We start from the raw sequence: 57,671 nt of genomic DNA, 5'->3' as shown, positions 1-57,671 counted from the left end.
CGGCCTCGGCATCGGGGTCGGCGGGGTGCTGGTGGCGGCCGGATTGGGTTGGGTGCTGGCCGGTTTCGCCGCGCGCCCGCTGCGCAGGCTGGCCACCGCGACCCACGAGATCGACACCCTCGACGAGCTGCCGCCGCTGTCCGGCCGCGGCGCCAGGGAGGCCGAGGAACTCTCCGACGCCATCACCCGGATGCTGGCGCGCCTGGAGACCGCGCACGGCGAGACCAGGCAGGCGCTGGCAGGCGCCCGCGATTTCGCCGCGGTCTGCGCGCACGAACTGCGCACCCCACTCACCGCGATGCGCACCGATCTCCAGGTCCTGGCCGGGGACGACCTCCCGGCCGAGCAGCGCGGCGCGGTCCTGGCCGACGTGCTGGCCGCCGAACGCCAGATCGAGCGCACCCTCACCGATCTGGAGCGCCTCGCCGTCGGCGAGCTCACCGACGCGGGCGCCTTCGAACCGTTCGACCTGTGCGAGACCCTCGATCGCGCGGTGCAGAACGCCCGGCGCGCGCAGCCCGGGGTCGACATCACGCTGACCGCGTGCGACCCGGTCCCGATGACCGGTCTGCCCGGCGGGATCCTGTTGATCGTCACCAATGCCGTCACCAACGCGGTCCTGCACGGACACGCCACCGAGATCGCGGTCGCGGCCCGTGCGAGCGCGGACGGGATCGAGATCACCGTCGACGACAACGGCACCGGGATCCCGGAACACCTGTCCCCCACCGCCTTCGACCGCTTCGCCAAACGACCGGGCTCCCCCGGTTCCGGCCTGGGCCTGGCCCTGGTCCGTCAGCAGGCCGAATTACACGGCGGCACCGCCGAACTCGCCGAAAGCCCGCTCGGCGGGACGCGCCTGCTGGTGCGCGTCACCGCCGAGCCGGGGTGAGGTGGGTGACTACTTGCCCTCGAAGGCGCTCACCCGGATGCCGAGCTGATGTTCGACCAGGACCTACAGGTTCACTCGTCGCGGTGGAACGACGCGGCCAACAGTGATCCGTCCCGCACCGTCAAAGGTTCGCCGTTGCGCCGGATTTCGGGAGCGCCGTCACTGGTGTCGACCGAGCAGTCGTGCGGCAGCGCAAGGTAGCCGACGATGGAGGGATTGATCACGGCGAGCTCGTAGAGCGTGGCGGATCGCATGGTGCTGTCATCGTGCTCGTGGGCCGGGCCGGAGCAGCCGACAAACCAGCCCGAAAAGTCATCGTAGTGTTCGTTGTGCGGGTACCGGTACATCACCGCGCCGCCGGAGTCGGCGAATGCATCGCAGGTCACGGCACGGTGGGTGTAGTGCGGGAAATCCAGCTCGTCACCCAGCCCCACGCTCTCGGCGACTTCGCGCTGATACCACAACTGGACCACCGCCTTCGACGCCCCGGCTGCCAGGATCGGCGGAACGTTCTCGAAATCCGGCTCGCACAGCCCCAGCGTGCCATCGGCATTTTCGATGACGTAACAGTTCAGCCAGCCGATCGTCACGGTCTGTGCGGGAGTGAAGCGGCTGCCCGCCCGAATCGAGTCCTCCAACCACGACACCAGCCAGTCGATGCCCAGCTCCGTCACGGTGTCGTACTCGTACTCGAGGGTGAACTCGGCCTGCCCCGCGACCCCCGCCGCCGTCCTACGCTGCTCCATGGGGCTCAGCTTTCCAGCCCCCGCCCACATTCACCACACGTGGTCTGTACCAACGTCTCCGAGGTCGCAGAACTCGCCGAAAGCCCGCTCGGCGGGACGCGCCTGCTGGTGCGCGTCACCGCCGAGCCGGGGTGAGAACGGTTCTACTTGCCCTTGGGCTTGTCCGACGCCGCGTCCGAGGACAGCGCGGCCACGAAGGCCTCCTGCGGCACGTCGACCCGGCCGATGGTCTTCATGCGCTTCTTGCCCTCCTTCTGCTTCTCGAGCAGCTTGCGCTTACGGCTGATGTCGCCGCCGTAGCACTTGGCGAGCACGTCCTTGCGGATCGCCCTGATGTTCTCGCGCGCGATGATCTTCGAGCCGATCGCGGCCTGGATCGGCACCTCGAACTGCTGACGCGGGATGAGTTCGCGCAGCTTGGTGGTCATCTTGTTGCCGTAGGCCTGGGCGGCGTCCTTGTGCACGATGGCACTGAACGCGTCGACCGCCTCGCCCTGGAGCAGGATGTCGACCTTGACCAGCGCGGACGACTGCTCGCCCGCCTCTTCGTAATCGAGCGACGCGTACCCGCGGGTGCGCGACTTGAGCGAGTCGAAGAAGTCGAAGATGATCTCGGCCATCGGCAGCGTGTAGCGCATCTCCACGCGCGTCTCCGACAGGTAGTCCATGCCGAGCAGCTCGCCGCGGCGGCTCTGGCACAGCTCCATGATGGTGCCGACGAACTCGCTCGGCGCGATCACGGTGCACTTGGTCACCGGCTCGAAGGTCTGGCGCACCTTGCCCTCGGGCCAGTACGAGGGGTTGGTGACGATGTGCTCGGTGCCGTCTTCCATGACGACCCGGTAGATCACGTTGGGCGCGGTGGAGATCAGGTCGAGGCCGAACTCGCGCTGCAGCCGCTCGCGGGTGATCTCCATGTGCAGCAGACCGAGGAAGCCGCAGCGGAAGCCGAAGCCCAGCGCCACCGAGGTCTCCGGCACGTAGGTCAGCGCCGCGTCGTTGAGCTGCAGCTTGTCCAGCGCGTCGCGCAGATCCGGGTAGTCGGAGCCGTCGACCGGGTACAGGCCCGAGTAGACCATCGGGCGCGGTTCCTGGTAGCCCGCGAGCGCCGAGGTGGCGCCGTCGCGCGCGGAGGTGACGGTGTCACCGACCTTGGACTGGCGCACGTCCTTCACGCCGGTGATCAGGTATCCCACCTCGCCGACGCCGAGGCCCTGGGTGGGCTTCGGTTCGGGCGAGACGATGCCGATCTCGAGCAGCTCGTGCTGCGCGCCGGTGGACATCATCTTGATCTTCTGGCGCGGGGTCAGCTTGCCGTCGACCACACGCACGTAGGTGACCACGCCGCGGTAGGTGTCGTAGACCGAGTCGAAGATCAGCGCGCGGGCCGGGGCGTCGGCGTCGCCGACCGGCGGCGGGACCTCGGCGATCACCTTGTTCAGCAGCGCGTCGACGCCGACACCGGTCTTGCCCGAGACGCGCAGCACCTCGTCGGGCTCACAGCCGACGATGTGCGCGATCTCGGCGGCGTAGCGGTCCGGGTCGGCGGCGGGCAGGTCGATCTTGTTGAGCACCGGGATGATCACCAGATCGCGTTCCATCGCCAGGTACAGGTTCGCCAGCGTCTGCGCCTCGATCCCCTGTGCCGCGTCGACCAGCAGGATCGCGCCCTCACAGGCCTCGAGCGCGCGCGACACCTCGTAGGTGAAGTCGACGTGGCCCGGGGTGTCGATCATGTGCAGGACGTAGTCCTCGCCGTCGACGTTCCACGGCAGCCGGACGTTCTGCGCCTTGATCGTGATGCCGCGCTCGCGCTCGATGTCCATCCGGTCCAGGTACTGAGCGCGCATGGCCCGCTCTTCGACCACACCGGTCAGCTGCAGCATCCGATCGGCCAGGGTCGACTTGCCGTGGTCGATGTGCGCGATGATGCAGAAGTTCCGGATCCGGGACGGATCGGTGAACGTCGTATCGGCAAAACTGGAAGCCACTCCACTCCTCGAGGGGTATCGGCGAACTGCGTCTATCGTCCCATGCGACGAATCGCCCCCTTGTCACCGGTGCGCTCCAAGCGCGAGCGACCGTTATATTTCAGGGATGGCCAGCAGTTGGAACACTCTCGGTAAGCAACTCGGCGTCATCGCCAAGGAGCAGGGACCGAAGATCGTGCGCAAGCAGGGTCCACGGCTGCTCGAGAAGCTGGTGGGGGCACTGGCGGCCAAGCCGGAGCCCGCCGTCGCGGTGCGCCCGACCGCGTCGACGCCGGTGCCCACCGCGCACCGCGCCCGGCAGATCGTCTACTGCCCGCAGCTCGACGGGCGCGCCGACCCGGGCGAGATCGTGTGGACCTGGGTGCCCTACGAGGAGGACCCCACCAACGGCAAGGACCGGCCGGTGCTGGTCGTCGGGCGCGATCGCAAGACCCTGCTCGGGCTGATGCTGTCGTCCAAAGCCGAACGCGCGCACGACCGCAACTGGGTCGGCATCGGCTCCGGCCCGTGGGACCACGACGGGCGACCCAGCTGGGTGCGGCTGGACCGGGTGCTCGACGTGCCCGAGGACGGCATCCGGCGCGAGGGCGCGATCGTCGAGCGCAAGACCTTCGACCTGGTCGCGCACCGGCTCGTCGCCGAGTACAGCTGGAGCTGACCGACCTAGGTCAGCACGTCCCTGGACCGGCCGAAGATCAGGCCGTACACCAGCGCGCCCAGCGCGCCACCGGCCAGCGGGAACAGCACGAACACCCAGACCTGCGCCATCGCACCGTCCTGATACGGCGCCACGCCCAGGCTGCGGGCCGGATTCACCGAGGTGTTGTCGATCGGCAGCGAGACCAGGTAGATCACCGTCAGCGTGACACCGATCGACAGCCCCGCCAGCGGCACATCGGAGATCTGGTCCGTGGAGGCCAGCACCACGAACACCAGCAGCGCGGTCAGCATCACCTCGATGATGATGGTCGCGGCCAGGCCGTACCCGTTCTGGACGACGACCTCACCCAGCGGCCCGCGGATCGCCGACGGACTGTGCGCGCCCCAGCCGTTGGCGCCGAGCCCGTCGACCGCGCGGTCGTAGGACGGCAGGTTCTTGGCCAGCGCGAACAGCACGAGCCCGGCCAGGAAGGCACCGACGAGCTGCGCGATCACATAGCCCGCCGCGCCGACCGCCGAGATCCGGCCGAGCAGCAGCTGGCCGAGGGTGACCGCCGGATTGACGTGGCAGCCCGAGATCGGCCCGATCGCGTAGACGAGGAACATCAGCGTCAGGCCGAAGGCGAAGGCCACCCCGAGCGACCCGACCCGATCACCCGCCAGCACCAGCGTGCCGACGCCACAGATCACCAGGATGAAAGTGCCGAGCCCTTCGGCGACCCATTTCTTCGGCTCGGGTACGACCTCGGACTCGACGAGTTCCTGTGCAGTGGGCATCGGCCACCACCTCTCCGGGAGGATTCATCCCCGCGGCGAGCGGGGTCCGCACGAGCGAGGTGGACATTACGCCAGGCGGGTGACCTCCACAACGACCTCGAGGTCGGTCGAGCCGCCGCCGGAGAAAACACCTTTCAGCGGTGGCACATCCGCGTAGTCGCGGCCGACACCGACCGAGACGTGCTGCTCGTTGACCGCCAGATTGTTGGTCGGGTCATAGCCCCACCACTGCCCCGTCCAGGCCTCCACCCAGGCATGCGACTGACCCGCCACGGTCTCACCGATCTCGGCGCTCGGCTTCGGATGCAGATACCCGGAGACGTAGCGGCTGGGAATTCCCATGCTGCGCAACAACACCAGGGTCAGGTGCGCGTAGTCCTGGCACACCCCGCGCCGCTCGGCGAACGCCTGCAACGCCGAGGTGTGCACCGAGGTCGTGCCCGCGATGTAGTCCATCTCCTTGTGCACCCACTCGGCCGCGCGCACCACCGCTTTGGCCGGCTCCTCGCCCCGGGACAGCTGCCTGGCCACCGTCGCCAGCTTGCGATCGCGCGGCACATAGGCGGTGGGACTGAGCATTTCGTCGAACCGGTCGACGATCCGGCCGCCGCGCAGGTCGTCCCAGCTCAGCTCCTCGGTCGGCTCCGCGAACGGCTCGGTCTCCACCACCGAGGACCCGGTCACCTCGAGTTCGGTGTGCGGCGCGTGCAGGTCGAAGGCGGTGACCGCGGTGCCCCAGTAGTCGGTGTAGCGATACGACCTGGTGGCGGGCACGGTCTCGACGCGATTGAGGATCACGTTCTGCCTGCTGTCGGCGCGCGGCGTCAGCCTGGCCTCGTTGAACGACCGCGTCACGGGCGCGTCGTAGACATATCCGGTGGTGTGCACCACCCTGATCCGCCAGCTCACAATTCTCCTTCCACCTGCACGCGGCCGTCGGAACTGCTGCGCACATCGGTCCACGCCACCCAGGGGGCGGCGTGGAAGTACTGGCGTGACACGGCCTCGCTGACCTCCCGGCACGACTTCTGCAGCGCGAGCAGCCTGCTCTGCAAGTCCTCCAGCAGCACACCGGGCGGCAGGAATTCGAGCTCGCTGCGCGCGCGGCCCAGCACCCGCTGGGCCTCGTGCCGCGCGCCGACGCGGCTGCCCGGCCGCTGGTCGAGCTCGGTCAGGCAGGCCTCGGCGACGCGCAGCGTGTGGAACACCGAGCGCGGGAACAGCCGGTCGATCAGGATGAACTCCGCGACCCTGGCGGCGTCGAGCGCGCCGCGGTGGGTGCGCAGGTAGGTGTCGTGGGCGCCCGCCGAGCGCAGCACCGTCACCCAGGCGGGCGAGGACGTGCGGTCGCCGGCGCGCGAGAGCAGCAGGCGCACCATCATGTCCACGCGTTCGATGGAGCGGCCCAGCAGCAGGAACCGGTAGCCGTCGTCGCGTGAGAGGGTCGAGTCGGTCAGCCCGGTGAACATCGCCGCGCGGTCCTTGATGTAGGAGAAGAACTCGTGCGGGCCGAGGCCGCGCGCCGCCTTCTCCGCCGTCGCCAGCCCGTTGTAGGTGGCGTTGAGGCACTCCCACATCTCGCTGGAGGTGACTTCGCGTGCGCCACGGGCGTTCTCGCGGGCCTTGCCGATGGAGTCGCTGATCGAGACCCCGTGGTCGTGGCTGAACGCGACGAGGTCGGTCACCGACCACACGTCCAGGTGCAGTCCCTCCGGCGGTTCGATCCCCAGCACCTTGAGCAGGACCCGGGAGGTGCGGTCGGCGTCGACGGTGGCGTCCTCGAGCAGCTGGTGCACGGCGACGTCGAGAATGCGCGCGGTGTCGTCGGCGCGCTCGACGTATCGGCCGATCCAGTAGAGGGATTCGGCGTTGCGAGCAAGCATGTGTGTCAGTCCCCGATCAGCCGCTGCGTCTGTTGTTGTTGCTGCTGTTGCTGATTGGCCTGCGGCGCGCTGAGCTCGCGGCCGATCTCGAACGAATCGGCCTGCGGCGGATCGCTCACCAGTTCCGGACCGGCCAGTTCCCGGTCGACCGGACCGGAGCGCCCGGCCAGCACCCAGGTGTCCTTGCTGCCGCCGCCCTGGCTGGAGTTCACCACCAGCGAGCCCTCCGGCAGCGCGACCCTGGTCAGCCCGCCGGGCAGCACCCAGATGTCCTCGCCGTCGTTGACCGCGAACGGGCGCAGGTCGACGTGCCGGGGCGCGAGATCGTTGCCGATCTTGGTGGGCACGGTCGACAGCTGCACCACCGGCTGGGCGATCCAGCCACGCGGATCGGCCTTGACCTTGCGCCGGATCGCCTCCAGCTCGCGCGGTGTCGCGTCCGGCCCGATGACGATCCCGTAGCCGCCGGACCCCTCGACCGGCTTCACCACCAGTTCGCCCACCCGGTCGAGCACCTGCTCGCGTTCGTCGTCGAGCCAGCAGCGGAAGGTGTCGACGTTGGGCAGGATCGGCTTCTCGCCGAGGTAGTACTCGATGATCGTCGGCACGTAGGTGTAGATGAGTTTGTCGTCGCCGACGCCGTTGCCGACCGCGCTGGAGATCACCACATTGCCCGCGCGGGCCGCGTTGAGGACGCCGGCGACGCCGAGCACCGAGTCCGGGCGGAAGTGCATGGGGTCGAGGAAGGTGTCGTCGATGCGCCGGTAGATGACGTCGACCTGGCGCTCGCCCGCCGTGGTGCGCATGTAGACGACATTGTCGCGGCAGAACAGGTCGCGCCCCTCGACCAGCTCGACGCCCATCTGCCTGGCCAGCAGCGAATGCTCGAAGTAGGCGGAGTTGTGCACCCCCGGGGTGAGCACGACCACGGTCGGGTCGGCCTCGTTGGGCGCCGCGGAGGCCCGCAGCGCCCGGAGTAGGTGGGCGGGATAGTCGCCGACCGCCCGCACCCGGTGCGAGGAGAACAGGTCGGGGAAGACCCGGGCCATGGTGCGCCGGTTCTCCATCACATAGGAGACGCCCGACGGCGAGCGCAGGTTGTCCTCGAGCACCCGGAAGTCGCCGCGTTCGTCGCGCACCAGGTCGATGCCGGAGACGTGGATGCGCACCCCGTTGGGCGGCACCAGCCCGGCGGCCTCGCGGTGGAAGTGCTCGCACGAGGTGACCAGCCGCTTGGGGATCACCTGATCGCGCAGGATGTTCTGCTCGCCGTAGACGTCGGCCAGGAACAGCTCCAGCGCGGTGACCCGCTGCTTGATGCCGCGTTCGAGCTTGGCCCATTCCGCGGCCGCGATCACCCGCGGCACCAGATCCAGCGGGAACGGGCGTTCCTGCCCCGACAGGGAGAAGGTGATGCCCTGGTCGATGAACGCCCGGTCCAGCGCGTCGGAGCGTTTGGCCAGGTCGTCGACGTCGTTGGCGGCCATCGCGGCGTGGATACCCTTGTACGGCGCCCGGACTCGTCCCGCCGCGTCGAACATCTCGTCGAAGGCGTCGGCGAAGCGGCCGGGGCCGTACCCCTCGAACAAACCGGCGTGCGTGTTCACCGGATGCCCGTTCGTTCTCACCAACGCCGGTGATGCAGATCGAGCCGTACTCGGCGCTGTGGTGGAGGTCATGAGAAAAACTGTGCATCACCCGGCAGCGGGGTCGTGTGAGACACAGGTAAATTTCTTGCATCACCTGAAACGGGTGAAAATCGGCGGGGCCCGCGGCGGGCGTTCGGAGCCCGATTTCGCCGGGCGGTGCCGAGCTGGTAACCTCGATCTTCGGCGCGGTGTTACCCGTAGTTCAGCACCATCTGCTGCATCGTGGGCGCGCGCCCGACGAGCTTTCGAGACATACCACCCAGCGACAGGAAACCAGAGGATACAGGCGTGGCCAACATCAAGTCCCAGATGAAGCGGATCCGTACCAACGAGGCGGCGCGCAAGCGCAACCAGTCGGTCAAGTCCGCGCTGCGCACCGCGATCCGCAACTTCCGTGAAGCTGCCGCGACCGGTGACAAGGAAAAGGCTGCCGAGCAGCTGCAGTTCGCGAGCCGCAAGCTCGACAAGGCCGCGTCCAAGGGCGTCATCCACGCCAACCAGGCGGCCAACAAGAAGTCCGCGCTCGCGCTGGCTCTGAACAAGATCTGATCGGAGCGGGGGCTCCCCGCTCAGCAATACTTCGCAAGACGCAGCCGCCGTGGCCTCGATGACCACGGCGGCTTTTGTCGTCGGCTACCATTCCGCGCATGCTGACGGTGTACGCGAATCAGACGGTGGTACGAGGCGACGACCTGGCCGAGGTGATCCGCGCCGCGGAGATCCTCGGGCTCGGTCTCAAGATCGAGAACGTGATGGTCCCGGACGAGGACGGCGGCTTCGCGGCCGCGTGGATCGTCACCAGGGAGGACGAGGTCCCGCTGTACGAGGAGTGGGACGGTCGCTACGAGGATCTCGAGGACGACGAGGAACTCGCCGTCGTCGGCGACTGATCAGTTCACACAGGGGACCTGCCCCGAGGTGATGTCGCTGCGGACCGGTGTGCCCGCGTCGGGGGTCTCCGACACCGAGGTGGTCGCGCTGGTCCGCCAGGCGCCCGTCGTCGTCTCGTACGGCCACGCGGCGGGCGGTTCGGTCCGCGCCGTGGTGCGCCGGGTGGTCGTGCTGGCGGGGACCGGCATCCCGAACGCGGCCGCGATCTCGCGGCGGATCGCCGAGCGGTCCACGATGTTCACGTCCTGCCCGTTGATCACGTCGTAGCGCAGGATCGGCAGGGTCCGGAATTCGACCTGCGGGTCCTTCGCGGAGCCGAGCGTGCGCACGAATTCGGTCATGTTCCAGCCGTCCGACAGGACGATATTGCGATGCGCCACCTCCATCAGCGCCGACAGTTTGCCGGGGTCGGTCAGGGTGCCCGCGCTACGCAGCTGCCTGGCCACCGAGGTGAGGAACGCCTGCTGCCGGTGGGTGCGGTCCAGATCACCGTTCTCCAGTCCGTGCCGCTGCCGCACGAAGGCCAGCGCCTGGGCCGGGTCGAGATGCTGGCGGCCCGCCGGGAAGTCCGCGCCGGAGAACTCGAGGTCCTGCACCGGATGGTTCAGGCACACCTCCACCCCGCCCAGCGTGGCCGCGAGATCGTAGAAGCCGGCGAGGGTGATCTCGGCGAACCGGTCGATCGGCACCCCGGTCAGATCGCGGACCGCCCGGACGATCGAGGCGCGCCCCGCCTCCCGGCCCGCCTGCTCGAGCTTGCGCTGATCGGTGACCCCGCGCGCGATCAGCTGATCCTGCACCGCGGCCTTCTTCAGCCCGTACGCCTCCTTGATCTTGGCGTGGGTGTGACCGGGAATACCGCTGACCGGCACGTAGTCGTCGCGCGGAATCGAGACCGCGACGATCTTGTCCATCGCGGCCGGAATATGCACCAGGATCAGCGTATTGGCGTTGTAGCCGCCCTCGTCGCCGTCTCCCGCGTGCAACTGGTCCAGGATTTCCGGCGGCAGCTCGTTCCCGTTCTGATCGCGGCGGGTATCGAGCCCGATCAGCAGGATGTTCAGATCCCCGCCGAGCGAATGGGGCGCGTCGTCCTCGATGGCGTGCGAGCGCAGGAACCCGGCGTCGAAACTGCCCGCCGTCGACCACCCGTACGCGGTGACGGCGACCACCAGGGCCGACATCCCGGCGGCGAACCCCTTCCCGAAGGCCCTGGCCAACCGGCCCGCCGAGGCACGAGCGCGGCCCCTGCTCCCGCGCTCCCCGGTCAGGCTGACGGTCGGGTCGTCCATGTCATGATCAACTGTGCCAGCCGCACGGCCGCACCGACATCGCGATTCGGTCCCGATTCCAGCGTGTCCCGGCGTGTCCGCTCAGCGAGTGGACCGGGGCGGTTCGGCCCTCAGCCCGCGGCGCGGAGATCGAGGATGCGGGAGAGGGCGTGTTCCACGGCGTAGGTGGCGTCGGCGGCGCCACCCTTCACGTCGGCGTTGAGGGCGGCGACCACGTGGAGCGCGGTGCCGATGGTGGCCGGGGTCCAGCCACGGGCCTGGGCCTGGGCCTTCTTGACCTTCCAGGGCGGCATGCCGAGCTGCTGGGCCAGTTTGAACGGGTCACCCCGGCCCGCGGAACCGACGCGGGCGATGGTGTGCACGGAGTCGGCGAGGGCGTCGGCCAGCAGGACGTGCGGGACACCCCGGTCGGTGGCCCAGCGCAGGGCTTCCATCGCGGCCGGGCGGTCGCCCGCGACGGCGAGATCGGCCACGTCGAAGCCGCTGACCTCGGCGCGGCCCGAGTAGTAGCGGCGGACCGCGTTCACGTCGACCTTGCCGCCGGTGTCGGCGACCAGCTGCGAACTGGCGGCGGCCAGTTCCCGCAGTTCCGAGCCGACGGACTCGATCAGCACCCCGACCACATCGGGCGCCACCCGGACGCCGAGGGCACGGAACTCCGCCCGCACGAACTCCACCCGCTCGGTGGCCTTGGTGAGCTTGGCGCACTCGTGCACCACCGCGCCCTGCTTCTGCAGGGCGGGGGCCAGCGCCTTGGCCCGGCCACCGCCCGAATGCAGCACCATCAGCACGACACCCGCCGGCGGGTCGGCGGCCGCGTCGGTGATCACCGCCACCGCGTCCTTGCCCGCCTCCGCGGCCGATTCGAGCACGATCACCCGGTCCTCGGCGAACAGCGACGGGCTCAGCAGCTCGGCCAGTTCGGCGGTACTCGCGTCACCGGCGCGCAGCCGGTCGACGGGCACCGAGTCCGGGTCCGGCGCGCAGGCCCGCACCTGGCCGGTCACCTGCGCCACCGCGCGTTCGACCAGCAGCTCCTCGTCACCGAGAACCAGATGTACCGCGGCAGGGCGTTCGCTCACCAGGCGATCCTACGTTCGGGCACCGACAGCGGACCGGCCGCGGTCCTTCGTCGGTGCGCCGCTCCCCACGGGCCGGCGGTGGACGAGCCCGCCCCGGCCTGCCTGCACCGAAACCCCGGTGCCCGCGGTGTCGTCGACCGGCGCCCGAGGCCAGGTCGCCGCGCAGGCATCGTGGACCGTGGCGGTCGGCGCGGGCGCGAGCGCGTCGTCGGGACGTGGCGATTCTCGGGTCCGCGGCGGTACCCGACACGATCACGTCACCGTGGCGGTCGGTGCGGGCGACGGTCACGGCGAGCGTGTCCAGCGCGGCGATGATCGTGGCATGCGGGTGGCCGAAGGAGTTGTCCGTCCCGGCACTGATCAAGGCCAGGCGCGGGTGGACCGCGCGCAGGAATTCCGGTGTGGTGGTGCGGGATCCGTGATGGGGAACCTTGAGGATGTCGGCCCGGATGTCGTGGTCGCGCGACACTCGAGACTGAGCGGTGGCTTCGATATCGCCGGTGAACAGGATCGTGCCGACAGCGGTGCGCGCCCTCAGCACCAGGGAGCGATCGTTGGCGTCGTCCAGATCCAGTGACGAAGGCACATCCCGATCCGGCGCCAACACCGTCAATTCGACTGTCCCGAACGTCAGTACATGTCCCCGGTGCAGCTCCATCAGCGGGATCCGCGCGGACTCCGCGAGTTCGACGACTCGCTCGACGCCACCGGATTCGGTGCTGTGCGCAGACGAATGTCGCTGCGCCACAATGCCCGGTTCAGCGGTGAGACGAGGTGTAGTCGAGTGTTCGCCGTTCGGGTGGCGGCCGTCGGTGACGGGGCTCCCGTCGTTGGTGGAGGTGCCGGTACGGGTGGACGGCTCGCCACCACCGGTCGGCTCGCCACCACCAGTCGACCCGCCATCACCAGTCGACCCGCCACCAGCGGACGACCCGCCACCACCGGTCGGACCGTCACCGGAGGATGGCCCATCATCGCCGGAGCGCCCGCCACCGACGAAGGGCCCGCCACTGGAGGACTGCCCGCTCCCGATGGCAGGCCCAGCACCGACGGAGGAGCCGCCATCGACGGACCCCCCATCACCGCCGGAGGACCCGCTCCCCACGGAGGGCCCAGCACCAACTGACCGCCTGCCATCGGCGGAAGATCCACTGGCGGAGGAGCCATCACTGGTGACGTGCCCGTGGCTGGCGGAGCGGAGTTCGCCTGGTGCGGTTGCTATCGCGGCGATGGTGCGGCCACGGAGCACGCCGACCAGACCGTCGATGTGGTCGGCGTGGGGATGGGTGAGGATCAGGAGTGGGACATGGGTGATGTGCAGGCGGTCCAGGCAGCGGCGGATCGGGCGGGGGTCCGGTCCGGTATCGATCACGATCGCGGCGCCGGGCGCGACGGAGAGGGCGAGGCCGTCGCCTTGGCCTACATCGCACATCGCCAGCACCCAGCCCGCGGGTGGCCACCCTGGCTGCCAGAGGCGCACTGGGACAAGCACTACCGCGATGCCCAGGGTGCCGACAGCGAGCAGTCGGCGGGCCTTCGACCACCGCAGGGCGGCCACCAGGACGACAACGATCGCCGCCGCGACCAGTCCCCCGCTCATACCGGAGGGCACCGAGACCGTGGCACCGGGGACCGCGGCGACCCGGTCGGCCACCGTGAGCAGCCACCACATCGGCGGGCGCGCGCACCACAGCACCCACACCGCGGCATCACCCCACAGGCAGGCGAGGCCCGCGCCGACCGCACCGATCACGGTGATCACCCCGACCACCGGCGCGACCAACGCGTTCGCGACGATTGCGACCACGCTCACCCGCCCGGACAGCGCCACCATGAGCGGAAGGGTGACGACGAACGCACCCGCCGACACCGCGACGATCTCCGCGGGTGCGCGCCACCACCCCCGCGCCCGCAACCAGTCCGCCCAGGACGGCGCGAGCAGGATCAGACCGGCGGTGGCGAGCACCGACAGCCCGAACCCCGCGCTCACCGCCAACTGCGGTGCCACACCGAGCAATCCGATCACCGCGGCACCCAGCGCGGGCAACGCCTGCTTGCGCCGCCCGGTGAGCAACGCGAGCACCGTCACCGAACCCATCGCCGCCGCCCGCAGCACGCTCGGATCAGGCCGCGCGAGGACGACGAACATCACCACCGTCACCGCAGCGGCCACGGCACTCGTCCGCGGACCCGCGGTCAGCAATCTCGTCAACGCGAGCAGTGCGGTGAGCAGGATCGTGAAGTTCGCACCGCTGACCACACAAAGGTGTTGCAGACCTGCGATCTCGAAGGCATCCCTCACCTCCTCGGACAGCCCGGCCGTGTCGCCGACGACGAGCGCCGGTAGCAGTCCCGCCGCTGCGGGTGGCAACGCCCGCGCCGAAGCCGCCGCCAGATCCGCCCGCACGCCCGCTGCCATCCGCTGCCACCACGGAGGTATCCCGACCCGCTCCACCACGCCGACGGGGTGCAACGCCGCCACCGTCAGGTCCGACCGATTCGGCTCGGCGACCTTCGCCCGAAACCGAATGACCTGACCGGGCGTCAGTTCAGCCCACCCCTCCCCCGGCGCGAGGATCACCAGCGCCCCACCGACCCGGGTGAGTGTCGCGCCGACCAACCCACCGAGCCGGCTTGTCATCGCGCTCGCCGCCGGCCCGCCCACCGGCAGCCCACCCGCCGACGGCACATCTGCCAGCGGCACCTCCATCGGCAGCACGCCCGCCGACGACACACTCACCGGCGTCACCTCTACCGACTGCGCACTCGCCAGCGGCCTGCTGATCGTCGGCACACCCGCCGACGACACCCTTGGCAGCGGCACCTCCACCGGCAGGACGTCCACCATCGGCACACTGAACGACGAGAGGCCGGCCGACGGCACCCCCGCCGACGGCATCCTTGCCAGCGGTACCTCCACCGACGGCACACTCGCCAGCGACCTGCTGATCGTCGGCGCGCCCGACGACGACACCCTTGCCAGCGGCACCTCCACCGGCAGCACGTCCACCATCGGCACACCGGCCGACGGCACGCCCGCCGACAGCACATCCACCGACGGCACGCCGGCCGACGGCACATTCACCGGCGTCACCTCCACCGACGGCACACCCGCCGGCGGCCTGCTGATCGTCGGCACACTCCTCGGCGGCGCGTCGACAGGCGGCACACTCGCCGGCGTAATGCCGATCGCCGGCTCGTTCAACGGTGGCATGTTCACCGGCGGCACACTCGCCGACGGCACGCTCATCGCCGATGTGCTCGTGCCTCTGCTGAACTCGCGCAGTTCCGCGTGGACGATCCACCGCCGCTTTCCGCCGAATCCGCCCGCCCGCATCGGTTTCGGGTCGTCGGTGACCACGGCCAGCACTGTCACCGTGCGCCCGAACGATTCCCGCAGCGGGTGTGTCTGGACGTGGTGCGCGCGCCAGGCTCCCGCTGCGCCGAACCCGGCGGTCGCCAGCATCGTCGCCAATCCGGCGACTGCAACGACCCGCCATCGCTCACGCTTGTGCGCGATCGCCCACAGCAGTACCACCCACGAGCTGATCGCCATCACCACCGCGGCAACCGCCAGTACCAGCCCCGCGAACCATCCGAGGGACACCGCCACGATCGTCGCGGCCCAGCAGCCCAGTGCCGCCGGGACCAGGCGCATGTCCAGGACCTGGCGTTCGGTCTCCTCCGCGATCTCCTCCTGAGCCGCGGCACTCATTCCGAGTCCGGGTTCGACATCGGCGCGTCACGGCAGACCGCACTCCGCCCGAGCACCGACGACACCCCGAAGCACCCGAATTCCATACTGCTGTAAGAGTGTTCGACGCAATCCGCGAAGCACGTGGAGAACCCGCTCGCCGGCAGCGGGTCCGCCTCCGGCGTCGATACGTCCGCGCTGGCGCCGCCTGGGTCGGTCGGCTCGGTCACGTCGTCACCAGGTCGCGGAGGCGAGCCAGGCGGGCGGGGCCGATGCCGTCGACTTCGCCGAGTTGGGCGACGTCGGTGAATCGGCCGTTGGTGGTGCGCCACGCGAGAATTGCTTTGGCGGTGACCGGGCCGACTCCGGGGAGGGCGTCGAGTTCGGCTTCCGTCGCTGTGTTCAGGTTGACGCGCGTCTTCGCGTTCGGGGTGTCGGTGTTCGGGGGCGGTCCGCTCGTGGGGTGCTGCCCCGCGGCGGGTGCGCGGTCGGCGGCGCCGATCATGACGCTGCCGAGACGTGGCGGTCCCGCTTGGGGGCCGGTCGTGCCGACGACGACCTGGTCTCCGTCGGTGAGGCGCTGGGCCAGGTTCAGTCCCGCGAGGTCGGCGCCGTCGGTGGCACCACCCGCTCGCTCGATGGCGTCGGCGACGCGCGCGCCTCCCGGCAGATGGTGCAGCCCCGGCCGTTCGACCAGACCCACCACGCTGACAACGACTTCCGCGGTCGGGCTCGGCATGGCGCCGGCCACCGCGGCCAGGCCCGCGTTCGGTTCCGAGTGGGTGCCCGAGGGCTCCGCGCGGACGACGGGGACCGGCGGCAACGACTGCGACGTCGGCTGATCGCGGAGAACCAGCACACCGGTGCAGACGACGGCCGCCACCCCCACCAGGCCGAGAACCAGCGCACCGCGGCGGCCGGGGTCGACCCGCGCCTGGCGGAACCGGTCCGGAACGAGTCGGCGCAGTCGCCCGGAGTCGGCACCCTCGTCGAGCCAGCCCGGCGACCGCACCTCCCCGGTCGAGGGGAGTTCCTCCGCGTCCCACCGACCTTCGGTGCTGCGGCGTGGACGGGCCGGGTCCGGCTCCCCGCGCAGCGAGCCGGACCCTGGTTTGTCGCGCAACGCCAACCCACCCAGCCGTTGCCGTACCCGCTCGTGTTCGTCGTGTCGTGACATGTCGGCGACGCTACGAGGCGGCGACCGCGGGAACCCGGCGCCGACCTGGGCCTCGAGCGAACCTGTGGACAACCCTGAGCCTGTGGACAACTCCCGGTCACGCGGTCGTCGGGACCGGTCTCCGCGCTGCCCGAGCGAATACGGTGCGCCCATGGCCGAGACCACGTACGGATGGACCCATGGACCTCGCACAACGATTCCGCGACTTCGCCCACCGCGAGGTGAACGGCAACTCCCCGCTGTACCACCGGCGCGCGCTCGAGATCGCCGAGGACCCGGCGGTGCTGGCGCTGATCGCCGCGCTGCCGACCGGCAAACAGCAGCCCAACCTGGTGCTGGCGGCCGCGCGGGTCCACGGCGCGATCGCGGTGCCCTATCGCGATTTCCGCGAGCAGCTGATCGCGCACTGGCCGTCGATCGCGGCGACCGCGCTCGCCCGGCGCACCCAGACCAACGAGGCGGGCCGCGCGGCCACGCTGCTTCCGGTCCTCGCCCGCTTGCCCGGACCGTTGTCGCTGATCGAGGTCGGCGCGTCGGCGGGGCTCTGTCTCTACCCGGACCGCTACAGCTATCGCTACGGCGCGCTCGCCCTGGATCCGGCGGACGGTCCGTCCTCGGTGGTGCTGCGGTGCACCACCACCGGCGCCGTGCCGATTCCGCAGCGGCTACCCGAGGTCGTGCATCGCGCCGGAGTCGACCTGAACCCGCTCGATGCGGCGGACATTCGCGACCGGGAGTGGCTGGAAGCACTCGTCTGGCCGGGACAGGACGACCGGCTGTCCAGGCTGCGCAATGCGTGTGCGATCGCCGCCGCGAACCCACCGACACTGGTGACGGGCGACCTGAACGAGCGACTCGCCGAACTGGTCGACGCGGCACCCGGCGACAGCACCGTGGTCGTGTTCCACAGCGCGGTGCTCACCTACCTGCCGCCAGCGGCACGCGAGGGATTCATCGCCGCGGTCCGTATGCTGCCCTGCCACTGGGTGTCCCAGGAGGGCACCGGGGTGATCGCCGAGTTCACCGATCGTGTGCCCGTGCAGGATTCGGGACGGGCTCGGATGGTGCTCGCGGTCGACGGCGAGCCGGTCGCGTACGCCGGGCCGCACGGTCAGTCACTCGACTGGTTCGGCCCGGCGTAGCGGGAACACCCTCAGACGCGGCGCATCACCGAGACCACGCGGCCCAGGATCACGGCTTCGTCGCCATCGATGACCGAGTAGGCGGGGTTGCGGGGTTCGAGCAGGACGTGACCGTTGCGCCGGCGGTACACCTTGACGGTGGCTTCCTCGCCGATCATGGCGGCGACGATGTCACCGTTGGTCGCCTCGCGCTGGCTGCGCACCACGACCAGATCGCCGTCGCAGATGGCGGCGTCGATCATCGAGTCGCCGCGCACTCGCAGCCCGAAAACCTCACCGCGACCGACCAGTTCACGCGGCAGCGTCAGCAGATCGTCGGCGTGCTGCTCGGCCAGGATCGGGGTGCCCGCGGCGATGTCGCCGACCACCGGCACAGTCACCGAGTCACTGGAACCGGCGGCGGGGGTGTCGCGCAGGAACAGGCGCACATCGATCTGGCGGGCCATCCCGGTGCCGCGCCGCAGGAAACCGTCCTCCTCCAACGCCTTCAGATGCTGGGAGACCGTGGAGGTGGACCGCAGGCCGACCGCGTCGGCGATCTCCCGCGCACTCGGCGCGTAGCCGTGCGCGAGCACCGAATCCCGGATCACGGCGAGGATGTGTTGCCTGCGGGGCGGCAGGTGCGCGGTGTCGGGGAAGTCGAAGTCGTCGTATCCGGTCACCGGGGCATCGTAGAGGCCCAGCGGTCCGGACTGTCGGCGCAGGCTCCCGGCGTGCCCCTCAGCGCCGGAAAGCGGCGCCGGTCAGGAACACCCACCGGGCACGACCAGCACACCCAGCGCGCCGACACCGAGATGGACACCCAGGGTGGGACCGAACTCGCCGACGTACAGCTCCTCGACCTCCGGCACCTGTTCCCGCAGCTGGGCCGCGATACTCTCCGCGGCATCGGCGGCGCCCAGGTGCTGGACCGCCAGGGCCGCACCGTCGCGCCCGGCCGCCTCCACCGCGGCCGCGACCAGCTTGGCGTAGGCGCGCGACCGCGTGCGCACCTTCTCGCGCAGCTCCAGCTTGCCCTCGACCAGCTGCAGCAGCGGCTTCGTCACCAGTTCGCTGCCGAAGAACGCGGCGGCACTGCTCAGCCTGCCGCCCTTGCGCAGCTGCTCGGTGCGGTTGACCAGGATGAACGTGCGAGCACGGGCGGCGGCCGTCACCGCGCGTTCGTAGACCGCGTCCAGCGCCTCACCCGCCCGCGCGCGGCGGGCGGCCGCGAGCACGGGCAGGCCGGTCGCCAAGCCGGCCCCCAGCGAATCCACCAGGCGCACCTTGTCTTCGGCGCCCATGTCACGGACGGCCTGCCTGCCCGACTCCCAGGTCGCCGACAGCGTGCGCGACAGATGCACGGCGACGACACCGTCGCCGTCACTGCGGCTCAGCGCCCGCTCGTAGACTTCGCGCAGCTCGCCCGGCGACGCGGCCGAGGTGGTGACCGAGTCCGTCGAGTAATCGATCTCGACGGGGTCGACACCCTCCCGGATCTCCCGGTCGCCGACGAGCACATGCAACGGGACCACTTCGATACCGAGCTCGCCGACGACGTCGGGCGCCAGCCCGGCCGCCGAATCGGTGACCACCACAACGGTCACGGACTACCGGACCTCCTGCAGCGCCTTGGTCATCGCCGTCGCCACCGCCGCGTGCCCGGCCCAGCCCCAGTGGATGCCGTCCGGGTTCGCCGCGCCCGACTCGATGTCGTCGCGCACGGCCTCGCCGAGGTCGACCAGCGGCACCGCGGTACGGCCGGACCACGCCTGCAGCGCCTTGACCGCGCGCGCCCGGCCCCGGTGCACCCGCCCGTAGGCATCGCACTTGTGCACCGACGGCAGCACCGCGACCACGGGCAGCTCGGGACGCAGATGATCGAGCGCCTCGCGCGACTGCTCGAGGTAGTCGACACTCACCTTCGGCGGAAGTGCCACGGGCCGACCGAGTTTCGACAGCTTCGGCTGCAGCCAGTTGTAGGAGGCGCGCACGCCGCGACGCAGCTTGGGCGGACGGATGTAGCGGATCAGCTCGCGCAGCGCGGTCGGCAGCGGCGAGGGCAGCGTGTCCATGCCGCCCACGGCGAACACGACGGCACCCGCCCGCGGCACGGCGGCCCACACCCGGGGGTCACCGATCAGCGCCCAGTAGGCGTCGCGGCAGGTCCAGCCGATCCGGGCGATCAGCTCGACATCCCAATCCAGTTCGGCGGCCACCATATTCGGCCAGATCCGGGGATCGTCGGCGGGCAGGCCGCCCTTGGGTCCGTAGTAGGCGAGCGAGTCGGCGATCACCAGCAGCACGGGCCGCGGCGAGGCGGACTCCACCGGCCGGGGCGCGGTGGACTCCTCGACGAGGACGACCTCCGCGGCCGCCGCACCGAGCGATTCCCCCTGTGCGACAGCGGTCTCCGCGACCGGCGCCGACACCTCGGTGACCGCAGCGGCCACCGTGACGGAATCGGCGGATACCTCGACGGCTTCGTCCGTCTCCGTCGCGACCACGTCCGGCACCTCGTCCGCCGAGGTGTCCGCGTCGGCGGAACCATCGGCCGCACTTGCCGGCTGGAGATCCAGCGCCGCAGCCGATTCGGCGGGCGCCGCATCGACGGGAGTCACATCATCGACTACCGCGGTGTCGGCAGTCTCGGTGGTATCCGGCTGCGCGACAGTCGATTCAGCGTCCGGCTGCGCGGCGGAATCCGCGTCGATGGCTTCGGCGACAGCGGCGCCCGCTGTGGCGGGCTCGCCGTCGACATCGCCGTCCGCGTCGTCCGACGAACCGGCCACCGCCGATTCACCGGCCGCGACCTCGGCCTGCTCGGGCTCGGCGGCTACCGGCGCGGGCGGCGGACCGAACAGCGCGTCGGGTAGCGAGCGCTCACTGCGCGCGGTGACCTGCTTGAAGAGTTCGTCCGGTACCGAACGGATGGGCTCCTCACGCTCGGGGCGTGCGGGCTCAGCGGGTGGCGGGCCGAACAGCGCGTCCGGCAATTGCCGTCCGGCCTTGGCCGTCACCTGCTGGAACAGTTCGTCCGGTACCGATCGGACGGGCTCTTCAGAGGACATCGGGAGCTACCTTCGCCGCTGCGTTCCAAACATCGAGGCGCCAGCCGGGTCGGTCGATGTCGGGCCCGTGGCTGGACAGCTGCACCCAGCTCGTATTGGCCAGCCCGCCGAGGGCGGGCCAGTTCTCCGGAGGCAGTTCCAGCAACGCGGCCGTGAGGGCAGCGATCAGCCCGCCGTGCGCAACCAGGATGATAGTCCGACCGGGCCAATCCTGTCGCTCGTTGTACAGTTCGCGCACCACCGGAAGCGCACGCGCGCCCACCTCGAGTTTGCTCTCGCCGCCGGGCGGTGTGTAGGTGGCGTCGAGCCGCCACTGCACGCGCGCGCCGGGATAGTCGGCGTCGACCTCGAGATGGGTCAGTCCCTCCCAGTCACCCAGGTGGGTCTCCCGCAGTCGCTGATCGGTGACGACCGGCAGATTGCTGATGTCGCCGAGCGCCTGCGCGGTTTCCTTGGCACGGCGCAGATCGGAGGCGTGGACCGCGATCGCGTTGCGGGACACCAGTTCCCGCGCCGCCTCTTTGGCCTGCTGCCTGCCGAGGTCGGTGAGATCGGTATCGATCTGGCCCTGCATCCGGTCGGCGGCGTTCCACTCGGTCTGCCCGTGCCGCAGCAGGATCAGCGTGCGCACATGGGCGTACTTGCTCACTCGGTGTCGCCCTCTACCTGTGCGTCGTCGGCGGCGGGTGTCGCCGGGGTGGCGATGCCCTCGACGGCCACGGTCGGGCAGTCACGCCACAACCGCTCCAGCGCATAGAAATTGCGCTCGTCGTTGTGCTGGATGTGCACGACGATGTCGACGTAGTCGAGCAGCGCCCAGCGACCCTCGCGGGTGCCCTCGCGGCGGACCGGCTTGTGCCCGGCTTCGCGCAGCTTCTCCTCGACGTTGTCGACGATCGCGTTGACCTGACGCTCGTTGGGCGCCGAGGCGATCACGAAGCAGTCGGTGATCACCAGCTGCTCGGAGACGTCGAGGACGACGACGTCGGTGGCGAGCTTGTCGTCGGCCGCGAGTGCGGCGACCTTGGCCATTTCGACCGCTTCGGCAGTGGCAGTCACGACTGCACCTCGCTCGTGTGGCTCAACGTCAGCTACCTTCCGTTCCTGCGGGCACATACAGGTGCCGCTTCGATATGTACTGCACCACGCCGTCGGGGACGAGGTACCAGACCGGCCGACCCTCCGCCGCGCGGCGGCGGCACTCGCTCGACGAGATGGCCAGCGCGGGGATCTCGATCATCGTGACGGCATCGGCGGGCAGGTCCCGCAGATGCTCCTCGAGATGGTCGGTGTTCAGCTCGTACCCCGGACGGCTCACCCCGACGAACTTCGCCAGTTCGAACAGTTCGGTCCAATCCTGCCATGTCAGGATGTTGGCCAACGCGTCCGCACCGGTGATGAAGTACAGCTCCGCGTCGGGATGGGCATTCTGCATCTCGCGCAGGGTGTCGACCGTGTAGGTGACCTTGTTGCGTTCGATATCGGCCCGGCTGACCGAGAACCTCGGGTTGGACGCGGTGGCGATGACGGTCATCAGGTAGCGGTCCTCGGCGGGGCTGACCTGCTTGTTCACCTTCTGCCACGGTTGTCCGGTCGGAACGAAGATGACCTCGTCGAGCTCGAACCGGTTCGCGACCTCGCTGGCCGCGACCAGGTGACCGTGGTGAACGGGGTCGAACGTCCCGCCCATGACGCCGAGCTTGCGGCGCGGCCGAGCTGTCTCGTGCATGAGGTCCGAGCTTAACCGGGTTGCCACCACTCGACCGGACCGGACCGCCCCCGAGCGGCCGGGCGGTCGTTCGGGCCCGACGCCTGCGCGCACATCTGGGCGAACTGGGCGCGGGTGCGGTCGAGCTCGTCGGCGATGTGCGCGGCGGGCTCGGCGGCGAGCCGCTGATTCAGCTCGGCCATCAAGACGTCGATCGTGACCCACCACGGACCACGGATCCGGCCCTGGGGTCCGCGCAGCTGTAACCACGCCGCCGCGCGCAGGCAGCGGGCCCGCGGCACGATCTTGTCCAGCTCGCCCCACAGGCCCGCGGCGCGCAGATAGCCGCCCAGCGCCGCGGACTCCTGGCCGCAGCACTCGCGGGCGACGGCGGCCGACCACACCAGGTCCGCGTGCCTGCGCCGCTGGGCGGGCGAGCCCGCGAGCAGCCGGGCCGCCTCGGTGAACTGCCAGGCCGCCTGCCGGTAGCGGCCGAGCCGCAGCAGCGACTCGGCGAACTCGGCGCGGACCAGCGCGAGCTCACCGGGCGGATAGGCGACGGTTCCGGTGAGCAGTGGCCGGTCGAAGGCGGTGACCGCCTCGGCATGCCTGCCCGCCCGCGCCCAAGCCCGGCCCGCGACCACCCACAGGTGGGCCGCGTCGGCAGGCGAGATCGGGTGCCAGCACGCCGCGGCGGCGGCCGCCGCCCTGGCCAGGTCGCGATCCCGGCGCGGTTGGGCGGCGATCGCGGTGACCAGGCGGGTGCGCAACTCGGCGAGTTCGCGTCCGTCGAGTTCGCCGCAGCCGACGACCAGGGCCCGGCGCAACTGTTCCTCCGCGGCGGCGGGCGCGTCGGCCAGCCGGGTCGCCGCGACATCGGCCAGCCGCCGCGCGGCCCGCGCGCCCGCGCCGGGACGCAGGTGCTCGGGGCGCACGATCTCGCCGGACGGCACCGTGCTGTGGGGTGCGCACGGCGACGGGACGGCCCCGGCGCCGTCGTTCGCGAGCGGATCGGTCACCGGGTCGACCGCGCCCGCCGTGCCACCACTCGTACCACCGTGTCGGACGACGCCCGTCGACCGAACCGCTCGTCGTCGCGCGACGCCCCAGCCAGCATGGCGGTGATCTTGGTGGAGGGCGCCTGTAAGCGGCTTAACGTCCGCTGAAACGATCAGCCGGTGGGGCGCTTGGACTTCGGCAGTTTGGCCACGACCGCGTCGTAGGAGGCGTCGATCAGCTCGCGCAGTTCGTCGGGTGGGACGGCGCCGCCGACGGTGACGCTGTTCCAGCCGTAGCGGCCGATGTAGGCCGAGGCGGTGACGTCGCCGGGATAGACGTGCACCAGTTCGTCGGCCTCGGCGCGGTCCCGGCCGCATTTGAGACCGATCGCGCCGCCGTTACCGAGGAAGGCGAAGATCTTGTCGCCGACCTTGGCGACGATGTCGCCCTCCCACGGTTCGTCCTGCCAGGCACCGGGTTTGGCCAGGCAGTAGGTCAGCAGATCCTCGCTCATCACCAGCTCCTTCAGACGGGCAACAACCGGGAGACCACATCGGTCAGCTGCCGGGCCGACCGGCATTCGTGCATCTCGATCACCTCGCCGTAGTCGCGCGCCGCCGAATCGCCGGTGCCCCACAGGTTCCGCGGCTCCGGGTTCAGCCAGTGCGCGTGCCGGGCGGTGTCGACGAGCTGACGCAGGATGTCCAGCTTCGGATTGCGGTAGTTGGTGCGACCGTCGCCGAGGACCAGCAGCGAGCTGCGGCTGGTGACGGCCTCACCGAAGTTGTCGGCGAAGGTGGTCAGGGCCTGGCCGTAGTCGGAGTGCCCGTCGGCGTCGATGATCCGTGACTCGGTGAAGATCCTGGTGAGTACGTTGTCGAGGCCGACATACGGGTCGAAGAAGCCGGTGACCTCGTCGGTGCGGTCGACGAAGGCGAAGATCCTGACCCGGGAGAACTGCTCACGCAACGCGCTCACGAGCAGCATGGTGAAGTTGCTGAAGCCGGCCACCGAACCCGAGATGTCGCACAGCAGCACCAGTTCCGGGCGGCCGGGCCGCGGCTTGCGATTCACCAGATCGATCGGGACGCCACCGGTCGACATCGACGCCCGCAGGGTCTTGCGCAGGTCGATCTCGCCGCGACGGGCCTTCTTGCGCCGCACCGCCAGGCGGGATGCCAGGATGCGGGCCAGCCGCTGGCTGCCGCGACGCAGTTCGACGAGTTCGCGTTCGGAGGCGCGCAGGAAGTCGGCGTCCTCGGCCTGGCGGGCGACGCCGTAGGTGGCGACACGGTCGCGCCCGATCTGTTCGGCCACGCGACGGTTGGTCTCGGCTTCCACGCTCGCCCGGAATCCGGCGATCCGTTCCCTGGCGATGCGCCGGGCCACCTCGGTGTCGCGGTCGCTCGCGTCCGGCGGCAGCGCGAGTCCCGCCAGCACCCGGGACAACAGGGTCTGCGGCGCGAGGTCTTTCATCGCCTGATAGGCGGAGAACGACGGCCCGCGCGCGGACTGATACTGGCCGAGCTGTTCGACGACCTGCCCGGCCAGCAGCTGCAACTGCTGACCACCGTCCTCGGCCGCGAGCATTTCGGCGAGCTGCTCGCGCAGGGCGGGCAGGTCGATCTGGCCGTCGGGTGTGCGCGGCAGCTCGCGTGTCTCGGCGGAGCGCTCCCCCACCGCGACCGGAAACCACAGGTCGAACAGCCCGTCGAAGGTGGCGCGGTGGGTGGGGCGGCGCAGCAGCGCGCACGCCAGCCCCTCCCGCACGGACTCGCGATCGAGCAGGTCGAGCACGGTCAGCACCCGGCCCGCGTCGACGGTCTCCGACGGCCCGACCGGCACACCACGGGCCCGCAGGGCCGCGACGAACCCCGCGACATGCCCGCCGAGGCCGTGCGGGGCAGGCGCTGTCATCTCAGGCCAGCTTCAGCTCGGCCAGCGCGCGCTGGTGGTCGCTGCGGTGCTTGAGCACCACGCCGAGGGTGGCGCGCACGGTGGCGTCGTCGAGGTCGCCTGCGCCCAGGGCGAGCAGCGTCTGGCCCCAGTCGATCGACTCGGCCACCGACGGCAGCTTCTTGAGCTGCATCCCGCGCAGCACGTGCACGATCCGCACCAGCTGCTCGGCGACCGACTCCGACAGCTCGGGCACCCGGCTGGCCAGGATGCGACGCTCCAGGTCTTCGTCCGGGAAGTCCAGGTGCAGGTAGAGGCAGCGGCGCTTGAGCGCTTCCGACAGCTCCCTGGTGGCGTTCGAGGTGAGTACCACGAACGGCTTGCGGGTGGCGGTGATGGTGCCCAGCTCCGGCACGGTGACGGCGAAATCGCTGAGCACCTCCAGCAGCAGGCCCTCGATCTCGACGTCGGCCTTGTCGGTCTCGTCGATCAGCAGCACTGTCGGTTCGCTGCGCCGGATCGCGGTGAGCAACGGGCGCGAGAGCAGGAATTCCTCGGTGAAGACGTCGGCTTTGGTTTCGGCCCAGTCGTTCTCGCTCGACGCCTGGATCCGCAGGATCTGCTTGGCGTGATTCCACTCGTAGAGCGCGCGGGCCTCGTCGACACCCTCGTAGCACTGCAGCCGTACCAGTTCGGCGCCGGCGACCTGGGCGACCGCGCGCGACAGCTCGGTCTTGCCGACACCGGCCGGACCTTCGATGAGCAGTGGCTTGCCCAGCCGGTCGGCCAGGAAGACCGAGGTGGCGGTGGCCTTGTCGGCCAGGTAGCCGGTCTCGGCCAGGCGGGTGATGACGTCGTCGACCGAGGTGAAGATCGGTTCCTGTACCAGTGTCACGATCACACCGGCCGAGTCTGGCCGTCGCCCCACACGATCCACTTCGTGGAGGTGAGTTCGGGCAGTGCCATCGGGCCGCGGGCGTGCAGCTTCTGGGTGGAGATGCCGATCTCGGCGCCGAATCCGAACTGCTCGCCGTCGGTGAACGCGGTGGACGCGTTCACCATCACGGCGGCCGCGTCGACGCGGGTGGTGAACTCGCGCGCGGCGGCCAGGTCGGCGGTGACGATGGCCTCGGTGTGGCCGGTGCCCCAGGTGTTGATGTGCTCGACCGCGGCGTCGAGATCGTCGACGACCTTCAGCGCGATATCGAGGGTGAGGTACTCCTCGCCCCAGTCGGTGTCGGTGGCGGGCACCTGGCCGGGCAGATCACCGTGGATGGTGACGCCCGCGTCTTCGAGCGCCTTGCTCAGCCGCGGCAGCGCCGACTCGGCGACCGCCGCGTCGATGAGCACCGTCTCGGCCGCGTTGCAGACGCTCGGGCGACGGGTCTTGGCGTTGAGCAGGATGGCCTCGGCCATGTCCAGGTCGGCGGCGGAGTGCACGTAGACGTGGCAGTTGCCGGTACCGGTCTCGATGGTCGGCACCTGCGCGTCGCGCACGACCGCGTTGATCAGGCCGGCGCCGCCGCGCGGGATCACCACATCGACCAGGCCGCGGGCCTGGATCAGGTGGGTGACGCTGGAGCGGTCGTGGCTGGGCAGCAGCTGGACCGCGTCGGCCGGGACGCCCTGGGCGACAAGGGCTTCGCGCAACACCTCGACGAGGGCGGCGTTGGAGTTCGCGGCCGAGGACGAGCCGCGCAGCAGGGCCGCGTTGCCCGACTTGAGTGCGAGGCCGAACGCGTCGACGGTGACGTTGGGGCGCGCCTCGTAGACCATGCCGACCACGCCGAGCGGCACCCTGGTCTGGCGGATCTCGAGGCCGTTGGGCAGCGTGGAACCGCGCACGACGACGCCGACCGGATCGGGCAGCCCGGCCACCTGGCGCAGGCCGGAGGCGATGCCGTCGATGCGGGCCTTGGTCAGCCGCAGGCGGTCGAGCAGGTTCTCCTCGGTGCCCGCGGCCTGCGCGGCCGTGATGTCGGCGGCGTTGGCCGCCAGCACGCGGTCGGCGGCGGCGAGCAGGGCATCGGCCGCCGCGTGCAGGGCCTCGTTCTTCTGCGCCGTGGTGAGCTGAGCCAGCACGCGGGACGCGACGCGAGCCCTGCGGGCGGCGTCGTGCACCGCTGCGCGGATGTCGAGCTCGGGGGTCACTTCTACCGTCATGGGTATCAGCGTACGCAGGCCGCCGGTCCGCCTCGACGCCGCCCGGACCCCGGAATACGGCTCCGACCGGCGGCGGGACCGAGTTGTCCACAGGTTTCGGGGCACCGCGGGACTTGTCCACAGGTCACCGGGTGATCCGGCCGGGAACCCGCGCCCGCGGTGGGGTCACCGCTAGATTTGCGGCATGGACCGCAGCGCCGCACCCACCGTCGTCGTGCTCGGCAGCGTCAACATGGATCTGGTCACCACCACGGCGCGGCGGCCCGCACCGGGCGAGACCGTGCTCGGGTCCGGCTTCGCGACCGTGCCGGGCGGCAAGGGCGCGAACCAGGCCGTCGCGGCGGCGCGGTCGGGCGCGCGGGTGCGCTTCCTCGGCGCGACCGGCGACGACGCCTTCGGGACCACACTGCGCGCGACGCTGTCCGGCGCCGGTGTCGACATCTCCCTGCTGCGGACCGTCGACGGGTCGAGCGGGGTGGCCACGATCGTCGTGGACGAGTCCGGGGAGAACAGCATCATCGTCGTCGCGGGCGCGAACGGGCGGGTGACCGAGCTGACCGCCGACGAGCTCGCGGCGATCGCCGCCGCCGACATCCTGCTGTGCCAGCTGGAGATTCCACTCGCCACCGTGGCCGCGGCGGCCCGGCACGCGCGCGCCGCGCACACGATCGTCGCGCTCAATCCCTCACCGGTGCGACCGCTGCCCGCCGCGCTGTGGGCCGATGTCGACCTCGCCATCGTGAATGCGCTGGAGTCCGAACACTATTCGTCCGACCTCGACCGGATTCCGCACGTCGTACGCACGCTCGGCGGCGACGGCGCCCGGTATCGATCAGCCGAGGGCACCGAGTTCGCCGTCCCCGGACGCACGGTCGAGGTCGTCGACACCACCGGCGCGGGCGACGCCTTCACCGGCGCCCTGGTCGCGATGTGGCCCACCGGCCCCGACCCGGCGCTGACCTGGGCCAACGCCGCAGGCGCCCTGGCCACCACCCGACTCGGCGCCAGCTCCTCGATCCCGGATCGCACCCGGATCGAACACGCGCTCACGGCGGACTGAGTGCCGCGCTCCAGTGATCGGTCCGGCTCGCGCCCGGCGATATTCGGATGCGCTGCCGTGGCCTCGGTCCTACCGTTGGTAGTACACCGAGGAAAGGATCGAACCATGTTTCCCGTCGAGCTGCGCGGTACCAGGGCGCAGACGCTCATGTGGGCAGACGAGCACGAGATCGAGCAGTCCGCGCTGCGCCAGCTCCGCAATATCGCCGAGCTGGAGTGGGTGTACGGACTGCGCGTGATGCCGGATGTGCACCTGGGCAAAGGCGCGACGGTGGGGTCGGTCATCGCGATGCGCGACGCGGTCGCGCCGGCCGCGGTCGGGGTCGATATCGGCTGCGGGATGGAGAGCGTCAAGACCGGGCTGACCGCCGCGGACCTGCCCGACGACCTCCGTTCCCTGCGGTCGCGGATCGAGCGCGCGGTACCGGTCGGGTTCAACGCGCACAAGGAGGCGGTGAACGTCACCGCGCTGCATGCCGGTTCGCACGGTCAGTCGGCGCGGACGAAGGGCTGGGACCGGTTCTGGCGTGGGTTCGGCGAGCTGCACCCGGGGGTGTCGTCGCTGGAGTCCAAGGCGCACAAGCAGATCGGCTCGCTGGGTGGCGGCAACCACTTCATCGAAGTCTGCCTCGACCAGGACGACGCGGTGTGGATTCTGTTGCATTCCGGGTCGCGCAATATCGGGAAGGAGCTGGCCGAGCGGCATATGGCGGTGGCGCGGGCGTTGCCGCACAATCAGTCGCTGCCGGATCGGGATCTGGCGGTCTTTCTCGGGGGGACGCCCGAGATGGCGGCGTATCGGCGGGATCTGACCTGGGCGCAGGAGTACGCGGCGCGCAATCGGGCGGTGATGCTGTCGCTGGTGTGCCGGGCGGTGCGGGACGAGTTCGGTGAGCGGGACGTGCGTTTCGACGAGCCGATCTCGTGTCACCACAACTATGTGGCGGAGGAGATCATCGACGGGATGCCGATGCTGGTGACCCGCAAGGGCGCGGTGCGGGCGGGGGCCGGTGATCTCGCGCTGATTCCCGGGTCGATGGGGACGCGGTCGTATGTGGTGCGGGGCAAGGGGAATCCGGCCTCGTTCCAGTCGGCCTCGCACGGCGCGGGACGGCGGTTGAGCCGGACCGCGGCCAAGAAGCAGTACACCGTCGCCGATCTGGTCGCGCAGACCGAGGGCGTGGAATCGCGGAAGGACGCGGGCGTGGTCGACGAGATCCCGGCCGCGTACAAGGACATCGACGAGGTGATCGCGGCGCAGGCCGACCTGGTCGACGTGGTGGCGACGCTGCGTCAGGTCCTCTGCGTGAAGGGCTGAGTCATCGTCGGCGCAGGGTGCCCGCCACCCCCGCGCCGACGAGCAGCAGCCCGAGGACGAAGGTGAAGCCGCTGGTGATCCACGCGTTGAGCGCGATGTGCAGCTCGTCGGTCATCAGCGGCAGATCCCCCACCATCCGCCAGGTGCTCTCCGGCGAGACGAAGTAGACCAGCCCCGGCAGCACACCCCACACCAGCCCGGCCAGGATGGTCGCGATCGGCGTGAACCCGGCCAGCGCGCTGACCAGCAACAACAGCACCGCGCCCACGATGATCTGCAGGGTCGAGCCGAGGCGGTCGGCGGCGTCGCCGAGAATCACCCACCGGCTGGTGTCCAGCGCGCCGTGCGCCGCCAGCGCCATCCCGAGCGGCGTCACGATCAGCGCGAGAAACGCACCGGCCACCGTCCGCGAAACCCCCGAATTCGTCCGGAACTGCGCCCCGGGCGGCGTCCACCCAGCAGGCGGGTCGAATCGGTTCGCCATGGAGCCCCTCCGGCAAGTCCGGTAACCCGCCCTATTGTCCTCCCCCATCCCACATTTCGCCGAGGGAACGGGGCACCCGACCCCGACCCCCTATAGACAGATCTCGCACGAACATGGGTAACTCGCCGGGTACGGGCTCACCTGGCCACCCACTCTCCGTCGGCCGCCGGACCGAAGCCCCCCGCACCTGACTCCGGCCAAAAATCCCGGAGAGGCGGAACTGTACCGGGGGTCGTCTCTGTCGGTGGGGTCGGGCAGCATGGTCGGCATGACCTCAGCGACCGGCCACGACGTGCTCGATCTGACGGCTCCCGACCTGCGCGAACGCGCCGAGGAGTTGTTGCGCGAGCTCGCCGGGCCGCAAGCGCGGCTGCGCGAGGACCAGTGGGTCGCGATCGAGGCGCTGGTGGTGCAGCGGCGCCGGGCCCTGGTGGTGCAGCGGACCGGCTGGGGTAAGTCGGCGGTGTATTTCATCTCGGCGAAGCTGCTGCGGCGGGCGGGGCGGGGGCCGACGGTGATCGTGTCGCCGCTGCTGGCGTTGATGCGCAATCAGGTGGCCGCCGCCGAACGGGCCGGGGTGGTGGCCGACACGATCAACTCGGGCAATGTCACCGAGTGGGACGAGATCCACGAGCGGGTGGCCGCCGGCGCGGTCGACGTGCTGCTGGTGAGCCCGGAACGATTGAACAATCCGGACTTTCGCGATCAGGTGCTGCCCCGGCTGGCCGCCGACGCGGGGCTGGTCGTGATCGACGAGGCACACTGTGTCTCGGACTGGGGGCACGATTTCCGGCCCGACTACCGCCGCATCCGGACGCTGATCGCCGATCTCGGGTCGGACGTGCCGGTGCTGGCGACCACGGCGACGGCCAACGATCGGGTGGTCACCGATGTGGCCGGGCAGATCGGCACCGACACGCTGGTGTTGCGCGGCACGCTCGATCGCGAGTCGCTGCATCTGTCGGTGGTGCGCTTCGACGACGCGGTCCAGCGGACGGCGTGGCTGGGTGCTCAGCTGGACCGGCTGCCCGGGTCGGGCATCATCTACTGCCTCACGGTGGCCGCCGCGCACGATCTGGCCGACGTGCTGACCTCACACGGGCACACGGTCGCCGCCTATACCGGCCAGACCGATCCGGCCGAACGCGAAGTGCTCGAGGGCGCGCTGCTGAACAACGAGGTGAAGGCGCTGATCGCGACCTCGGCGCTGGGCATGGGCTTCGACAAGCCGGATCTCGGCTTCGTGGTGCATGTGGGCGCGCCGTCGTCCCCCATCGCCTACTACCAGCAGGTCGGGCGCGCGGGGCGCGGCACCGATCGGGCCGAGGTGGTGTTGCTGCCCGGCGCGGAGGACGCGCGGATCTGGAGTTACTTCGCCTCGGTGGCGTTCCCGCGCGAGCACATCGTGCGCGCGGTGCTGGCGGCGCTGGACACCGATCGGCCGATGTCGACGGTGGCGTTGGAACCGCTGGTCGAGCTGAACCGGTCGCGGCTGGAGATGGTGCTGAAGGTGCTCGACGTGGACGGCGCGGTGCGCAGGGTGCGCGGCGGCTGGCTGTCCACCGGTGAGCCGTGGACCTACGACACCGAGCGCTACGAACGCCTGGCCGCCGCCCGCGACACCGAGCAGCAGGCGATGATCGACTACCAGGCGACCACCGCCTGCCGGATGACCTTCCTGCGCCGTCAGCTCGACGATCCCGGCCTGGGCGCCCTCGATGCCGCGACCCCCGATTGCGGACGCTGCGACAACTGCACCGGCGCCCGCCCAGACACCACCGTCGACGCGGCCGCCGTCGCCGCCACCCGGGCCAGGCTGGACCGGCCCGGCCTCGATCTGGCACCGCGCAAGCAGTGGCCGACCGGCATGGCGAAACTGGGAATCCCGTTGTCGGGCAAGATCACCGGCGCGGCCGACACCGGCCGGGTGCTGGGCAGGCTCACCGATCTCGGCTGGGGTCAGCGGCTGCGCGCGCTGCTCGACGGCCCCGACGCGCCGGTGCCCGACGCGGTGTTCGACGCATGCGTGGCCGTGCTGCGGGACTGGAACTGGGCCGCCCGCCCGACCTCGGTGCTGGCGCTGGAATCACCGCGCTATCCGCAGCTCACCGCGAGTCTGGCCGCCCGGCTGGCGCAGGTCGGGCGGCTCGACAACCTGGGCACCCTGCACACCAGGCCGGACCGGCCGCCGGTGTCGGCGGCGAACTCCGCGCACCGGGTCGCCGGGCTGTTCGACTCGTGGGAGGTGCCGGATCTGAGCGGCGTCGACGGCCCGATCCTGCTGGTCGACACGCTCACCGACACCGGCTGGACGATGACCGTCGCCGCCCACGCCCTGCGCACCAGCGGCGCGGACGCGGTCCTGCCGTTCGCCTTGGCGACGCCGACCTGATCGGATCCCGCGACGACGCACCGGCCGCCTCGCCGCCGAGCATCAGCACGGCTTGCCGCCGGCGAACCCTCCCCGACAGGCCGCGATTCCCGTAAGCTCGGTCCGTACGTGCAGGTCAACCGGCCGACGATGGAGTCGACGATGACGTCCACAGCACCGAAGAAGCTCCCCCCGCTGCCTGTGCTCCGCGCGATCGAACGGGTGCGCGACGCGCTCGGCGCACTGCACCGGAAACTGGTTCCCGGCCATATCGCGCTGCTGGAACTCCAGATCGCCGGATTCCTGTCCCAGGCCATCAGTGCCGCCGCCGAACTCGGCATCGCCGACGAGCTGGCCGAGGGCCCGCGGACGCCGGCGAAGCTGGCGGGGGCGCTCGGGATCGACGAGGGCGGGCTGCGCAGGCTGATGCGGCTGCTGGTGAGTTTCGGGGTGTTCGCCCAGCGGCGCGACGGCTCCTACGAGCTCACCCGGCTCGGTGACGCGCTGCGCAGCGACGCCGAGGTGACGCTGCGCGATCTGTCGCGGTTCTTCGGCTCGCCGTACCATCGCAACCACTGGACCCATCTGACCGACGCGGTGCGCACCGGCGAAGCCGTCGGCCAGGCCCTGGACGGGGCGAGCTTCTTCGAGTACGCGGCGGTGAACCGCGAGGTCGGCGAGCTGTTCGACAACGCGATGACCAGCGTGAGCACCCTGGCGATCGAGCCACTGCTCGCCGCCTACGATTTCGGCCGGTTCGGCACCCTCATCGATGTCGGCGGCGGCCGCGGCAGCCTGCTCACCGAGATCCTCGGCCGGTATCCGGCGGCCCAGGGCATCGTGTTCGACCTGCCGAACGTGGTCGACGACCTGACCGCCGACCTGGAGGCGGCGGGCCTGGGGCAGCGGTGCACGGTCGAGAGCGGCTCGTTCTTCGAGGAGGTTCCCCAGGGCGGTGACGTCTACCTGCTCAAACACATCGTGCACGACTGGTCCGACGCGCACGCCGAGCAGATCCTGCGCACCGTGCGCGCCGCGATGCGCCCGACGTCGACGCTGCTGCTGCTCGAACTGGTGCTGCCCGATCATCAGCGCCCGCATCCGGGGAAATTCATCGATCTGGAGATGCTGGTGAACACCGAGGGCGGCCACGAACGCACCGAAGCCGAGTTCCGCGCGCTGCTGGCGCGCAGCGGCTTCACGCTGGTGCGGACGGTCGAGACGGCCGCGCCGGACTGCGTGCTCGAGGCCGTTCCGCGCTGACTGGCGGGTCGACACGCCGCCGCCGATTGTGTGTGCGACCCGCCACCAGTGTTTCAATGCGGCTATGACCAGGACCTCATTTGCTCGATCCCTGATGGCCGTCGCCGCGGGCTGTGCGGCCGGATTCACCCTCTTGACCGTTCCCGCCCAGGCGTCGAACGAGAACCCCCTCGACTGCGCGGGCGTGCCGGGCGCGCAGGCCGCGGCCGACCGCGAGAGCGCGCAGCGCGGCATCGCGATCACCCCGCTGTGCTTCAGCGGTGGCCTCTACAGCGGCATCCACGCCGGTATTCCGCTGGCCGTGCTGAACCCGCTGACCATGCCGGGCACCGCGAGCGTGTGCGTCGACGAGCGCGGAACCGTCGAGGCGGCAGCCAAATTCGAATGGACCGACCGGGTCCACGTGATGCCGATGTGCATCCAGAACCGGGCGTTCGGCGTGTACGAGCTGTAGTTCCGCGCCGCCGATCCGCGGTCCGCACGGAGTCGATCCGTGCGGACTTTTTTTGACTCTTGCCCTATACGTATACATCTACTTATAGTGAGTCGGACGGGACGCACAGTCGCCCCACAACCGCATACCGACCAGTGACGACGAGCCGGACCAGGGGCTCGCCGCTCGAATACCCATGCCCATATGCGCATTCCGATATCGAAAAGGACCTCTCACCATGTTCGCCAGACTGGGGCGCGTCGTCGTCCACCATCCGTGGAAAGTGATCGGGCTGTGGGTGATCGCGATCGTCGCCGTGCTGTCCACAGCGCCCGCGCTCACCGCGACGACCGACCAATCCGCCTTCCTGCCTTCGCATTACGAGTCCATCCAGGCGATGAAGCTGCAGGAGCAGGCCTTCCCGCAGCATGCCGCGCCCGCCGCGCTGATCGTCGCGGTCCGTGCCGACGGCGGCCAGCTGACCGAGTCCGACTCCGCCACCGTGACCGCCGTGGCGGGCGCGCTCACGGCGCAGAACATCAAGGGCGTCACCGGCATCCAGGTGACTCCGCCCTCGGAGAATCGCCTGGTCCAGGTCATCGCGGTGCAGATGGCCAAGCTCACCGACGCCTCGGACAAGACCCAGGGCGAGGCGGTGCGGAGCCTGCGCGAGCACCTGAAGGATCAGGTCGGCGACACCGGGTTGAAAGCCGGCATCACCGGCACGGCGGCGCAGACGCTGGACCAGACCGAGCAGGGTGAGAAGGGCATGGCGATCATCGGCATCGCCACGATCGTGCTGATCCTGGTGTTGCTGCTGATCATCTTCCGCAGCCCGGTCATCGCGCTGCTGCCGGTGATCACCATCGGCGCCATCTCGGGCACCGTCGGCGGTCTGATCGCCATGGCGGCCAAGGCCTTCGACCTCGAGATCGACACCTCGGTGAACTCGATCCTGCTGGTGGTGCTGTTCGGGGTCGGCACCGACTACATCCTGTTCCTGATGTTCCGGTACCGGGAGCGGCTGCGGGCCGGTGACGATCCCAAGACCGCCATGGTCAATGCCGTCGCCCGGGTCGGCGAGGCCATCACGTCGGCCGCGGCCGCGGTGATCATCGCGTTCATGGCGCTGACCCTGTCGAGCCTCGGGATGTTCCGGGCGCTGGGCCCGGCACTGGCGATCGCGGTGGCGGTGGCGCTGCTGGCCGGGCTCACGCTGGTGCCCGCCATCGTCTCGCTGCTGGGTACCAAGGTGTTCTGGCCGTCGAAGGCCTGGCAGGTCGAGCCCAAGGGCGCCCGGTTCGGCGCGATCGGCGCGGCGATGGGCAGGCGGCCCGGCGTGTTCGCCGTCGCCTCCGGCGGCGTGCTGGTGGCGCTGGGCGTGTTCGCCTTCGGCTTCAATCCGACCTTCGACCTGAACTCGGGCTCGACCACCGATGCCTCGGAGTCGGTGGCGTTCACCACCGAACTGCTCAAGGGCATGCCCGCGGGTGCCACCCAGCCCTCGGACGTGCTGCTGCGGTCGAGCACTCCGCTCGCCGAGGACCAGCTCGCGACCTATCGCACGGCGCTGACCGGCGTCGACGGTGTCGGGCAGGTCGCGGCGCCGCAGCTGTCGGCGGACGGGACGATCGCGAACTTCCAGGTGACGCTGGCGAACGCGCCGGAATCCGACGCCGCCCTCGACACGGTGGCCGGACCGCTGCGCGAGGTCGCCCACCAGGCGGCACCGGCGGGCGCCACGGCGGCGGTCGGCGGCATGACGGCGGTGTTCGTCGACTTCGAGGACGCGATGAACCACGACTACCGGATCGTGTTCCCGGTGGCCGCGATCCTGATCATGCTGGTGCTGGCGTTGCTGCTGCGCAGCCTCGTCGCGCCGTGGTACCTGATGGCCTCGGTGTTCCTCGGCTTCGCCGCGACGCTGGGCGCGACGGTGCTGGTGTTCCAGCAGATCCAGGGCGAGCACGGGCTGATCTTCACGCTGCCGGTGATCATGTACCTGTTCGTCGTCGCCCTCGGCACCGACTACAACATCCTGATGGTCGCCCGGTTGCGGGAGGAATCGCGGGAGGGGCATACGCCCCGCGAGGCGGCGGCGCTGGCGGTGCGCCACACCGGGCCGACGGTGGCCGCGGCCGGACTCATCCTGGCGGGCACCTTCGCCTCGATGATGCTGGCCGGCAACAGTTCGCTGTCGCAGATGGGCTTCGCCATCTCGGTGGGCATCGCGATCGCGGCCTTCGTGATGGCGCTGTTCTTCACCCCGGCGGTCACCGCGCTGCTGGGCAAGCGGGCCTGGTGGCCGGGCCACGGCGGCGACAGCGACGAGGAGCGCTCACCCCGCTGGGCCGAGTACTCCTACGCCGAGAGCTACTACACGCCACCGGCGCGACAGCGCCGCTGACACGGAAGGCACGGCCAGGTCCGCTCCCCCTCGGGAGCGGGCCTGCTCGTCTATCGTTGCCCGTGTGGCCAAGTCTGCGACACCGGCGGTGGAGCTACCGGTGGGTGAGCACACGGTGCGGGTCAGCAATCCGGACCGGGTGTACTTCCCCGAGCTCGGCGCGACCAAGCTCGACCTGGTGCGGTACTACCTGAGCGTGGGCGACGGCATCGTCAACGCACTGCGCGACCGGCCCTGCATGCTGCACCGGTTCCCCAAGGGCCTGCCCGGCGGGAAGGTGCATCAGAAGCGGTTGCCCGGTGGCGCGCCGGACTGGATCTCGACGGTGCGGGTGTACTTCCCGCGCTACGGCAGGCACGCCGACGAACTCTGCGTGCACGAGCTCGCCGACGTGATCTGGGCGGTGCAGATGTCGACCGTGGAGTTCCATCCCTGGAATTCGCGGGCGAGCGATACCGAGTCACCCGACGAGTGGCGCATCGACCTCGATCCCATGCCGGACTGCCCGTGGTCGCGGGTGCGGCGGGTCGCCGGGGTGGTGCACGAGGTGCTCGACGAGCTGGGCGCGGTTGGCTGGCCCAAGACCTCCGGTGGCTCGGGACTGCACGTCTACGTGCGGATCGCGCCCGAACACGGCTTCAAGGAGGTCCGGCGGGCCGCGCTGGCCTTCGCCCAGGAAGTGGAGCGGCGCGCGCCCGCCGACGTGACGACCGCGTGGTGGCGCAAGGATCGCGATCCGGCTCAGCTGTTCGTCGACTACAACCAGAACGCGCGCGATCACACCATCGCCGCCGCCTACTCGGTGCGCGGGGTGCCCGCGGCGACGGTGTCGACGCCGGTGCGCTGGACCGAGATCGACGACATCCACCCGCGCGACTTCACCATCGAGACCGTCCCGGCCCGCTACGCCGAACTCGGCGATCTCCAGGCCGGCATGGACGACGCGGTCTTCGACATCACGCCGCTGCTCGACCTGGCCGACCGGCACGGCGTCGACGAACCCGTCGACCTCGACGAACCGTGAACCCGCCCGGCCGACCCCGCGAAGCCGGGGTGGGGCGGCACGGTCGCGCGCGAGAGGGAAGAATCGGATGCCGACACTGCTCGGCCGCACGGTGCGGCGTGGGCGGCCGAGCATCCAGGAGGTCTCCGTGCAGGAATCCGCGACCACGATCGCGCTCGGTCCGGACCCGCAGGCGTCCCGTCTGCTGGAGAAGGCGGTCGTCGGGGCGGGTGCCCAGGTCGGCGAGCTCGCCGACGCGGAGGCGCTGATCTGGACCGGCACACCGGGTGCCTTCCCGGCGACGCTGCCCTCGTCGGTGCGTTGGGTGCAGCTGCCCGCGGCGGGGATCGAGGACTACTTCGACGTCGACGTCTTCGCCGCGCACCCCGACGTGCTGTTCACCTCCGCGGCGGGCGCGTTCTCGCACAGCGTCGCCGAGCACGCGCTGATGCTGCTGCTGGCCGGGGTCCGGTATCTGCCCGAGCACCTGCGGGCGACCTCGTGGCAGCAGCGCGAGTTCTTCCCGCATGTCGGCTCGTTGCGCGGCAAGACGGTGACCATCGTCGGCGCGGGCGGGATCGGGCGTGCCCTGATCCCGATGCTGGCGCCGCTGGGCGCGCACGTGATCGCGGTGAACCGGTCGGGCACGCCGGTGACCGGCGACGGCATTCCCGAGGGCATGGAGACGCTGCCCGCCGATCAGCTGAGCCGGGTGTGGTCGCACACCGACCACGTGGTGATCGCGGCGCCGGCGACCGCGCAGACCCGGCATCTGGTCGGCGCCGACGAACTGGCCCGGCTCAAGCCCTCGTCCTGGGTGATCAATGTGGCCCGCGGCAGCCTGGTCGACACCGACGCGCTGGTCGACGCGCTGACCCGGGGCGTGATCGGCGGCGCCGGTCTCGATGTCACCGAGCCCGAGCCGCTGCCGGACGGGCATCCGCTGTGGACGCTGCCGAACGCGATCATCACCCCGCACGACTCGAATCCGCCCCAGCTGCGGCTGGCCGCGTTCGCCGATCACGTCGCCGCGAATGTGGCCCGGTTCGTGGCGGGCGCGCCGCTGCTGGCGATCGTGGAACCGCGCCGCGGCTACTGAGCGATCCGGCCGCGCCCCACCCAGGCCGCGATCTGGCTGCGCTTGGCGAAGCCGAGTTTGGTGAGAATGTGCTGGACATGGTTCTGCGCGGTGCGTTCGGACAGCACCAGCGCGGCGGCGATCTCCCGATTGGTGAGGCCGCGGGCCACCAGGTCGGCGACCTCGCGTTCGCGCGGAGTGAGGGTGGCGCAGTCGTTCCGGTTGGCGGTGAGCACGCGCAGCCGCTCGGCCCAGGGCGGCATGCCGAGCGACACGGCCACCGGCAGGGCGGCCGCGGCCAGGGCGAGCGCGTCGGCGGTGGCGCCGCGGGCGAGGTGGAGTTCGGCGAGTTCGCATTCGGCTTCGACGGCGAACCCGGGCGCGCCGATCGCCCGCGCGATCCGCGCCGCCGACCGCAGCTCGACGCACGCCGCGTCCGGATCATCCAGTGCGGCGGCGAATTTCCCGAGCCACAGGGTGGTCGGACCGAGGTAGTGGGCAGTGCCGCCACCGCCGGTGATGTGTCCGTCGCGGTAGCGCGACAGTCGCTCGCGGAAGTAGGCGACATCGTCGCGCAGACCGAGCGCGACGGCCACCGCGCCGCCGACGGCGAGCACGTTGAGCAGGAAATACGGTGGCACCGGCCACTTCTCGGGCCGGCCCAGGCCGCGATAGAGCGGCTCGGCCTCGGCGATCCTGCCGCTGTCGACCAGGGGGAAGGCGGTACCGAGGGCGGCGAACAACAGGGTGCGGACCTCGCCGCGGATCGGTGCGTGCGGCGGGGCAAGAGCGTGCGGGTCGTGGCCGGTGTGATGGCCGACGACGGCCCGCAGCGCGCGGAAGGCACCCTCCCCCGCGGGATGGCCCAGGGTGGTCGCGAGCGCGTGGGCCCGGCCCGCCCGGTCCAGCGCGTGCGCGAATTCGCCACGGGCCTGCGCCAGCGCCGCTTCGGCGACCAGCAGGTGCCACCGCGCCATCGGGCCACCGGTGTGCTCTGCACACCAGGTCAGGCAGGACAGTTCGCCCGTGACCGCACCCAGATCACCCCGCTCCCACAGGGCGTCGATGCGCCACAGCCTGCCCCACATCTCCACGGCCGGATCGCGGGCCCGTTCGCCCGCCGCGATCATCCGCGCGGCCAGGACGCCGTGTTCGGCTCGGTGGTCGGGTCCGCTGCAGGCGAGCTGACGGGCCCGCAGCGCCGCCGCGAGCACATCCGGATCGTCACCGCGATCGGCCGAGACCAGGGCGGCCCTGCTGGATTCGTCGACGCCGTCGAGCCTGCCGAGGTAGACGGCGGTCTCGGTGGCGCGGGCCAGCAGCCGGGCGCGCAGGGGTTCGGGCAGGTCGTCGGTGGTGAGCGCGTCGGCGCAGGCGTCGGCGATATCACGATCCCAGCCGCGGTCCCCGATCGGTTCGAGGATTAGCGCGGCCTCGGCCCACAGCGCCGGTTCCCCGGCCTTGCGGGCCAGTGCCCGCGCGGCGGCGCAATCGGCGCGGGCGGCGGTCAGGTCACCGGCCCGGACCGCGGCGACGGCGCGCTGGAGCAGCAGTCCGCCCCGGTCGACCGGTGCGAGCGCGGCGGCGTGGGTCAGCGCCAGACCGTACAGCCGCACGGCCTCCTCGAAGGCCAGCTCGCGCAGCGCCACCTCCGCCGCCCGCCGCGCCCAGCGGACAGCGGGCTCGTGCGCGCCGGTCACCGCGGCATTGGCCCAGTGCCAGGCCAGCGCGGCCGCATTCGCTTCGACCGCATCGGGATACAGCGCCTCGATGGCCAGCGCCGCGCGCTGATGCAGGATCACCCGCTGCTGCAGGGACAGCCCGTCGAGCAGGGCCGCCCGCACGAGCGCGTGCGCGAACCGGACGGTGCCCGGTTCGTCGGCGGTCGCCAGCAGCCCGGCCTCGATCGCCTCGTCGACGGCCGCCAGACAGTCCACCGCCGGGCGGACGACCAGCCGGGCGGCGACCGCGATCGAGAACCGCTCGCCCAGGATCGACGCCGCCCGCAGCAGCTCCTGTGCCCGGCTCGACCGCGGCGCCATCCTGGCGCGCACCACCTCACGCAGGCTCGTCGGCAGGCGCAGGGCGCCGTCGGTGGAACCGCGCATCGAGCGACCGAGTTCGCGCAGGTAGAAGGGGTTGCCGCCGGTCATGTCGAAAGCGTCGCCCGCCAGTTCGTCGGGCAGCTCGCGGCCCGCCTCCAGGCACAGGCAGCGCGCCGAGTCGGCCGGGGAGAGCCCGCGCAGCAGCAGGGACGCGGTGACCGGTTCGCGCAGGAGCTCCGGTTTGATCGCGGCCCAGCCGCCGTCGGTCGCACCGGCGCGTTCGATGGCGCACACCATGATCCGGCGCTCGCGCAGCGCGCGGACGACGTAGAGCAGCGCCTGCAACGAGGGCTCGTCGGCCCAGTGGATGTCGTCGACCACCAGCAGCACGCCGGTGTCGGCGCCGTCGAGGCCGGCCGCGAACCCCTCGAACAGCGCGATCCGGTCGGCACTTGGCGCGGGCGTGCCGGTGCCGAGCGCCTGGCGCCACAACCAGAAGGGCGGGGTGTCGGGGAGTTCGAGCGCGCGGGCCCACAGGGTGCGCACCCCGCGGTCACGGGCGCGCCCGGCCAGTTCGGCGACCAGCCGGGTCTTGCCGACACCCGCCTCACCCGAACAGATCACCAGGTGGGGGGCGCCGTGCACCGCGTCGTCGAGCCGGGCCAGCAGATCGGCCAGTTCCCCCTCGCGTCCGATGAGCTCGGTGATCACGCCGCACCTCCGAGTACCAGAGCATACTCGCAGGTGAGGGCCCTACAGAAGGGTCAGGAGGCGGTCCGCTCGACGAACCCGCCGACCGTGACGACGTACTCCTTCGCTTTGTCGTCGTAGCCGATCGAATACGTGGTCGGATACCGCGTGCTGTGCTGATAGGCCTGCGGTTGCGGAATATCACCGGTGAACGAGGGCTTGGTGAGCAACCAGTCCCTGGTGAACATGGGCTCGGTGAAGATGTACTGGCCGTCCCAGGCACCGTTGATCAGGGTCTGGGTGAACTCGCCCGGCGCGACCGGATTGCTCATGTCGACCCAGTGCACGCCCATCGCGGGCACGGCCTGCACCTCGATCGGCTCGGGCAGCGTCGAGCTGTTGGCGGGCATGTACTTCGAATCCGGGTTGTGCGCCGCCTTGGTCAGGAACTCCGGGTCCTGCGGGCTGATCGCCGCCACCGTCGCGTCGTCGACGAAATAGAAGTGGGCGTCGAAGTGCGGCTTGTCGAACATGCCGATCGGCGGGTGACCATGCGGCACCCAGTCGAAGGTGAGGTGGTCGACCACCGTGCCCGCCGCTTCCTTCGGCAGCGCCAGCGGGGGGCTGGCGGGCGGCGGACCCTCCGGCATCGTGGCCGGCATCGGCAGGCCCTCCAGCGCCGCCTCCTGGACGCGCAGGCCGACCTCGGTCGGGGTGCCGCCATCGTCGGTGGTCACGAAGGTGCGGATCTGGCCGTTGCCCAGGGCGCGTTCGTCGCCGTAGTAGGTCTTGTCGGCGTCGTCGCCGCAGGCCGCGGCGGTGGCCAGGACGAGCAGGGCCGCCAGCGCGGCGGTGATGCTTCGCGTGCGCATGGCGCTCACCCGTGCGTGGGTCATGGCTCCTCCGATCGACGGATCTGTCCCGAAGGTAGGAGCCGTGACGGCGGTCGTCGTCCGCCGAAATACTCATCTCGCTACTCAGAGCGCCCGAAGTTTCCATCCGGACGGAAGAACGATGCGCCGGAATCGGACACGACGGTTAGGCTGTCCTCGTCCTGGTTCGGTAAGGATGGGATCGGCAATGGGATGGACCTTCAACGCTGACGAATTCGCGCACGTGTGGCGGGAATCCGGTCAGGACAGAATGCCCTTCCCGATCCGGGTGCTCGAATCACCGCGCACCGAGGACGAGGCCGCCCGATTGCGCGCCGACCTCGATCATCGACTACCCGGCGGCGGCGACCCCGACCTCGCCGCCTGCCTGCGGATCGTCGCCGCACCCCACGCCAGGATCGCGCTCGTCGGCGGCGCGCACACCCCCGGCAGCGAGATCCGGTTGCTCGCCTGCTCGGTCTTCGATCACGCGGTCCTCATCGTCCAGGAGCCCGGCGCCCGGCCCGACTACGGTGGCCGCGTGCGGGTTTCGATCGGGCACACCGCCGGGATCGGGGCCAGGGTCGCCGCCTGTCTGCCCGACACCCCGCCCGGCCGGGAACCGGCGCGCGAGGCCGCCGCCGACGCCGTCCGCGACGAGGAGACCGTGGTCGCGACCCATCCCGCGGTCCCCCGGATCCAGCGCCTGCTGCGCCGCCCGCACACCGCGGAGGGCCACATCCGCATCGAGACCGGGCTGGACCGCGCCACGCCGGTGCCGCCGGTGCATTACAGCTGGATCGATGTGGCCGGCGACGGCCGCTATCTGCTGCGCGCGGGGGAAACGGTGCACGTCGTGCCCGCCGCGGCCGGCCAGCTGGCCGCCCAGCTGCAGCGCAGGCTCGCTCCTGTGCACAGTTCCAACACCAGAAGGTCCGGCTAGCCTGGACGCCGACGCACGATCTGGAGGGGAGACGCGATGACGATCGAGAGCAGCAGAGCCGAGATCTCCCGGTTCCGCAGCGCCGCCGCGGCGGGGACCGTGAAGTTCGATCCCGATGCCGCGCGCCGCTGCGCCGACCTCTACGAACAGCAGGCCGACCGGCTCGGACAGCTCCGTCAGCGCCTCGAATCCGCCGGTGAGGCAGGCGGATTCGGCGGTTTCGTCTCCGCGCAGCAGCTGCAGGCCGGGTTCGCGCACAAGGCCCGCGACGCCGCCGATCTGCTCGACCACTACATCGAGGCCGCCTACCGGATGAAAGAGGCGTTCCTGCTCAGCGCCGGTCTGCTCGACGAGGCCGACGCCGCCGCGGCCGCCGCCCTGCGCGCGGTCGACCCGAGGCGGCGCTGATGGGCGGCACCGACCCCACCTACATCAGTGCGATGGAGCATTTCGAGTCCATACCGCACGAGCAGATCTATGCCCGCACCCAGCAGATCGACGCGGCCGAGGTGCTCGACGCCTCGCTCGCCTGGCTGGAGAGCGCCGCCGCGCTGACCACGACCATGCCGCTGACCAGGTCCAATGCCGACCGCGTCATCGACGAGACCGGGTGGGAGGGCGCCGCGGCCGACGCCGCCTTCGCCAGCACCCGCAGCTTCGCCGACTCGATCGGCGAGCTGGCGACGGTCTTCGGCGAGGTCGGCGCCCGCCTCGGCGGCGTCGCCGCGGCCGCGGAAGCGGTGAAGCTCGCGGTGGTGGCGCCCGGCGGGTCCGGGCCGATCGGCACCATCGCGCGGTTGCTCGAGGCCGCCCATGTCATCGACGCGCAGATGGCGGCGGAGGCGTTGCGGCAGGAAGCCGTGCTGGCGATGAACATGATCTACAAGCCCGCGTACTCGCTGGCCGGGACGGGTGTGCCCGCCTTGCCCGCGCCGCCGGGGTCCCCGGGGTCGCCACCGTCGACGGAACAGGGACGTAACGGGTCGTCGCCGGGGTACACGCAACCCTCTGTACCGCAGGGTGATTCGACGCAGGGCGGTTCGGCGCCCGATACCGGCGGCACGACCGCGCCGGGCGCTGGGAACGGCGAAAGCTCGGCACCGAGCCAGACTCCGGCCCCGAACACCGAAACACCGAAGCCGGACACCACTCCCACACCGTCGAGCGAGACACCCGCTCCCCCGACCACCACCCCGGCTCCGGCGACCCCCGCCCCGACGACGGAACAATCCGCTCCGACCAGCGAACGACCGGCACCGTCCACAACCGACCAACCGGCACCTCCCGCTCCGACGTCGGAACCGCCTGCGCCACAACCGGAACCCACCACCGAGGCGCCTCAGTCCCCCGCGCCCACGTCCGAACAGCCCGCCCCCCAACCGGAACCCGCACCGCCTACCCCCGAACCGGCGCCCCAGGCCCCCGCCCCGACATCCGAGCAACCTGCACCGGAGCCTCCGGCGCCGACGACGGAACCGCCCGCGCCCACCTCGGATCAGCCTGCACCGCAACCGGAACCCGCGCGCCCCACCCCCGAACCGGCGCCGCAATCCCCTGCACCGTCCTCGGAACAGTCTGTGCCGCAGCCGGAAACGTCAGCGCCACCCGCGCCGCAGAGCCCCGCACCGGAAGCACCCGCACCGCAACCGGTTCCGCGAGCACCGGAACCACACGCGGGCATCGTGGTGCCGCCGGTCCCCGGTGGACCGGTCGATCCGGGCGGACAGCCGGGCGTCACCGGCCCGATCCCGGAAACGCCCGAACCACGGCCGCAACCTGCGACACCCCCGCCCGCACCACCCCTGGACCTGGATCAGCCAGGCGTCATTCCGCCACGGCGGTAGGCCGCCGCGATCGCGGGGCCGGTCGACGTTCAGGCTGTCCCTCCCCTCGGCGGTCGGAGGTCGGGCGGTTCCCGTCGCCTAAGCAGCCAGAGGTCAGGCTGATCTCCTCGCGCCTAGCGGTGGGCCACATGTTTCGGCGCTGAACGGGCTCGACCGGTTCGCCCCGTGCGGGTGAACCGCAGAGTTCTGGAAGGGCACGACGCCGAGTCGCGGAAGCGAGTCCACTCCGGCGCGGCCTCGATCTCGGTCGCGAAAGGTCTACCCGTGGGCGATGTTTCCGTTGTCGGAGGTCGGGATCAGACCTTGACCAGGTCGTCGGCGTGGATGACCGGGCGCTGCATGGTGTCGGGGAGTTCGGTGGTGGAGCGGCCGAGCATGGTGGTCAGTTCGGTGCTGTCGTATTCGACGACACCGCGGGCGACCACGCGGTTGTCGGGGCTGACCAGGTCGACGACGTCGCCGCCGAAGAAGCGGCCGCGCACGCCGGTGATGCCCGCGGCGAGCAGGGAGCGGCGTTTGGCGACGGCCTCGACGGCGCCCGCGTCGATCAGGACCGCGCCGCGGGTGTCGGCGGCGTGGCGGACCCAGAACTTGCGGCCGGACAGGCGGACCGGGCGGGCGGCGAAGGCGGTGCCGACGGTGCCGTCGGCCAGCGCCGTCGCGGCGTCGGCGGCCGAGGCCAGCAGCACGGGGATGCCCGCGTCGGCGGCCAGGCGGGCGGCCGACAGCTTCGAGGCCATGCCGCCGGTGCCGAGCGCGCCACCGCTGCCCGCGATGACGCCGTCGAGGTCGGCGCTGCTGCGCACCTCGGGGATGAAGTTCGCGGCGCCCTTGCGCGGGTCGCCGTCGTAGAGGCCGGAGACGTCCGAGAGCAGGATCAGGGCGTCGGCGCCGACCAGGTGCGCCACCAGGGCGGCGAGGCGGTCGTTGTCGCCGAAGCGGATCTCCTCGGTGGCGACGGTGTCGTTCTCGTTGACCACGGCGATCGCGCCGAGCGACCGTAGTCGGTCGAGGGTGCGCTGGGCGTTGCGGTGGTGCTCGCGGCGGGCGAAATCGTCGGCGGAGAGCAGCACCTGGCCGACCGTGCGGTCGTAGCGGGCGAACGAGGTGCCCCAGGCGTGCGCGAGGGCCAGCTGGCCGACGCTCGCCGCGGCCTGCTTGGTGGCCAGGTCCTTGGGCCTGCGCGACAGGCCGAGCGGGGCGATGCCCGCGCCGATCGCGCCGGAGGACACCACGACCACGTCCGAGCCGGCCCGCATCCGCGCCTCCACGGCGTCGGCCAGCCGGTCGAGCCGGTCGGTGTCCAGACCGCCCTCGAGGCTGGTCAGCGCCGACGAACCGATCTTCACCACGACCGCGCGCGCCGACACGATGGCCTGGCGCGCCGCACTCAGCTCCGAACTCACCCGCATAGCCTTACTCCCTGCACCGCGATCACCATCGTCGACGGTCCCGGCGCGAGCCGGTGACCCACCGCAGTATGCCGATCGAACGGCCGCGCGCGACACCGGTTTTCGGTGCCGCGCGGCGGCCGGACCCCTTACTTCTCGTTCTCGTCGAGCAGCCCGCGACGCGCCCGCGACGCGTGCTTGCGCTCGGCCGCGCCGACCCGGCTGTTGTTCTCCAGCCGCACATCGGTGCCGCGCCCGGTCGGCACGATGTCGACACCCGCGGACACCTGCGGCTCCCACTCGAACGACACGTCGCCGATGGTCACCGAGCACCCCGGCTCGGCACCCTGCTTGACCAGCTCCGCCTCGACACCGAGGCGGGCCAGCCGGTCGGCGAGGTAGCCGACGGCTTCGTCGTTGTCGAACTGGGTCTGGCGCACCCAGCGCTCCGGCCGGGTGCCGCGCACGATGAAGCCACCCGGCTCCTGCGGATCGGCGATGACGCTGAACCCGGACTCGTCGGTCGCGATCGGGCGGATGATCTGGCGCTTGGGCGCGGCCTTGGGATGATCCTCGCGATACTGGCGGACCATGTCGGCCAGCGCGAAGGTCAGCGGACGCAGCCCGGCGCGGCTCACCGCGGAGATCTCGAACACCGGCCAGCCGCGTTCGGTGAACTCGGCGGTCACCATCTCGGCCAGTTCGGCGGCGTCGGGGACATCGGTCTTGTTCAGGATGACCACGCGGGGGCGGTCGGCCAGATCGCCGAGACTCGCGTCACCGGCCAGCGCCGGCTTGTACGCGGCCAGTTCGGCTTCCAGCGCGTCGACATCGGAGACAGGGTCGCGGCCCGGTTCGAGGGTCGCGCAGTCGACGACGTGGGCGAGCACGGCGCAGCGCTCCAGGTGGCGCAGAAAGTCCAGGCCGAGGCCGCGGCCGTCACTGGCGCCGGGGATCAGACCCGGCACGTCGGCGACGGTGAAGGTGGTGTCGCCGCTGGCGACGACGCCCAGGTTCGGGACCAGGGTGGTGAACGGGTAGTCGGCGATCTTGGGCTTGGCGGCCGAGAGCACCGACACCAGCGAGGACTTGCCCGCCGACGGGAACCCGACCAGGCCGACGTCGGCGACCGACTTCAGCTCCAGCACCAGGTCGAGCTCTTCGCCCTCTTCACCGAGCAGCGCGAAACCGGGCGCCTTGCGCGCCTTGGACGCCAGCGAGGCGTTGCCGAGACCGCCGCGACCGCCCTTGGCGACCACGAACTTGTTGCCAGCGCCGACCAGGTCGACGACGACCGCACCGGCGGAATCGACCACCACGGTGCCGTCGGGCACCTTCAGCACCAGATCGGTGCCCATCTTGCCGTCGCGATTGCCGCCCTCGCCGGGCTTGCCGTTGCCTGCCTTGGCGTGCGGGTGGAAATGGAAGTCGAGCAGGGTGTGGACGTTGGCGTCGACCTCGAGGATCACGTCCCCGCCGTTGCCGCCGTTGCCGCCGTCGGGACCACCGAGCGGCTTGAACTTCTCACGATGCACCGAGGCGCAACCGTGTCCACCTCTACCGGCACGAACATGCAGCACGACGCGGTCGATGAATTTGGACATGGGTTGATCCTCCTCCTTCTGACTGGTCGATTGCGGTAAGGGTGGGCGAACACGACGGAGCGGGTCAGGGAAACAACCCTGACCCGCTCCGGTGTCCGTGGGGAGCTGACGCTCCAGGCGGTCAGGCCTGGGCCGGCTCCGGGACGACGATGTTGACGGTCTTGCGGCCACGCTTGGTGCCGAACTCGACCGCGCCCGCCGCGAGGGCGAACAGGGTGTCGTCGCCGCCACGACCGACGTTCACGCCGGGGTGGAAGTGGGTTCCGCGCTGACGGACGAGGATCTCGCCCGCGCTGACCTTCTGGCCACCGAAGCGCTTCACGCCGAGGCGCTGGGCGTTCGAATCACGACCGTTCCGGGAGCTGGATGCACCCTTCTTATGTGCCATTGCTTCGTCTCCTCGGGATGTCTTACTTGATGCCGGTGACCTTGATGACCGTCAGCGGCTGACGGTGACCCTGGCGCTTGTGGTAGCCGGTCTTGTTCTTGAACTTGTGGATCCGGATCTTCGGGCCCTTGGTCTGGTCGACGACCTCGGCGGCCACGGAGATCTTGGCCAGCTTGTCGGCGTCGGTGGTCAGATCGGCGCCGTCGACGACGAGAACCGGGGTCAGGGCCACGGCGGTGCCGGGCTCGCCCTCGATCTTCTCGACCTTCACCAGGTCACCGACCGCGACCTTGTACTGCTTTCCGCCGGTCTTGACGATTGCGTACGCTGCCATCGGTCGGCTTCCTCCACTCACGTTGGTCGTGCTCGTTTCACGTCACAGCTGCGCGACGCGTGTTCTTGACTGGGGCTCATTCCCGCGAACGGGGAGAGCAACGGTCACTTGCCTGCGGTATCACCCTGCCGTTCGGCTAGGTGCCCAATCGCGGGGCAGCGACCGACCTAGGTTACCAGACCGGTATCCACTCCCCCAATTCGGCCGGTCAGGGCCGGATCGGGGGCCTGCGCGCGAGGAGGGCTCCCCGCGCGCAGGTGGCCTCCTAGTTCGATTCGGCCGCGGGCGCGCCCGCCGGCCTGCCCACCGCGCGACGGCGCGGCTTGCGGGCGGGGACGACGACCGGCTCGGCGGCGAAGTCCACCACCGCCGTGGCGGGCGGCTGCTCGCTCGTCGACAGGACGAACACCGCGCCCGCGCTGTCGGGGGCGGGTGCCGCCGTCGAGCGGGCCACCCGGCGCCTGCGCGGTGCGCGGGCAGCGGGCTCCTCGACGACCGGCTCCGGTTCGGGCTCGGCCTGCTCGGGCTCCGGCTCGGCGACCGCCTCGGCCGCGACGGGCTCCGGCTCGACGTCCGCCGGGACCGGTTCCGGCTCGACCGGCGTCGGCTCGGCGACGGGCTCGACCGGGGTCTCGGCGGCGACGGCCGGGGCCGTCTCCTCGGCCTGCTCGGCCGGGATGACCCCGGTCAGCGCGGGACTGTCGACCGCCGACTCGGCCTGGGCGGCCGCGCCCCGGCTCGACCGGCGCGACCGGGACCGCGAGCGCGAACGGGTCGGCTCGGCGGGCGCCTCCTCGGTGGCCACGGCCTCGGCCACGACCTCCTCGGCGGGCTCGCCGTCCTCACCGTGGTGGGCGGCCATCGCGAGCGCGACCGGATGGGCCCGCTTGACCGCGATGTCCTCCTCACCGTGCTCGGCGGGTGCGGTGCCATTGGTCGCCGGCGCGGCCGTGGCGGCGGGCTTGTCCTGGCTCTTGTCCTTGCCGCGACGACGCCGCGACGAGCCTTCCTTGGCCCGGCTGCCCGAGTCCTCGGCACCGGACCCGGCGTCGACCGGGTAGGAGTGCACGAGGATGCCGCGCCCGTGGCAATGCTCACAGGTGGTGGAGAACGCCTCGACCAGACCGGTGCCCAGCTTCTTGCGGGTCATCTGGACCAGGCCGAGCGAGGTCACCTCCGACACCTGGTGGCGGGTGCGGTCGCGGCCCAGTGCCTCGGTGAGCCTGCGCAGCACCAGGTCACGGTTGGATTCGAGCACCATGTCGATGAAGTCGACGACGATCATGCCGCCGATGTCGCGCAGCCGCATCTGGCGCACGATCTCCTCGGCCGCCTCCAGGTTGTTCCTGGTGACGGTCTCCTCCAGGTTGCTCGACCCGGAACCGGTGAACTTGCCGGTGTTGACGTCGACGACGGTCATCGCCTCGGTGCGGTCGATCACCAGGGTGCCGCCCGAGGGCAGCCACACCTTGCGGTCGAGCGCCTTGGCCAGCTGCTCGTCGATGCGGAAGGTCTCGAACACGTCGACACCGTTGTTCTCGTGCTGGTTCACCCGCGGCAGCAGGTCCGGCGCGACGGTGCGGACGTAGTTCTCGACGGTGCTCCAGGCCCGGTCACCTTCGATGACCAGCCTGGCGAAATCCTCGTTGAACAGGTCGCGGATCACCTTGACCAGCAGGTCCGGCTCTTCGTAGAGGGCCTTGGGCGCGTTGGACTCCTTGGCCGCGGCCTCCTCGATGGTGCGCCAGGTGGCCTGCAGCCGCTCGACGTCGCGGGCCAGTTCGGGCTCGCTGACGCCCTCGGACGCGGTGCGGATGATCACACCGGCGTCGGCGGGCACGATTTCGCGCAGGATCTCCTTGAGCCGCTTGCGCTCGGTGTCGGGCAGCTTGCGGCTGATCCCGGTGGAGGTGCCGCCCGGCACGTACACCAGGAAGCGACCCGCGAGCGAGATCTGCGTGGTCAGGCGGGCGCCCTTGTGACCGACCGGGTCCTTGGACACCTGCACCAGCACCTGATCGCCGGGCTTGAGCGCCTGCTCGATCTTGCGCTCCTTGCCGCCGAGACCGGCGGCGTCCCAGTTCACCTCACCGGCGTAGAGCACGCCGTTGCGGCCACGGCCGATGTCGATGAACGCGGCCTCCATGCTGGGCAGCACGTTCTGCACCTTGCCGAGGTAGACATTGCCCACCATCGACGCCTGGCCGGAACTGGTCACGAAGTGCTCGACCAGGATGTTGTCCTCGAGCACCGCCACCTGGGTGGTGATCTGGTGCCCCGGCGCGTGCTCGGCGGCGTCGAACGACTTCTCCCGCACGACCATCACCCGGTCGACCGCCTCACGGCGGGCCAGGAACTCCGACTCGGTCAGGATCGGCGGACGACGGCGACCGGCCTCCCGGCCGTCCCGGCGACGCTGCCGCTTGGCCTCGAGCCGGGTGGAACCGGAGATGCCCTGTACCTCGTCGGACCCGGCCCGGCCGCGGCTCTTGTTGCGCGGCTCACGCTCGTGCACGACGGTGTTCGGCGGATCGTCGTCGGCGGCGTCGGCGTCGCCACCCTCCCCACCGACCTTGCGGCGGCGACGACGGCGACGGCGACGGCTCGCGCCCTCGGGCTGGTTGTCGTCCTCGTCGTCGGACTCGGCGTCGGTGTCCTCGGCCTGCTCGGCCTCGTCGGTGGCGGCCTCCGACGACGCGGACTCGTCGTCGGCGTCGTGCTCGGCGCCCTCGGTGTCGGTGTCGTCGCCGTCGGCGGACTGCTCGCCCCGGCCACGGCCGCGGCCACGACGGCCACGGCGACGGCGGCGCGGCTGGCCGTCGGCGTCGTCGTTGTCACCGGCGGCGTCGGACTCGTCCTCGGCGTCGGTGGTCTCGGGCTCGGGCTCGACGTCGGCGACCGGCTCCTCGGTCCGCTTGGCCGTGCGCTCGGCCCGGCGGCGCTTGCGCGTCTCCTCGGCGGCGGTGGCATCCGGCGGCAGGAACAGCGGCGCGGTGAACGCGGGCGCGTCGAAGCCCGCGGCCTCGGCGGGCGCCGGGGTCTCGGTGGACCGATGGGTGAACAGATCGGTGTGCGCATCGCTCGTGGCGAACACGCCCTCGGTGCTCGCGACGTCGGGCGCCGAGAACATCGGCGCGGGCGCCGTGCTGGAGTCGGCCGGCTGCTCGGCGACGGGGGTGGCGGGCGACGGTGCCGCCGCGGGGGTGGATGCTGGGGATTCGCCGGTCTCGGCGTCGGCGGCGGCGATCGCGTCGCGCACGGTCTCGGCGACCGCGCGATCCACATTCGATTGGACGCTGCGCGCCTCGGTCCCCAGTTCGGCCAGTTTGGCCAGGATGCGTTTGCTGGTCACTCCCAACCGCTTGGCCAGTGCATGAACTCGAATTCGCTCCGGCAATTGATCGGCATCCTGTTGTGTTGTGTCCAGCGGCTCTGTATCGGCCACGAAGTCTCCTCGGGCCCCCGGGCGCGTCCCTCCCCGGTACGGGAGTGACGCGGCCGACGCGGGGGCATCGTCCGTGCACCTCGTACCGATGGTACGAGGGTCATCTGGTCTCGCCCCGCGTGTCCGGTCTCACCTCGATCGATCTTCTGGCGGGCCAACCGGTCACGCGGCGCCTGGCTGTACGGCGTGACGCCGCGCTCCGAGCGCTCATCCAGCGTGCCTGCGCGGGCAACCCCAGCAACAGGGTCGTCCGTGGCAGCGATGATCGGCATCCAACCGCGGTGTCATCCGGTCATGTTCGTCACCGTCGTCGCGTACCTGCGCGACAGGCTGTCACCAACCGCCCTGTTCGAGCATCGGTGACGAACACATCCGTAGTCAGTATCCCATACGGTTCGCGCGGGGATCGCCATCGGCGCAACTCACGCGAACCTCGGCCGCTCGAGCCCGTCGCGTCCGCACCGGACGCGACGAGCGAGTACAGCGCGTTCAGGCAGGGAACTCGGGGAACCAGAGCGCGATCTCGCGCTTGGCGGACTCGGGCGAGTCGGAACCGTGAACGAGGTTGAACTGGGTCTCCAGACCGAAGTCACCGCGGATGGTGCCGGGGGTGGCCTTCTCGACCGGATCGGTGCCGCCGGCCAGCTGACGGAAAGCGGCGATCGCGCGCGGGCCCGACAGCACGGCCGCGACGACGGGGCCCGAGGTGATGAACTCGATCAGCGAACCGAAGAACGGGCGCTCGGCGTGCTCGGCGTAGTGCTCCTCGGCCAGCGCGGTCGACACGTTCTTCAGCTCCAGCGCCTCGAGGGTCAGGCCCTTGCGCTCGATGCGGGCGAGCACCTCGCCGACGAGGCCACGGGAGACGCCGTCCGGCTTGATGAGTACCAAAGTCTGCTCAGTCACGGCGCCACTCTAACCGGCGTCGCCGCCCGGAGCCGAACTCGTGTCAGTTCGGCCACCCATTCGCTGACTGGGCAGTAGCCCCGCGTCCATCCGGCGCTGCACATCCGAGCGCAGCACGAGGATGAACGCCCACACCGCGACGAACACCAGGCCGATGATGCCGATCGACAGGTGGATGAACGTGCCTGCCAGCAGCAGCACCTGCAGACCGATGGTGAACGGGATCGCCCACGGCTTGCGCTGCACACCGGCGCCAAGGACCATCAGCACCGCGAGCACCACCAGGTAGGTGCCGGAGAACCAGGTGACCCCACCGCCGACATCGGCGACCACCGGCAGCGCCAGCAGCACCACGATGGCCTCGAGGACCAGGGTGCCCGCCATCACCCCGCGCAGACCCTTCCACGGGTCGGTGGTGGGCGGTGGAACCTCACTCATGCCGGAGCCTTTCCGAAGAGGGCGCGCGCGGCGCCCGCGGTCACCACCGAGCCGGTGACCACGACGCCGGCGCCCGAGATCACGTCACCGTCGTCGCCCGCCTGCTCGGCCAGAGCGATCGCCGATTCCAGCGCGTCGGGCAGGGTCTCGGCGGTGATCACCCGCTCGTCGCCGAAACGCTGCACGGCCAGATCGGCGAGCGCGTCGACGTCCATCGCCCGCGGTGACCCGTTGCTGGTGACCACGATCTCGTCGAAGACCGGTTCCAGCGCGTCGAGGATGCCCGCCGCGTCCTTGTCCGCGAGCACGGCGACGACGCCGACCAGCTTGCGGAAGTCGAACTCGGTGGTCAGGGTGTTCGCCAGCGCCGTCGCGCCCGCGGGGTTGTGCGCCGCGTCGACGAAGATGGTGGGCGCGTTGCGCATCCGCTCCATCCGGCCCGGACTGGCCGCGCTCGCGAAACCCGCGCGCACGGCCTCGATGTCGAGCTGACGATCGGCGCCCGCGCCGAAGAACGCCTCCACCGCGGCCAGCGCGAGCGAGGCGTTGCGGGCCTGGTGCTCGCCGTGCAGCGGCAGGAAGATCTCGTCGTAGACGCCGCCGAGCCCCTGCAGGGTCAGCAGCTGACCGCCGACCGCGACGGCCCGCTCCAGCACCCGGAACTCCGCGCCCTCGCGGGCGACCGCGGCGTCGGCCTCGACGGCGCGGCGCAGCAGCACGTCCATCACCTCGGGCTCCTGCTCGGCGATCACCGCGACGGTGTCGACCGGGATCAGCGCCTCGGGGGCGCGCTTGATGATCCCGGCCTTCTCCTTGGCGATCGAGGGGAGATCGGGGCCGAGGTACTCGGTGTGGTCGAGGCCGATCGGGGTGATCACCGCGACCTGCCCGTCGATGACATTGGTCGCGTCCCAGGTGCCGCCCATGCCGGTCTCGACCACGGCCACGTCGACCGGCGCCTCGGCGAAGGCCGCGTAGGCCATACCGGTGAGCACCTCGAACTTGCTCATGGCCGGGCCGCCGGCCGCCTCGGACTGCTGGTCGATCATCCCGATGTAGGGCTCGAGCTCGCGGAAGGTCTCCACGTAGCGGGCCGGGCTGATCGGCGCGTTGTCGATGCTGATCCGCTCGGTCGCCAGCTGCAGGTGCGGGCTGGTGATCCGGCCGGTGCGCCGGTGCAGCGCGGTGAGCAGGGCGTCGATCATCCTGGTCACCGACGTCTTGCCGTTGGTGCCTGCGACGTGGATCGCCGGATAGTTGCGCTGCGGGTTGCCCAGCAGATCCATCAGCGTGCTGATCCTGGTCAGCGACGGCTCGATCTTGGTCTCGGGCCAGCGCTTGTCGAGTTCGGCCTCGACCAGCGCCATCTCGGCCAGGTCGACCGGCGACGGTCCGGCGCCGAGCGGAGCCGGGTGGTGGTCGTCGGCTTCGTACTGCGGCTCCGGCTCGTCGTTCACTTGCCGCTCAGCTCCGCCAGCCGGGCACCGATGCGCGCGACTTCGGCCGCGGCCACATCCCGGCGGCCGGTGATCTTGTCGACGACCTGCTGCGGCGCCTTGGCCAGGAACGCCTCGTTGCCCAGCTTGGCCGTCGTGGTGTCGAGGTCCTTCTGCGCGACCGCGAGATCCTTCTCCAGCCTGCGGCGTTCGGCGTCGAGGTCGATCGCGCCGGAGGTGTCGAGCCGCACGGTGACCGTCGCGCCGGACAGGCGCACCTGCACTTCGGCGGTGGTGGCGAAATCGTCGCCGGGTTCGGTCAGCCGGGCCAGGTTGGCCACCGAGCCCGCGAACCCGCCGAGTCCGGCCTCGTCCAGGCCGGCCAGCGTGGCCTTCACCTTCTGCTTGTCGGCCAGGCCCTGGTCGCTGCGGAAGCGGCGGATCTCGGTGATCAGGCGCTGCGCGTCGGCGACCCGCTGCGCGGCCACGGTGTCGGTGGCCACGCCGCTCGCGGTCGGCCACGGGGCGACGACCACCGAGTCGCCGCCGGTCAGCGCCTTCCACAGGGTCTCGGTGACGAACGGGATCACCGGGTGCAGCAGGCGCAGCACCGCGTCGAGCACCGTGCCGAGCACCACCGCGGTGCTCTCGGCGCGGGCGTCGGACTCGGCGAACTGGACCTTGGACAGCTCCAGGTACCAGTCGCACAGCTCGTCCCAGGCGAAGTGGTAGAGCGCCTCGCAGGCCTTGCCGAACTCGTAGGCGTCGAAGGCGGCGTCCACTTCGGCGCGCACCTCGTCGAGCCGGTCGACGATCCAGCGGTCGGTGTCGGTCAGCGTCTCGCGCGGCGGCAGCTCACCCGAGCGGGCGCCGTTCATCAGCGCGAACTTGGTGGCGTTGAACAGCTTGGTGACGAAGCTGCGCGAGGCCAGCGCGTGCGGTTCGCCGACCGAGAGGTCGCCGCCCGGCTGAGCGCCGCGGGCCAGGGTGAAGCGCAGCGCGTCGGCGCCGTAGGAGTTGATCCAGTCCAGCGGGTCGATGCCGTTGCCGCGCGACTTCGACATCTTCTTGCCGAACTGGTCGCGGATCAGGCCGTGCAGGAAGACGTCCTCGAACGGCACCTGCTTCTGGCCGCCCTTGCCGACGGTGAGCACCGGGTCGTCGCTGACGAACATGCCGAACATCATCATCCGGGCCACCCAGAAGAACAGGATGTCGTAGCCGGTGACGAGCACGCTGGTCGGATAGAACTTGGCCAGCTCCGGGGTGGCCTCGGGCCAGCCCATCGTGGAGAACGGCCACAGGCCCGAGGAGAACCAGGTGTCGAGGACGTCCGGGTCCTGCACCCAGCCCTCGGGGGCTTCCTCGTCGGGGCCGAGGCAGACGATCTCGCCCTCGGGGCCGTACCAGATCGGGATGCGGTGACCCCACCACAGCTGGCGCGAGATGCACCAGTCGTGCATGTTGTCGACCCAGTCGAACCAGCGCGGCTCCTGGCTGGCCGGGTGGATCTTCACGTCGCCCTCGCGGACGGCGTCGCCCGCGGCCTTGGCCAGCGATTCGACCTTGACCCACCACTGCATCGACAGGCGCGGCTCGATCGGCTCGCCGGAGCGCTCGGAGTGGCCGACGCTGTGCGCGTAGGGCCGCTTCTCGGCGACCACGCGGCCCTCGGACTGGAGGCGCTCGCGCACCTTCACCCGCGCCTCGAAGCGGTCCATGCCGTCGAATTCGGTTCCGGTGCCGGTGATCCGGCCGCCCTCGTCCATGATCGTCGGCATCGGCAGGTTGTGCCGCAGGCCCATCTCGAAGTCGTTGGGGTCGTGCGCGGGGGTGATCTTCACCGCGCCGGTGCCGAACTCCGGGTCGACGTAGTCGTCGGCGATGATCGGGATCTGGGTGCCGGTGATCGGGTGGTAGACGGTGGTGCCGATCATCGCGGCGTAGCGCGGATCGTCGGGGTGCACGGCCACGGCGGTGTCACCGAGCATCGTCTCGACCCGGGTGGTGGCCACCACGACGTGCGGCTCGTTGTCGTCGAGCGAGCCGTAGCGCAGCGAGACGAGCTCGCCGTCGACGTCCTTGTAGTCCACCTCGAGGTCGGAGATGCCGGTCTTGAGCACCGGCGACCAGTTCACCAGCCGCTCGGCCCGGTAGATCAGGCCCGCGTCGTACATCTTCTTGAAGATGGTGCGGACGGCGCGCGAGAGACCCTCGTCCATGGTGA

The 57,671-nt window shown here is 70.8% G+C and carries 49 protein-coding genes (2 of these 49 cut by a window edge); 16 read left to right on the top strand and 33 right to left on the bottom strand.

The annotated features are described in order from the left end of the window. Positions 1–892, top strand: the 3' portion of a protein-coding gene (locus ACFVW6_RS14925) for a HAMP domain-containing sensor histidine kinase (RefSeq protein WP_355278625.1). The gene continues 374 nt to the left of window position 1, outside the view; the window shows 892 of its 1,266 coding nt (coding positions 375–1,266); its start codon lies beyond the left edge, outside the window; it ends in the stop codon at positions 890–892. 71 nt (positions 893–963) lie between these two features. Here ACFVW6_RS14925 and ACFVW6_RS14920 read toward each other — a convergent pair whose 3' ends face one another. Together ACFVW6_RS14920 and lepA are read right to left on the bottom strand one after the other, a co-directional pair. Continuing rightward, positions 964–1,638, bottom strand: coding sequence for a hypothetical protein (locus tag ACFVW6_RS14920; protein ID WP_378827544.1), 675 nt, complete (start codon positions 1,636–1,638; stop codon positions 964–966). Between the two features lie 143 nt (positions 1,639–1,781). Then, complete coding sequence (gene lepA, locus ACFVW6_RS14915) at positions 1,782–3,629, bottom strand: translation elongation factor 4 (protein ID WP_355278623.1); 1,848 nt, start codon at positions 3,627–3,629, stop codon at positions 1,782–1,784. A 106-nt stretch (positions 3,630–3,735) separates the two neighbouring features. Here lepA and ACFVW6_RS14910 point away from each other — a divergent pair, with 106 nt between their 5' ends. Further along, positions 3,736–4,287 carry a type II toxin-antitoxin system PemK/MazF family toxin gene (locus tag ACFVW6_RS14910; protein WP_355278621.1) on the top strand — a complete coding sequence of 184 codons (552 nt, stop codon included), beginning with the start codon at positions 3,736–3,738 and terminating at the stop codon, positions 4,285–4,287. A gap of 5 nt (positions 4,288–4,292) precedes the next feature. Here the strand turns inward: ACFVW6_RS14910 and ACFVW6_RS14905 are convergent, their stop codons facing one another. The 4 genes from ACFVW6_RS14905 to ACFVW6_RS14890 form a co-directional block, all read right to left on the bottom strand. Further along, positions 4,293–5,066, bottom strand: a complete 774-nt coding sequence (locus tag ACFVW6_RS14905) for an aquaporin (protein ID WP_378827550.1) — start codon at positions 5,064–5,066, stop codon at positions 4,293–4,295. 66 nt (positions 5,067–5,132) lie between these two features. Then, the gene (locus tag ACFVW6_RS14900; protein ID WP_355278616.1) at positions 5,133–5,975 is read right to left on the bottom strand and encodes a transglutaminase family protein; all 843 of its coding nucleotides are present in this window, start codon (positions 5,973–5,975) and stop codon (positions 5,133–5,135) included. Next, complete coding sequence (locus ACFVW6_RS14895; RefSeq protein WP_355278613.1) at positions 5,972–6,949, bottom strand: alpha-E domain-containing protein; 978 nt, start codon at positions 6,947–6,949, stop codon at positions 5,972–5,974. Before ACFVW6_RS14895 ends, ACFVW6_RS14900 begins: the two co-directional genes overlap by 4 nt. 5 nt (positions 6,950–6,954) lie before the next feature. Next, the gene (locus ACFVW6_RS14890) at positions 6,955–8,490 is read right to left on the bottom strand and encodes a circularly permuted type 2 ATP-grasp protein (protein WP_355279251.1); all 1,536 of its coding nucleotides are present in this window, start codon (positions 8,488–8,490) and stop codon (positions 6,955–6,957) included. Between the two features lie 396 nt (positions 8,491–8,886). Between ACFVW6_RS14890 and rpsT the strand changes: the two genes are divergently transcribed. Both rpsT and ACFVW6_RS14880 read left to right on the top strand, forming a co-directional pair. After that, positions 8,887–9,147 (top strand): 30S ribosomal protein S20, encoded by a 261-nt coding sequence (gene rpsT / locus ACFVW6_RS14885; protein WP_355278610.1) that lies wholly within the window; start codon positions 8,887–8,889, stop codon positions 9,145–9,147. A gap of 98 nt (positions 9,148–9,245) precedes the next feature. Then, on the top strand, positions 9,246–9,488 hold the full coding sequence (locus ACFVW6_RS14880) for a hypothetical protein (protein WP_355278607.1): 243 nt from the start codon (positions 9,246–9,248) through the stop codon (positions 9,486–9,488). Here the strand turns inward: ACFVW6_RS14880 and ACFVW6_RS14875 are convergent, their stop codons facing one another. From ACFVW6_RS14875 to ACFVW6_RS14860, 4 genes are all read right to left on the bottom strand, one after another. Beyond that, the gene (locus tag ACFVW6_RS14875; protein WP_378827554.1) at positions 9,489–10,781 is read right to left on the bottom strand and encodes an LCP family protein; all 1,293 of its coding nucleotides are present in this window, start codon (positions 10,779–10,781) and stop codon (positions 9,489–9,491) included. It abuts the gene before it with no gap. A gap of 110 nt (positions 10,782–10,891) precedes the next feature. Beyond that, positions 10,892–11,863 carry a DNA polymerase III subunit delta gene (gene holA / locus ACFVW6_RS14870; RefSeq protein WP_378827556.1) on the bottom strand — a complete coding sequence of 324 codons (972 nt, stop codon included), beginning with the start codon at positions 11,861–11,863 and terminating at the stop codon, positions 10,892–10,894. Next, a complete protein-coding gene (locus ACFVW6_RS14865) occupies positions 11,823–15,578 on the bottom strand; it encodes a ComEC/Rec2 family competence protein (protein WP_378827558.1) in 3,756 nt (1,251 codons plus the stop codon). The genes holA and ACFVW6_RS14865 overlap by 41 nt, the downstream gene beginning before the upstream one ends. A 205-nt stretch (positions 15,579–15,783) precedes the next feature. Beyond that, a complete protein-coding gene (locus tag ACFVW6_RS14860; RefSeq protein ID WP_378827561.1) occupies positions 15,784–16,734 on the bottom strand; it encodes a helix-hairpin-helix domain-containing protein in 951 nt (316 codons plus the stop codon). Between the two features lie 179 nt (positions 16,735–16,913). Between ACFVW6_RS14860 and ACFVW6_RS14855 the strand changes: the two genes are divergently transcribed. Further along, on the top strand, positions 16,914–17,876 hold the full coding sequence (locus tag ACFVW6_RS14855) for a DUF2332 domain-containing protein (RefSeq protein WP_378827563.1): 963 nt from the start codon (positions 16,914–16,916) through the stop codon (positions 17,874–17,876). Positions 17,877–17,887: 11 nt separating this feature from the next. On the opposite strand, the gene lexA is transcribed toward ACFVW6_RS14855, so the two are convergent. The 11 genes from lexA to ACFVW6_RS14800 form a co-directional block, all read right to left on the bottom strand. Further along, entirely contained in the window at positions 17,888–18,538 is a 651-nt protein-coding gene (lexA, locus tag ACFVW6_RS14850; protein WP_355278589.1) for a transcriptional repressor LexA, read from the bottom strand. An 81-nt stretch (positions 18,539–18,619) separates the two neighbouring features. Beyond that, complete coding sequence (locus ACFVW6_RS14845) at positions 18,620–19,462, bottom strand: DegV family protein (RefSeq protein WP_378827565.1); 843 nt, start codon at positions 19,460–19,462, stop codon at positions 18,620–18,622. 3 nt (positions 19,463–19,465) lie between these two features. Beyond that, the gene (gene octT, locus ACFVW6_RS14840; RefSeq protein WP_378827568.1) at positions 19,466–20,926 is read right to left on the bottom strand and encodes a diglucosylglycerate octanoyltransferase; all 1,461 of its coding nucleotides are present in this window, start codon (positions 20,924–20,926) and stop codon (positions 19,466–19,468) included. Next, on the bottom strand, positions 20,916–21,575 hold the full coding sequence (locus ACFVW6_RS14835; RefSeq protein WP_218721444.1) for a histidine phosphatase family protein: 660 nt from the start codon (positions 21,573–21,575) through the stop codon (positions 20,916–20,918). Before ACFVW6_RS14835 ends, octT begins: the two co-directional genes overlap by 11 nt. Then, on the bottom strand, positions 21,572–21,985 hold the full coding sequence (gene rsfS / locus ACFVW6_RS14830; RefSeq protein WP_316573883.1) for a ribosome silencing factor: 414 nt from the start codon (positions 21,983–21,985) through the stop codon (positions 21,572–21,574). The genes ACFVW6_RS14835 and rsfS overlap by 4 nt, the downstream gene beginning before the upstream one ends. A 28-nt stretch (positions 21,986–22,013) precedes the next feature. Continuing rightward, a complete protein-coding gene (gene nadD / locus ACFVW6_RS14825) occupies positions 22,014–22,655 on the bottom strand; it encodes a nicotinate-nucleotide adenylyltransferase (protein WP_355278584.1) in 642 nt (213 codons plus the stop codon). Between the two features lie 11 nt (positions 22,656–22,666). Then, positions 22,667–23,653, bottom strand: a complete 987-nt coding sequence (locus tag ACFVW6_RS14820; RefSeq protein ID WP_378827572.1) for a hypothetical protein — start codon at positions 23,651–23,653, stop codon at positions 22,667–22,669. A 152-nt stretch (positions 23,654–23,805) separates the two neighbouring features. Beyond that, entirely contained in the window at positions 23,806–24,147 is a 342-nt protein-coding gene (locus ACFVW6_RS14815) for an MmcQ/YjbR family DNA-binding protein (RefSeq protein WP_378827574.1), read from the bottom strand. An 11-nt stretch (positions 24,148–24,158) separates the two neighbouring features. Further along, positions 24,159–25,550, bottom strand: a complete 1,392-nt coding sequence (locus tag ACFVW6_RS14810; protein ID WP_378827576.1) for a VWA domain-containing protein — start codon at positions 25,548–25,550, stop codon at positions 24,159–24,161. A gap of 1 nt (position 25,551) precedes the next feature. Further along, on the bottom strand, positions 25,552–26,430 hold the full coding sequence (locus ACFVW6_RS14805) for a MoxR family ATPase (protein ID WP_357348046.1): 879 nt from the start codon (positions 26,428–26,430) through the stop codon (positions 25,552–25,554). Further along, complete coding sequence (locus tag ACFVW6_RS14800; protein WP_378827579.1) at positions 26,427–27,692, bottom strand: glutamate-5-semialdehyde dehydrogenase; 1,266 nt, start codon at positions 27,690–27,692, stop codon at positions 26,427–26,429. Before ACFVW6_RS14800 ends, ACFVW6_RS14805 begins: the two co-directional genes overlap by 4 nt. Positions 27,693–27,876: 184 nt before the next feature. On the opposite strand from ACFVW6_RS14800, the gene ACFVW6_RS14795 reads away from it, so the two are divergent. Both ACFVW6_RS14795 and ACFVW6_RS14790 read left to right on the top strand, forming a co-directional pair. After that, positions 27,877–28,752 (top strand): ribokinase, encoded by an 876-nt coding sequence (locus tag ACFVW6_RS14795; protein WP_378827581.1) that lies wholly within the window; start codon positions 27,877–27,879, stop codon positions 28,750–28,752. Positions 28,753–28,857: 105 nt separating this feature from the next. Continuing rightward, positions 28,858–30,069: an RtcB family protein gene (locus ACFVW6_RS14790; RefSeq protein WP_357348051.1), complete on the top strand. Its 1,212-nt coding sequence runs from the start codon at positions 28,858–28,860 to the stop codon at positions 30,067–30,069. 1 nt (position 30,070) lies between these two features. Here the strand turns inward: ACFVW6_RS14790 and ACFVW6_RS14785 are convergent, their stop codons facing one another. Then, the gene (locus ACFVW6_RS14785; RefSeq protein ID WP_355277153.1) at positions 30,071–30,553 is read right to left on the bottom strand and encodes a hypothetical protein; all 483 of its coding nucleotides are present in this window, start codon (positions 30,551–30,553) and stop codon (positions 30,071–30,073) included. A gap of 268 nt (positions 30,554–30,821) precedes the next feature. Here ACFVW6_RS14785 and ACFVW6_RS14780 point away from each other — a divergent pair, with 268 nt between their 5' ends. The 6 genes from ACFVW6_RS14780 to ACFVW6_RS14755 all read left to right on the top strand — a co-directional run bounded on the left by ACFVW6_RS14780 (position 30,822) and on the right by ACFVW6_RS14755 (position 39,129). Continuing rightward, a complete protein-coding gene (locus ACFVW6_RS14780; RefSeq protein WP_378827584.1) occupies positions 30,822–32,945 on the top strand; it encodes a RecQ family ATP-dependent DNA helicase in 2,124 nt (707 codons plus the stop codon). Positions 32,946–33,086: 141 nt separating this feature from the next. Beyond that, positions 33,087–34,187, top strand: a complete 1,101-nt coding sequence (locus ACFVW6_RS14775) for a methyltransferase (protein WP_378827586.1) — start codon at positions 33,087–33,089, stop codon at positions 34,185–34,187. A 64-nt stretch (positions 34,188–34,251) separates the two neighbouring features. Then, on the top strand, positions 34,252–34,641 hold the full coding sequence (locus ACFVW6_RS14770) for a hypothetical protein (RefSeq protein ID WP_357348059.1): 390 nt from the start codon (positions 34,252–34,254) through the stop codon (positions 34,639–34,641). Between the two features lie 217 nt (positions 34,642–34,858). Beyond that, the gene (locus ACFVW6_RS14765; protein WP_378827588.1) at positions 34,859–37,027 is read left to right on the top strand and encodes an MMPL family transporter; all 2,169 of its coding nucleotides are present in this window, start codon (positions 34,859–34,861) and stop codon (positions 37,025–37,027) included. 64 nt (positions 37,028–37,091) lie between these two features. Continuing rightward, entirely contained in the window at positions 37,092–38,051 is a 960-nt protein-coding gene (gene ligD, locus ACFVW6_RS14760; RefSeq protein ID WP_378827590.1) for a non-homologous end-joining DNA ligase, read from the top strand. 127 nt (positions 38,052–38,178) lie between these two features. Continuing rightward, a complete protein-coding gene (locus tag ACFVW6_RS14755; protein WP_378828175.1) occupies positions 38,179–39,129 on the top strand; it encodes a D-isomer specific 2-hydroxyacid dehydrogenase family protein in 951 nt (316 codons plus the stop codon). On the opposite strand, the gene ACFVW6_RS14750 is transcribed toward ACFVW6_RS14755, so the two are convergent. Together ACFVW6_RS14750 and ACFVW6_RS14745 are read right to left on the bottom strand one after the other, a co-directional pair. After that, positions 39,123–41,864, bottom strand: a complete 2,742-nt coding sequence (locus ACFVW6_RS14750; RefSeq protein ID WP_378827593.1) for an ATP-binding protein — start codon at positions 41,862–41,864, stop codon at positions 39,123–39,125. The two genes, ACFVW6_RS14755 and ACFVW6_RS14750, sit on opposite strands and share 7 nt — an antisense overlap. 53 nt (positions 41,865–41,917) lie before the next feature. Continuing rightward, positions 41,918–42,715 (bottom strand): DUF5602 domain-containing protein, encoded by a 798-nt coding sequence (locus ACFVW6_RS14745; RefSeq protein ID WP_387791803.1) that lies wholly within the window; start codon positions 42,713–42,715, stop codon positions 41,918–41,920. A 208-nt stretch (positions 42,716–42,923) separates the two neighbouring features. Here ACFVW6_RS14745 and ACFVW6_RS14740 point away from each other — a divergent pair, with 208 nt between their 5' ends. Genes ACFVW6_RS14740 through ACFVW6_RS14730 form a run of 3 tightly spaced genes read left to right on the top strand, consistent with a single transcriptional unit; the run spans position 42,924 to position 45,502 of the window. Then, the gene (locus ACFVW6_RS14740) at positions 42,924–43,658 is read left to right on the top strand and encodes an ESX secretion-associated protein EspG (protein ID WP_378827597.1); all 735 of its coding nucleotides are present in this window, start codon (positions 42,924–42,926) and stop codon (positions 43,656–43,658) included. 36 nt (positions 43,659–43,694) lie between these two features. After that, positions 43,695–44,066 carry a hypothetical protein gene (locus ACFVW6_RS14735; RefSeq protein WP_357348073.1) on the top strand — a complete coding sequence of 124 codons (372 nt, stop codon included), beginning with the start codon at positions 43,695–43,697 and terminating at the stop codon, positions 44,064–44,066. Continuing rightward, positions 44,066–45,502 carry a hypothetical protein gene (locus ACFVW6_RS14730; protein WP_378827600.1) on the top strand — a complete coding sequence of 479 codons (1,437 nt, stop codon included), beginning with the start codon at positions 44,066–44,068 and terminating at the stop codon, positions 45,500–45,502. Before ACFVW6_RS14735 ends, ACFVW6_RS14730 begins: the two co-directional genes overlap by 1 nt. Before the next feature lie 296 nt (positions 45,503–45,798). On the opposite strand, the gene proB is transcribed toward ACFVW6_RS14730, so the two are convergent. From proB to ACFVW6_RS14685, 9 genes are all read right to left on the bottom strand, one after another. Further along, complete coding sequence (gene proB, locus ACFVW6_RS14725; protein WP_355277201.1) at positions 45,799–46,896, bottom strand: glutamate 5-kinase; 1,098 nt, start codon at positions 46,894–46,896, stop codon at positions 45,799–45,801. Positions 46,897–47,042: 146 nt separating this feature from the next. Next, complete coding sequence (gene obgE, locus ACFVW6_RS14720) at positions 47,043–48,497, bottom strand: GTPase ObgE (protein ID WP_355277126.1); 1,455 nt, start codon at positions 48,495–48,497, stop codon at positions 47,043–47,045. A gap of 121 nt (positions 48,498–48,618) precedes the next feature. Beyond that, a complete protein-coding gene (rpmA, locus tag ACFVW6_RS14715) occupies positions 48,619–48,885 on the bottom strand; it encodes a 50S ribosomal protein L27 (protein WP_022567181.1) in 267 nt (88 codons plus the stop codon). Between the two features lie 22 nt (positions 48,886–48,907). After that, on the bottom strand, positions 48,908–49,219 hold the full coding sequence (rplU, locus tag ACFVW6_RS14710) for a 50S ribosomal protein L21 (protein ID WP_110039506.1): 312 nt from the start codon (positions 49,217–49,219) through the stop codon (positions 48,908–48,910). A 265-nt stretch (positions 49,220–49,484) separates the two neighbouring features. Then, positions 49,485–52,571 (bottom strand): Rne/Rng family ribonuclease, encoded by a 3,087-nt coding sequence (locus ACFVW6_RS14705; protein ID WP_378827603.1) that lies wholly within the window; start codon positions 52,569–52,571, stop codon positions 49,485–49,487. Positions 52,572–53,153: 582 nt separating this feature from the next. Continuing rightward, positions 53,154–53,570 carry a nucleoside-diphosphate kinase gene (gene ndk, locus ACFVW6_RS14700; RefSeq protein WP_378827605.1) on the bottom strand — a complete coding sequence of 139 codons (417 nt, stop codon included), beginning with the start codon at positions 53,568–53,570 and terminating at the stop codon, positions 53,154–53,156. A 9-nt stretch (positions 53,571–53,579) separates the two neighbouring features. Further along, complete coding sequence (locus tag ACFVW6_RS14695) at positions 53,580–54,008, bottom strand: DUF4233 domain-containing protein (RefSeq protein WP_378827607.1); 429 nt, start codon at positions 54,006–54,008, stop codon at positions 53,580–53,582. Continuing rightward, positions 54,005–55,375, bottom strand: a complete 1,371-nt coding sequence (locus tag ACFVW6_RS14690) for a folylpolyglutamate synthase/dihydrofolate synthase family protein (RefSeq protein WP_357348482.1) — start codon at positions 55,373–55,375, stop codon at positions 54,005–54,007. The genes ACFVW6_RS14695 and ACFVW6_RS14690 overlap by 4 nt, the downstream gene beginning before the upstream one ends. An 86-nt stretch (positions 55,376–55,461) precedes the next feature. Then, on the bottom strand, positions 55,462–57,671 hold the 3' portion of the coding sequence (locus ACFVW6_RS14685; RefSeq protein ID WP_378827609.1) for a valine--tRNA ligase. 469 nt of this gene lie beyond the right edge of the window; the window shows 2,210 of its 2,679 coding nt (coding positions 470–2,679); the start codon falls outside the window, past its right edge — the gene reads right to left on this strand; the stop codon is at positions 55,462–55,464.

The organism is Nocardia sp. NPDC058244 (assembly GCF_042882065.1).
GTDB lineage: Bacteria > Actinomycetota > Actinomycetes > Mycobacteriales > Mycobacteriaceae > Nocardia.
The sequence above is the reverse complement of the archived record's forward strand: the minus strand, read 5'-3'. Positions and strand labels throughout refer to the sequence as shown.

Coding starts and splice junctions, on each gene's coding strand:
- ACFVW6_RS14920 (WP_378827544.1), bottom strand. CDS start 1,638: ATGGAGCAGCGTAGGACGGCGGCGGGGGTCGCGGGGCAGGCCGAGTTC.
- ACFVW6_RS14910 (WP_355278621.1), top strand. CDS start 3,736: ATGGCCAGCAGTTGGAACACTCTCGGTAAGCAACTCGGCGTCATCGCC.
- ACFVW6_RS14905 (WP_378827550.1), bottom strand. CDS start 5,066: ATGCCCACTGCACAGGAACTCGTCGAGTCCGAGGTCGTACCCGAGCCG.
- ACFVW6_RS14895 (WP_355278613.1), bottom strand. CDS start 6,949: ATGCTTGCTCGCAACGCCGAATCCCTCTACTGGATCGGCCGATACGTC.
- ACFVW6_RS14890 (WP_355279251.1), bottom strand. CDS start 8,490: ATGTTCGACGCGGCGGGACGAGTCCGGGCGCCGTACAAGGGTATCCAC.
- ACFVW6_RS14880 (WP_355278607.1), top strand. CDS start 9,246: ATGCTGACGGTGTACGCGAATCAGACGGTGGTACGAGGCGACGACCTG.
- ACFVW6_RS14875 (WP_378827554.1), bottom strand. CDS start 10,781: ATGGACGACCCGACCGTCAGCCTGACCGGGGAGCGCGGGAGCAGGGGC.
- ACFVW6_RS14865 (WP_378827558.1), bottom strand. CDS start 15,578: ATGAGTGCCGCGGCTCAGGAGGAGATCGCGGAGGAGACCGAACGCCAG.
- ACFVW6_RS14860 (WP_378827561.1), bottom strand. CDS start 16,734: ATGTCACGACACGACGAACACGAGCGGGTACGGCAACGGCTGGGTGGG.
- ACFVW6_RS14855 (WP_378827563.1), top strand. CDS start 16,914: ATGGACCTCGCACAACGATTCCGCGACTTCGCCCACCGCGAGGTGAAC.
- octT (WP_378827568.1), bottom strand. CDS start 20,926: ATGTCCTCTGAAGAGCCCGTCCGATCGGTACCGGACGAACTGTTCCAG.
- nadD (WP_355278584.1), bottom strand. CDS start 22,655: ATGCACGAGACAGCTCGGCCGCGCCGCAAGCTCGGCGTCATGGGCGGG.
- ACFVW6_RS14815 (WP_378827574.1), bottom strand. CDS start 24,147: ATGAGCGAGGATCTGCTGACCTACTGCCTGGCCAAACCCGGTGCCTGG.
- ACFVW6_RS14810 (WP_378827576.1), bottom strand. CDS start 25,550: ATGACAGCGCCTGCCCCGCACGGCCTCGGCGGGCATGTCGCGGGGTTC.
- ACFVW6_RS14800 (WP_378827579.1), bottom strand. CDS start 27,692: ATGACGGTAGAAGTGACCCCCGAGCTCGACATCCGCGCAGCGGTGCAC.
- ACFVW6_RS14795 (WP_378827581.1), top strand. CDS start 27,877: ATGGACCGCAGCGCCGCACCCACCGTCGTCGTGCTCGGCAGCGTCAAC.
- ACFVW6_RS14790 (WP_357348051.1), top strand. CDS start 28,858: ATGTTTCCCGTCGAGCTGCGCGGTACCAGGGCGCAGACGCTCATGTGG.
- ACFVW6_RS14785 (WP_355277153.1), bottom strand. CDS start 30,553: ATGGCGAACCGATTCGACCCGCCTGCTGGGTGGACGCCGCCCGGGGCG.
- ACFVW6_RS14780 (WP_378827584.1), top strand. CDS start 30,822: ATGACCTCAGCGACCGGCCACGACGTGCTCGATCTGACGGCTCCCGAC.
- ACFVW6_RS14775 (WP_378827586.1), top strand. CDS start 33,087: ATGACGTCCACAGCACCGAAGAAGCTCCCCCCGCTGCCTGTGCTCCGC.
- ACFVW6_RS14770 (WP_357348059.1), top strand. CDS start 34,252: ATGACCAGGACCTCATTTGCTCGATCCCTGATGGCCGTCGCCGCGGGC.
- ACFVW6_RS14765 (WP_378827588.1), top strand. CDS start 34,859: ATGTTCGCCAGACTGGGGCGCGTCGTCGTCCACCATCCGTGGAAAGTG.
- ACFVW6_RS14745 (WP_387791803.1), bottom strand. CDS start 42,715: ATGCGCACGCGAAGCATCACCGCCGCGCTGGCGGCCCTGCTCGTCCTG.
- ACFVW6_RS14740 (WP_378827597.1), top strand. CDS start 42,924: ATGGGATGGACCTTCAACGCTGACGAATTCGCGCACGTGTGGCGGGAA.
- ACFVW6_RS14735 (WP_357348073.1), top strand. CDS start 43,695: ATGACGATCGAGAGCAGCAGAGCCGAGATCTCCCGGTTCCGCAGCGCC.
- ACFVW6_RS14730 (WP_378827600.1), top strand. CDS start 44,066: ATGGGCGGCACCGACCCCACCTACATCAGTGCGATGGAGCATTTCGAG.
- obgE (WP_355277126.1), bottom strand. CDS start 48,497: ATGTCCAAATTCATCGACCGCGTCGTGCTGCATGTTCGTGCCGGTAGA.
- rpmA (WP_022567181.1), bottom strand. CDS start 48,885: ATGGCACATAAGAAGGGTGCATCCAGCTCCCGGAACGGTCGTGATTCG.
- rplU (WP_110039506.1), bottom strand. CDS start 49,219: ATGGCAGCGTACGCAATCGTCAAGACCGGCGGAAAGCAGTACAAGGTC.
- ACFVW6_RS14695 (WP_378827607.1), bottom strand. CDS start 54,008: ATGAGTGAGGTTCCACCGCCCACCACCGACCCGTGGAAGGGTCTGCGC.
- ACFVW6_RS14690 (WP_357348482.1), bottom strand. CDS start 55,375: ATGGCGCTGGTCGAGGCCGAACTCGACAAGCGCTGGCCCGAGACCAAG.